The sequence below is a fragment of the Curtobacterium sp. A7_M15 genome (assembly GCF_030705415.1).
Lineage (GTDB): Bacteria > Actinomycetota > Actinomycetes > Actinomycetales > Microbacteriaceae > Curtobacterium.
Genome location: NZ_JAUZED010000010.1, coordinates 1 through 57,147 on the forward strand (window position 1 = coordinate 1; position 57,147 = coordinate 57,147).

Annotated in this window: 56 protein-coding genes and 2 pseudogenes; 34 read left to right on the forward strand and 24 right to left on the reverse strand. The window is 66.1% G+C overall.

Going from position 1 to position 57,147, the window contains the following annotated elements:
- The coding region (locus tag Q7F20_RS18670; RefSeq protein ID WP_370871608.1) for a site-specific integrase at positions 1-373 on the reverse strand (373 nt) is incomplete at its 3' end.
- Between the two features lie 148 nt (positions 374-521).
- Here Q7F20_RS18670 and Q7F20_RS03425 point away from each other — a divergent pair.
- Positions 522-1,013, forward strand: coding sequence for a hypothetical protein (locus Q7F20_RS03425; RefSeq protein ID WP_305738710.1), 492 nt, complete (start codon positions 522-524; stop codon positions 1,011-1,013).
- 545 nt (positions 1,014-1,558) lie between these two features.
- The gene (locus Q7F20_RS03430; RefSeq protein ID WP_305738711.1) at positions 1,559-2,221 is read left to right on the forward strand and encodes a DUF4232 domain-containing protein; all 663 of its coding nucleotides are present in this window, start codon (positions 1,559-1,561) and stop codon (positions 2,219-2,221) included.
- 117 nt (positions 2,222-2,338) lie between these two features.
- Here the strand turns inward: Q7F20_RS03430 and Q7F20_RS03435 are convergent, their stop codons facing one another.
- The 3 genes from Q7F20_RS03435 to Q7F20_RS03445 all read right to left on the reverse strand — a co-directional run bounded on the left by Q7F20_RS03435 (position 2,339) and on the right by Q7F20_RS03445 (position 4,837).
- Positions 2,339-3,517, reverse strand: coding sequence for a permease (locus Q7F20_RS03435; protein WP_305738712.1), 1,179 nt, complete (start codon positions 3,515-3,517; stop codon positions 2,339-2,341).
- A 117-nt stretch (positions 3,518-3,634) separates the two neighbouring features.
- Complete coding sequence (locus Q7F20_RS03440; RefSeq protein WP_305738713.1) at positions 3,635-4,237, reverse strand: DUF305 domain-containing protein; 603 nt, start codon at positions 4,235-4,237, stop codon at positions 3,635-3,637.
- Between the two features lie 111 nt (positions 4,238-4,348).
- Positions 4,349-4,837, reverse strand: coding sequence for a hypothetical protein (locus Q7F20_RS03445; RefSeq protein WP_305738714.1), 489 nt, complete (start codon positions 4,835-4,837; stop codon positions 4,349-4,351).
- 286 nt (positions 4,838-5,123) lie between these two features.
- Here Q7F20_RS03445 and Q7F20_RS03450 point away from each other — a divergent pair, with 286 nt between their 5' ends.
- The 6 genes from Q7F20_RS03450 (at position 5,124) to eno (ending at position 9,266) form a co-directional block, all read left to right on the forward strand.
- Entirely contained in the window at positions 5,124-5,630 is a 507-nt protein-coding gene (locus Q7F20_RS03450; protein ID WP_305738715.1) for a universal stress protein, read from the forward strand.
- Positions 5,631-5,641: 11 nt separating this feature from the next.
- Entirely contained in the window at positions 5,642-6,373 is a 732-nt protein-coding gene (locus Q7F20_RS03455) for a 2,3-diphosphoglycerate-dependent phosphoglycerate mutase (protein ID WP_305738762.1), read from the forward strand.
- A complete protein-coding gene (locus Q7F20_RS03460) occupies positions 6,370-6,873 on the forward strand; it encodes a CrcB family protein (RefSeq protein ID WP_305738716.1) in 504 nt (167 codons plus the stop codon). Before Q7F20_RS03455 ends, Q7F20_RS03460 begins: the two co-directional genes overlap by 4 nt.
- Complete coding sequence (locus tag Q7F20_RS03465; protein ID WP_305738717.1) at positions 6,870-7,241, forward strand: CrcB family protein; 372 nt, start codon at positions 6,870-6,872, stop codon at positions 7,239-7,241. The genes Q7F20_RS03460 and Q7F20_RS03465 overlap by 4 nt, the downstream gene beginning before the upstream one ends.
- 47 nt (positions 7,242-7,288) lie before the next feature.
- On the forward strand, positions 7,289-7,774 hold the full coding sequence (locus Q7F20_RS03470) for an inorganic diphosphatase (RefSeq protein WP_305738718.1): 486 nt from the start codon (positions 7,289-7,291) through the stop codon (positions 7,772-7,774).
- Positions 7,775-7,931: 157 nt separating this feature from the next.
- On the forward strand, positions 7,932-9,266 hold the full coding sequence (gene eno, locus Q7F20_RS03475) for a phosphopyruvate hydratase (RefSeq protein WP_305738719.1): 1,335 nt from the start codon (positions 7,932-7,934) through the stop codon (positions 9,264-9,266).
- Here the strand turns inward: eno and Q7F20_RS03480 are convergent.
- Entirely contained in the window at positions 9,217-10,095 is an 879-nt protein-coding gene (locus Q7F20_RS03480; RefSeq protein WP_305738720.1) for a LysR family transcriptional regulator, read from the reverse strand. The two genes, eno and Q7F20_RS03480, sit on opposite strands and share 50 nt — an antisense overlap.
- A gap of 151 nt (positions 10,096-10,246) precedes the next feature.
- On the opposite strand from Q7F20_RS03480, the gene Q7F20_RS03485 reads away from it, so the two are divergent.
- Positions 10,247-11,404 (forward strand): TDT family transporter, encoded by a 1,158-nt coding sequence (locus tag Q7F20_RS03485; protein WP_305738721.1) that lies wholly within the window; start codon positions 10,247-10,249, stop codon positions 11,402-11,404.
- Positions 11,401-12,006, forward strand: coding sequence for a uracil-DNA glycosylase family protein (locus Q7F20_RS03490; RefSeq protein ID WP_305738722.1), 606 nt, complete (start codon positions 11,401-11,403; stop codon positions 12,004-12,006). The genes Q7F20_RS03485 and Q7F20_RS03490 overlap by 4 nt, the downstream gene beginning before the upstream one ends.
- A gap of 305 nt (positions 12,007-12,311) precedes the next feature.
- Here the strand turns inward: Q7F20_RS03490 and Q7F20_RS03495 are convergent, their stop codons facing one another.
- Together Q7F20_RS03495 and Q7F20_RS03500 are read right to left on the reverse strand one after the other, a co-directional pair.
- Positions 12,312-12,536 carry a hypothetical protein gene (locus Q7F20_RS03495; protein ID WP_305738723.1) on the reverse strand — a complete coding sequence of 75 codons (225 nt, stop codon included), beginning with the start codon at positions 12,534-12,536 and terminating at the stop codon, positions 12,312-12,314.
- A 10-nt stretch (positions 12,537-12,546) separates the two neighbouring features.
- Entirely contained in the window at positions 12,547-15,036 is a 2,490-nt protein-coding gene (locus Q7F20_RS03500; RefSeq protein WP_305738724.1) for a DUF2599 domain-containing protein, read from the reverse strand.
- Positions 15,037-15,631: 595 nt separating this feature from the next.
- Between Q7F20_RS03500 and Q7F20_RS03505 the strand changes: the two genes are divergently transcribed.
- A complete protein-coding gene (locus Q7F20_RS03505) occupies positions 15,632-15,964 on the forward strand; it encodes a hypothetical protein (RefSeq protein ID WP_305738725.1) in 333 nt (110 codons plus the stop codon).
- A gap of 12 nt (positions 15,965-15,976) precedes the next feature.
- Here Q7F20_RS03505 and Q7F20_RS03510 read toward each other — a convergent pair whose 3' ends face one another.
- Both Q7F20_RS03510 and Q7F20_RS03515 read right to left on the reverse strand, forming a co-directional pair.
- Entirely contained in the window at positions 15,977-16,573 is a 597-nt protein-coding gene (locus tag Q7F20_RS03510; protein ID WP_305738726.1) for a recombinase family protein, read from the reverse strand.
- A 283-nt stretch (positions 16,574-16,856) separates the two neighbouring features.
- Positions 16,857-17,168, reverse strand: a complete 312-nt coding sequence (locus Q7F20_RS03515; protein WP_305738727.1) for a hypothetical protein — start codon at positions 17,166-17,168, stop codon at positions 16,857-16,859.
- A 20-nt stretch (positions 17,169-17,188) separates the two neighbouring features.
- On the opposite strand from Q7F20_RS03515, the gene Q7F20_RS03520 reads away from it, so the two are divergent.
- Complete coding sequence (locus Q7F20_RS03520; protein ID WP_305738728.1) at positions 17,189-17,908, forward strand: hypothetical protein; 720 nt, start codon at positions 17,189-17,191, stop codon at positions 17,906-17,908.
- A gap of 993 nt (positions 17,909-18,901) precedes the next feature.
- Here Q7F20_RS03520 and Q7F20_RS03525 read toward each other — a convergent pair.
- Positions 18,902-19,318, reverse strand: coding sequence for a hypothetical protein (locus tag Q7F20_RS03525; RefSeq protein ID WP_305738729.1), 417 nt, complete (start codon positions 19,316-19,318; stop codon positions 18,902-18,904).
- A 451-nt stretch (positions 19,319-19,769) separates the two neighbouring features.
- Here Q7F20_RS03525 and Q7F20_RS03530 point away from each other — a divergent pair, with 451 nt between their 5' ends.
- The 3 genes from Q7F20_RS03530 (at position 19,770) to Q7F20_RS03540 (ending at position 22,750) form a co-directional block, all read left to right on the forward strand.
- Positions 19,770-20,723, forward strand: coding sequence for a ParA family protein (locus Q7F20_RS03530; RefSeq protein WP_305738730.1), 954 nt, complete (start codon positions 19,770-19,772; stop codon positions 20,721-20,723).
- A gap of 157 nt (positions 20,724-20,880) precedes the next feature.
- On the forward strand, positions 20,881-21,372 hold the full coding sequence (locus tag Q7F20_RS03535) for a hypothetical protein (protein ID WP_305738731.1): 492 nt from the start codon (positions 20,881-20,883) through the stop codon (positions 21,370-21,372).
- Between the two features lie 223 nt (positions 21,373-21,595).
- Positions 21,596-22,750 (forward strand): replication protein RepA, encoded by a 1,155-nt coding sequence (locus Q7F20_RS03540; protein ID WP_305738732.1) that lies wholly within the window; start codon positions 21,596-21,598, stop codon positions 22,748-22,750.
- 1,834 nt (positions 22,751-24,584) lie between these two features.
- Here Q7F20_RS03540 and Q7F20_RS03545 read toward each other — a convergent pair.
- Positions 24,585-25,076, reverse strand: coding sequence for a hypothetical protein (locus Q7F20_RS03545; RefSeq protein WP_305738733.1), 492 nt, complete (start codon positions 25,074-25,076; stop codon positions 24,585-24,587).
- A gap of 451 nt (positions 25,077-25,527) precedes the next feature.
- Between Q7F20_RS03545 and Q7F20_RS03550 the strand changes: the two genes are divergently transcribed.
- Entirely contained in the window at positions 25,528-26,103 is a 576-nt protein-coding gene (locus Q7F20_RS03550; RefSeq protein WP_305738734.1) for a hypothetical protein, read from the forward strand.
- A gap of 50 nt (positions 26,104-26,153) precedes the next feature.
- On the opposite strand, the pseudogene Q7F20_RS03555 reads toward Q7F20_RS03550, so the two are convergent.
- Positions 26,154-27,029: pseudogene (locus Q7F20_RS03555) on the reverse strand (IS3 family transposase); the annotation flags it as partial.
- A 136-nt stretch (positions 27,030-27,165) separates the two neighbouring features.
- A pseudogene (locus Q7F20_RS03560) lies at positions 27,166-27,270 on the reverse strand (sigma factor); the annotation flags it as partial.
- On the opposite strand from Q7F20_RS03560, the gene Q7F20_RS03565 reads away from it, so the two are divergent.
- Positions 27,223-27,390, forward strand: a complete 168-nt coding sequence (locus Q7F20_RS03565; protein WP_305738735.1) for a hypothetical protein — start codon at positions 27,223-27,225, stop codon at positions 27,388-27,390. The pseudogene Q7F20_RS03560 and the gene Q7F20_RS03565 sit on opposite strands and share 48 nt — an antisense overlap.
- Before the next feature lie 304 nt (positions 27,391-27,694).
- Here Q7F20_RS03565 and Q7F20_RS03570 read toward each other — a convergent pair whose 3' ends face one another.
- The 3 genes from Q7F20_RS03570 to Q7F20_RS03580 form a co-directional block, all read right to left on the reverse strand.
- Positions 27,695-28,291: a TetR/AcrR family transcriptional regulator gene (locus Q7F20_RS03570; RefSeq protein ID WP_305738736.1), complete on the reverse strand. Its 597-nt coding sequence runs from the start codon at positions 28,289-28,291 to the stop codon at positions 27,695-27,697.
- Positions 28,292-28,361: 70 nt separating this feature from the next.
- A complete protein-coding gene (locus Q7F20_RS03575) occupies positions 28,362-28,541 on the reverse strand; it encodes a hypothetical protein (RefSeq protein ID WP_305738737.1) in 180 nt (59 codons plus the stop codon).
- An 81-nt stretch (positions 28,542-28,622) separates the two neighbouring features.
- Complete coding sequence (locus Q7F20_RS03580) at positions 28,623-28,838, reverse strand: hypothetical protein (protein ID WP_305738738.1); 216 nt, start codon at positions 28,836-28,838, stop codon at positions 28,623-28,625.
- Between the two features lie 277 nt (positions 28,839-29,115).
- Here Q7F20_RS03580 and Q7F20_RS03585 point away from each other — a divergent pair, with 277 nt between their 5' ends.
- Together Q7F20_RS03585 and Q7F20_RS03590 are read left to right on the forward strand one after the other, a co-directional pair.
- Positions 29,116-30,069, forward strand: coding sequence for an AraC family transcriptional regulator (locus Q7F20_RS03585; RefSeq protein WP_305738739.1), 954 nt, complete (start codon positions 29,116-29,118; stop codon positions 30,067-30,069).
- 14 nt (positions 30,070-30,083) lie between these two features.
- Positions 30,084-31,064, forward strand: a complete 981-nt coding sequence (locus tag Q7F20_RS03590; RefSeq protein ID WP_305738740.1) for a helix-turn-helix transcriptional regulator — start codon at positions 30,084-30,086, stop codon at positions 31,062-31,064.
- Positions 31,065-31,455: 391 nt separating this feature from the next.
- On the opposite strand, the gene Q7F20_RS03595 is transcribed toward Q7F20_RS03590, so the two are convergent.
- The 4 genes from Q7F20_RS03595 to Q7F20_RS03610 all read right to left on the reverse strand — a co-directional run bounded on the left by Q7F20_RS03595 (position 31,456) and on the right by Q7F20_RS03610 (position 34,248).
- The gene (locus Q7F20_RS03595; RefSeq protein ID WP_305738741.1) at positions 31,456-32,511 is read right to left on the reverse strand and encodes a BLUF domain-containing protein; all 1,056 of its coding nucleotides are present in this window, start codon (positions 32,509-32,511) and stop codon (positions 31,456-31,458) included.
- Between the two features lie 595 nt (positions 32,512-33,106).
- Positions 33,107-33,538, reverse strand: coding sequence for a hypothetical protein (locus tag Q7F20_RS03600; protein WP_305738742.1), 432 nt, complete (start codon positions 33,536-33,538; stop codon positions 33,107-33,109).
- 29 nt (positions 33,539-33,567) lie between these two features.
- On the reverse strand, positions 33,568-33,903 hold the full coding sequence (locus Q7F20_RS03605; RefSeq protein ID WP_305738743.1) for a hypothetical protein: 336 nt from the start codon (positions 33,901-33,903) through the stop codon (positions 33,568-33,570).
- 12 nt (positions 33,904-33,915) lie between these two features.
- A complete protein-coding gene (locus Q7F20_RS03610) occupies positions 33,916-34,248 on the reverse strand; it encodes a hypothetical protein (protein WP_305738744.1) in 333 nt (110 codons plus the stop codon).
- A 560-nt stretch (positions 34,249-34,808) separates the two neighbouring features.
- On the opposite strand from Q7F20_RS03610, the gene Q7F20_RS03615 reads away from it, so the two are divergent.
- The gene (locus Q7F20_RS03615; RefSeq protein ID WP_305738745.1) at positions 34,809-37,295 is read left to right on the forward strand and encodes a glycoside hydrolase family 32 protein; all 2,487 of its coding nucleotides are present in this window, start codon (positions 34,809-34,811) and stop codon (positions 37,293-37,295) included.
- A gap of 60 nt (positions 37,296-37,355) precedes the next feature.
- On the opposite strand, the gene Q7F20_RS03620 is transcribed toward Q7F20_RS03615, so the two are convergent.
- Positions 37,356-38,828, reverse strand: a complete 1,473-nt coding sequence (locus Q7F20_RS03620; RefSeq protein WP_305738746.1) for a glycoside hydrolase family 32 protein — start codon at positions 38,826-38,828, stop codon at positions 37,356-37,358.
- Positions 38,829-39,878: a LacI family DNA-binding transcriptional regulator gene (locus Q7F20_RS03625; protein WP_305738747.1), complete on the reverse strand. Its 1,050-nt coding sequence runs from the start codon at positions 39,876-39,878 to the stop codon at positions 38,829-38,831.
- A 137-nt stretch (positions 39,879-40,015) separates the two neighbouring features.
- On the opposite strand from Q7F20_RS03625, the gene Q7F20_RS03630 reads away from it, so the two are divergent.
- The 10 genes from Q7F20_RS03630 to Q7F20_RS03675 all read left to right on the forward strand — a co-directional run bounded on the left by Q7F20_RS03630 (position 40,016) and on the right by Q7F20_RS03675 (position 49,450).
- Positions 40,016-41,422 carry a sugar ABC transporter substrate-binding protein gene (locus Q7F20_RS03630; protein ID WP_305738748.1) on the forward strand — a complete coding sequence of 469 codons (1,407 nt, stop codon included), beginning with the start codon at positions 40,016-40,018 and terminating at the stop codon, positions 41,420-41,422.
- On the forward strand, positions 41,422-42,369 hold the full coding sequence (locus Q7F20_RS03635; RefSeq protein WP_305738749.1) for a carbohydrate ABC transporter permease: 948 nt from the start codon (positions 41,422-41,424) through the stop codon (positions 42,367-42,369). The genes Q7F20_RS03630 and Q7F20_RS03635 overlap by 1 nt, the downstream gene beginning before the upstream one ends.
- Positions 42,366-43,274 carry a carbohydrate ABC transporter permease gene (locus Q7F20_RS03640; protein ID WP_370871610.1) on the forward strand — a complete coding sequence of 303 codons (909 nt, stop codon included), beginning with the start codon at positions 42,366-42,368 and terminating at the stop codon, positions 43,272-43,274. The genes Q7F20_RS03635 and Q7F20_RS03640 overlap by 4 nt, the downstream gene beginning before the upstream one ends.
- Positions 43,271-44,698, forward strand: coding sequence for a glycoside hydrolase family 32 protein (locus Q7F20_RS03645; protein ID WP_305738751.1), 1,428 nt, complete (start codon positions 43,271-43,273; stop codon positions 44,696-44,698). Before Q7F20_RS03640 ends, Q7F20_RS03645 begins: the two co-directional genes overlap by 4 nt.
- A 103-nt stretch (positions 44,699-44,801) precedes the next feature.
- Positions 44,802-45,662, forward strand: coding sequence for a carbohydrate kinase (locus tag Q7F20_RS03650; protein ID WP_305738752.1), 861 nt, complete (start codon positions 44,802-44,804; stop codon positions 45,660-45,662).
- Positions 45,663-45,718: 56 nt separating this feature from the next.
- Positions 45,719-46,477, forward strand: coding sequence for a twin-arginine translocase subunit TatC (gene tatC, locus Q7F20_RS03655; RefSeq protein ID WP_305738763.1), 759 nt, complete (start codon positions 45,719-45,721; stop codon positions 46,475-46,477).
- Between the two features lie 35 nt (positions 46,478-46,512).
- Positions 46,513-46,725: a twin-arginine translocase TatA/TatE family subunit gene (locus Q7F20_RS03660; RefSeq protein WP_305738753.1), complete on the forward strand. Its 213-nt coding sequence runs from the start codon at positions 46,513-46,515 to the stop codon at positions 46,723-46,725.
- Positions 46,726-46,757: 32 nt separating this feature from the next.
- A complete protein-coding gene (locus Q7F20_RS03665) occupies positions 46,758-47,102 on the forward strand; it encodes a hypothetical protein (protein ID WP_305738754.1) in 345 nt (114 codons plus the stop codon).
- Positions 47,092-48,681 carry a glycoside hydrolase family 32 protein gene (locus Q7F20_RS03670; protein ID WP_305738755.1) on the forward strand — a complete coding sequence of 530 codons (1,590 nt, stop codon included), beginning with the start codon at positions 47,092-47,094 and terminating at the stop codon, positions 48,679-48,681. The genes Q7F20_RS03665 and Q7F20_RS03670 overlap by 11 nt, the downstream gene beginning before the upstream one ends.
- Before the next feature lie 199 nt (positions 48,682-48,880).
- Positions 48,881-49,450: a recombinase family protein gene (locus Q7F20_RS03675; RefSeq protein WP_305738756.1), complete on the forward strand. Its 570-nt coding sequence runs from the start codon at positions 48,881-48,883 to the stop codon at positions 49,448-49,450.
- A gap of 231 nt (positions 49,451-49,681) precedes the next feature.
- Here the strand turns inward: Q7F20_RS03675 and Q7F20_RS03680 are convergent, their stop codons facing one another.
- A complete protein-coding gene (locus tag Q7F20_RS03680; protein WP_305738757.1) occupies positions 49,682-50,242 on the reverse strand; it encodes an alpha/beta hydrolase in 561 nt (186 codons plus the stop codon).
- 123 nt (positions 50,243-50,365) lie between these two features.
- Here Q7F20_RS03680 and Q7F20_RS03685 point away from each other — a divergent pair, with 123 nt between their 5' ends.
- A complete protein-coding gene (locus tag Q7F20_RS03685) occupies positions 50,366-50,818 on the forward strand; it encodes an Lrp/AsnC family transcriptional regulator (protein ID WP_305738764.1) in 453 nt (150 codons plus the stop codon).
- Positions 50,819-51,044: 226 nt separating this feature from the next.
- Here the strand turns inward: Q7F20_RS03685 and Q7F20_RS03690 are convergent, their stop codons facing one another.
- Positions 51,045-51,290 (reverse strand): hypothetical protein, encoded by a 246-nt coding sequence (locus tag Q7F20_RS03690; RefSeq protein ID WP_305738758.1) that lies wholly within the window; start codon positions 51,288-51,290, stop codon positions 51,045-51,047.
- Between Q7F20_RS03690 and Q7F20_RS03695 the strand changes: the two genes are divergently transcribed.
- From Q7F20_RS03695 to Q7F20_RS03705, 3 genes are all read left to right on the forward strand, one after another.
- The gene (locus Q7F20_RS03695; protein WP_305738759.1) at positions 51,268-55,353 is read left to right on the forward strand and encodes an RHS repeat protein; all 4,086 of its coding nucleotides are present in this window, start codon (positions 51,268-51,270) and stop codon (positions 55,351-55,353) included. The genes Q7F20_RS03690 and Q7F20_RS03695 overlap by 23 nt on opposite strands.
- Positions 55,354-56,158: 805 nt before the next feature.
- Positions 56,159-56,791, forward strand: a complete 633-nt coding sequence (locus tag Q7F20_RS03700) for a hypothetical protein (protein ID WP_305738760.1) — start codon at positions 56,159-56,161, stop codon at positions 56,789-56,791.
- A gap of 157 nt (positions 56,792-56,948) precedes the next feature.
- The coding region (locus tag Q7F20_RS03705) for a site-specific integrase (protein WP_305738761.1) at positions 56,949-57,147 on the forward strand (199 nt) is incomplete at its 3' end.

Below are 57,147 nucleotides of genomic sequence, written 5' to 3' on the forward strand. Positions count from 1 at the left end.
GGAACGCGGCGACCTCGGTCGGGTCGACTGGTGCTGTGGTGATCTGCTCGAGCTCGTGCGGTTCGGAGATTTCGTGGTCAACAAATCCGGCACGCCACCGCGCGAACTGTCGCAGGTCCGACCGGTACGCGCGGATGGTGTTCGGCGACAGGGACGCTTCGGCGAAAAGCCGCGGCGACGCACCCACCGGCCCCACCACCGCCGCACCTGCACCAGCCGGCGATCCGTTGCCCGCTGCAGCACGTTGCCGGGCGAACGCCGTCCGGGACCGTTCCGCCGCAGCACGCTGCGCCGCGGTCGCGCTCCGGCTCAGTGATCGAGTAAGGACAGAGGTCCCAGCCGCGTCGAGATCGTGCGAAGACGCGTCGGTCATGACTGCTCCTAATTCACATCCTGGCTACCAGCACTGTACGGACCCCGACCGACGTCACCAGACGACGAGCCGAAGTGCCGGACGGTGACATCCGGGGGCGGTCGATGGGTGTCGTCGTGGGGCGTCTGTAGTGGAATGCTCTGACGTCGTGATCAGACGAGCGCGACCCAGCGACCACCCTGAGGTACAGCAGCACCTCCATGACAATAAAGACGTCACCCGAGAGCGCCTCAACGCGTTCGTCCGCGCCGACGACGCGACGCAGCTGCGCGTCCTGGCCGAACTGCGAGCACGCTCCGCCGACCAGGAAACCACGCTCCTCCTCACTCTCGAGGCAGCCGGCGTTGCCGTCATCGCTGTCATGCTCAGCGTCACCCCACACGACGTGTTCCCCGCACCGCCGAAACCCGAGGAGGGATGGATCAGCTACGTCGTGTTCCTCATTGTCTGCATCACCCTCGGAGCGTTCGCGATGGTGATCCTGCTGCCCTCGATCTGGCATGCAGTCGTCGGCAACCGCAACCACACTCGAGCAGTCGTCTGGCTCGCCGCATACGAGCACGCCCTCCAAGAACGACCGCGGACCTGGCTTGAGCGACGGTCGCGGCGGAACCCGCGGACGAATCGATCCATCGTCTGATGAGCACGAAGGATGGTGGCGATCGCAGTAGCGCTCTCCCCCGCCCGTACAGTGGTTGCTCGTAGGCTGAGCGACCGCGCCGGAGCTTCAGCCCACAGGGACAACGAAAGACCCGCCCCTGCGGCAACAGGAGCGGGTCCGAGTTGGCCCTCCGAGTGGAAAGCCAGGGGCCGTGAGGCGACCCCGAGCGTAGAAACTCGGGTCCAGTGTAAACCGGGTCCGCCCGGATTGCATCCCTGGTGCACCCGCTTCTTGTGTCCGCCGGCGCCGGACCCGCAAGGAGGTGGTGCCCAATGTCGCAAGACGAGGACACCCACCGCAGGCGGCAGATCCCCTGGCTCGGCATCGCGACCCTCGCGATGACCATCGCCAGGTTCCTGCTCGACCTGTGGCGCACACGGTAACCAGGCAAGGAAAGGACGGCCCCCGCACCAACGGTACGGGGGCCGTTCCTTGCCTCGCACGACGCCAAGCGCGATCGACCAACAGTTCTACTCCGGTACAACCCTGAGTCCGGGTCCACGCCTGTCCTCTTGGCTAGGGGCATGAACACGAATGCACGTTGGGCTCTTGCACCCGCCGTCGTTACGCTCGGGGTGGTGCTCGCCGGGTGCAGCTCCACCAGCACGCCGACACCAACCGCCACGCGAACCGTCACCGCAACGGCCTCCAGCGCCGCGACACCGCCAGCGTCAGCTTCGTCGTCGTCGGCCCCGTCCGCGTCGGCGACTGACAACGCCGGTGGGGACACCGGTACGGGCGCCGGTGGACGAGCCCCGGATGAGAACGCGTCCCGCTGTACGACCGACCACCTCAAGGGTGTGTTCGCCGGTCAGGATGCTGGCGCGTCGAACGTCGACGAGGAACTCCAGCTCACCAACACTGGCACAACCGACTGCACCCTGCAGGGCTGGCCTGGTGTCTCCCTCGTCGGCAACAACAACGGTACCCAGATCGGCCAGCCCGCCGAGTTCGACCGCAGCACCGCGCACGAGGTCGTGTCGCTGAAGCCGGGAACCACAGCGGTCGCGCACTTCCATTACGTCCAAGCCGACGCGTTCGATCAGGCGACGTGCAAGCCTGCGACCGGTGACGGGTTCCGCGTGTACCCGCCGGGGTCAACGACGAGCCTGTTCATCGCCGCCACAGGCGTGAAAGGGTGCTCCGCGGGGAGCGAAAAGATCTTCACCGTCGGCGCGTTCCACTGACCATCCGCCTCGGGTTCGCTGCACCTCGTTACGGCGCTAGCGCTCCTTCCAACTTGCCCTACCCGGAGCGCAGAAATGCCGGACGGCGCCCGTAGGTGCCCTCGGCGGCGTCCATCCTCACTTCTTGGTGCTGTCAGAGTGGTTGTGGCTGTTGTCTTCGGGTGCGGCACTCATCATGCGGAGCATCGACCAGGAACCGCTGCGGATGAACACGATCAGCAGGAACGCGGCGATCAGGAGGAACACGATGTTGAGCCAAGTGGTGTAGTTCCAGCTGATCGAGGTCGCCACGATGCTCAGGTGCCGGTTCGTGGGAATCAGGCCCAGTGGGGTGAACAGCAGCTCCACGGCGTAGCCGGCGAGGACCATGGCGCCGTAGAAGATCCCGGTGATCCGGAGCGCTGCTTTCCAGCCGTAGTACTTCCGGTAGATCACGATGATCGGAATGATGATCAGGTCCGCGAAGATGAAGCTGATCACGCCACCGAAGCTGATCCCACCGTTCCACAGCACTGCGGCGAGGGGGACGTTCCCGACGGAGCAGACAAAGCTCACCATCGCCAGGATCGGTCCGATGATCGGGTCGATGATGAACGCCAGCGTGGGATGCCCCTCGAAGAACACCGCCTGCAGCCAGACTTTCGGCACCCACGCGTCGAACGCGCCGGCGATGAGCAGGCCGATGATGATGTCGCGGAGCACGGACGCCCAGTCCATGACGAAGTACTGCGACACGCTCGTCAGCCCCGGCCTTGAGAACAGCCGCCGCCAGAACCCCTGATCGCCCTGCACGGACATGTCCATCGCCGCATGCCCCTCCATCGATCCGGCAAGCCCCTTGTCGGCCTGCTCGCGGGCGGCGTCGAGGATCTTGCCGCGCATCCAAAGCCGGAAGCCAAGGGCGATGAGGATGATCATGATCGGACCGCCGATGAACTCTGCGACGGTGAACTGCCACCCCATCACGAACGCCAGGATCAGGCCCAGTTCGACGACGAGGTTCGTCGACGCGACCTCGAACGCCATCGCAGACGACAGGCTCGCGCCTTTCCGAAACAGGGCCCGTGCAAGTGCGACGGCCGCGTAGGAGCAGGACGACGACAGTGCGCCGAGTCCGGTCGCGACGCTGATCGCGCGAGGCGAGTCGTCGTGCATGAGCTTCGTGATCCGGTCCGTGCGGACGACGGCTTGGATGATGCCGGACAGGGTGAAGCCGAGGATGAGGGGCCAGAGAATCTCCCACCCCATGGAGCCGGCGGCGGCGAGGGCGTCACCGAGCGCGTTGATGACGAACATGTACACCTACTTCGTTGCGGTGCGGGCAGAGTGTCCCGCGGCGTCGTGCGGATGAGGGAGACCGGACCGGTTGCGCGCCGAGGGGGCAGTCGAGCCTGCCTCGGCGCGCGCCGGGTGTCACTTGGATGCGAGCATGTCCTGCATCTGGGCGATCTGCTCGGTCTGGCTCTTCACGATCGATTTCGCCAGTGCGACCGTGTCAGCGTTCTTGCCCTTGGTGACCTCGGTTTTCGCCATGTCGATGGCGCTGGTGTGATGCTGGATCATCTGCTCGAGGTAGAGCTTCCCGGCATCCCGCGGGGACGCGTTCTGAAGGTCCTGCATGGCGGAGTCGGACATCATCCCCGACGTCGAGGAGTGATCCATCCCGGACGTGCTCGGCATCTGGGTCGGCTCGTTCCACGCCGTCAGCCACCCGGTCATAGTCTTGATCTCGGGGTCCTGTTCGATTTCGATCTGCTTCGCCAGCGTCACGACGTCAGCCTTCACGCCGGAGCCCTTCGCGAGGAGCACGTCGCTCATCTCAATGGCTTGCTGGTGGTGCGGCAGCATCTGCTGCGTGAACAGGACGTCCTGATCGTTGTGCGACGCCGCGGACGACGAGGACTGTGACGACGACGTGTCGGAGCGGCTGCCGTTGGTGGTGGAGCAGCCGGCGAGGGTGAGCCCGATGGTGAGGGCTGCGGCGGCCGCGAGGGCGCGCGTGGTGGTGGTCTGCATGGTGGATTCCGTTTCCGTTGATGCGTCAGATGGGTGCGGGCAGGCGGATGCCTGCCCGGGGTCTGGGCATGCGGGTGCTCCCGGAGGGTGGGTGGACCCGCCGGGGTGGAATCAGACTCGGATGATCTGCAACGCCGATAGTGACGGCGGTCGCGGCACCGGGATACGGCGGGCCACGTGGGCTGCGAGGGCGAGCAGCCGGGCGAGGAGGTGCAGCACCCCGCCGCTGCGGGCGCGGAGCAGCACCCACGCGAACAGGACGATCATCAGCATGCACGTCATGTCCATCAAGGAGCACATCAGCGCACACAAGCCGCCGTCGCAGCCGGCATCGGTGAGGACAGCCATCGCCGCAATCGCGGGAACCGCATGTTCGGTGTCATCGGCGGCCGCGGTGTGACCGGTGGCAGCGATGGGACCGGTGGCGGCGGTGGGATGGTGCTCCATCGCGGCGGTAGGAGCGGTCATCGGATGCTCGTGGTCGGCGGCGTGCCCAGCCATGGTGTGCATCAGGACCGTGAACCCGACCAGTAGCAGCAACGCCACCGTCGCCGTGACCTGCAACAGCAGCCGGCGACGCGGAGACGTGGTGATGATCATCTGATTTCAGTGGGTCAGGAAGCGGAGAGCGTCAGCCGTGCGAGGCGACAGGTGACCGTGATGGTACCCCCAAGGGGTACCCGCCGTCCGAGGATCGCGGAAGGCAGCAGCCGGCACAGGTATCGAGATGCGGAAGATCGTCGGTGCGGGCATGGGGCGGTGGGTGCATACTGGTGGGGTCTTCGGACCCGGCAGTGGGGCTTGCCAGACCCAACCTCGACACTCGTCGACAACAGTCCCTATCTCAGCTGGTTGCGCTTTTGCGCGCCTGAGGTAGGGAGAGGTCATGGTCGAGTCGGACACTGCCGGCGTTGTCGTGGTCGGTGTGCAGCCAGGGCAGGGGCCCGACGTCGTCGGTATCGCGGCTGCCGTCGCTGAACAGTTCAGCGCCCGCCTGGTGTGTGTGGTCGCCGATCCGGCGCTGCTAGCCGCGGGGGTGCGTGCGGACGGTTCGGAGATCATCGAACCGATCGACCCGGACACGGCGGACAGCGAGCCGCAGCAGCTCCCCGACGAAGACATGCGGGTCATCAGGGATCTCGCTGCGGCGCGATCAGTCGACGTGGACTTCGTCTCCCGCGTCGGGGATCCGAGTCACGCACTCGCTGCGGTGGCCGAGGAACGTGACGCACTGATGATCGTTGTTGGATCTCAGGCTGGCCGACGCCGGATGGCGGAACTGCTCACCGGTTCCGTCGCGGCGCACCTGACCCAGCAGCAGCACCGGCCGGTGCTGGTCGTCCCGCATCACCCGGTCGGCGTCCCCATGTTCCGGCCGTCGGATGCCCCGTGACGGGCACGCTGATGCTCCTGCGGCATGGGGAAAGCACCGCAAACGAAGCCGGCACCTTCGCCGGTCTCCTCGACGTCCCGCTCACGCCCCACGGTGAACAGCAAGCATCCGCAGCCGGACGGCGCCTCCGGTCTGAGCACATCACGCTGGACGTCGTGGTCACCTCCACATTGCGCCGCGCCGTCCGCACCGCCGAACTGGTCTGCGACGCCCTCGAGACACAGCTGCCTACAGAAGCGGTGTGGCAGCTCAACGAACGCAACTACGGCGCCCTGACCGGGATGACGAAGACCGACGCCCGCCAGACGCTCGGTGACGACGAGTACATGCGGCTCCGCAGGTCCCGTACCGGCACACCGCCACCGATGTCGCTGCTGCTATGGGAGGAACTGCGGTCAAGCTCTGCGCTGCGCGGTCTGCCCAACGGCGGCCTCCGACGCACCGAGGCTCTCTCGGACGTCATTGAGGGGGTCCGCCCCGTCCTGTACGACCGGCTCCTGCCGATGGTGCGGGCAGGACGGAGCGTCCTCGTCGTCGCGCACGGGAACTCGCTCCGCGCACTCTGCGCATGCATCGACGACCTCACCGACTCGGAGCTCGAGCGGCTCAACCTGCCGACCGGGCAACCCGTGCAGTACCACCTCGCTGCCACAGGTGTCCTCGTCCCGCGTGGTGGGGCGTTCCTGGATCCGGTAGCAGCACAGCTTGTCGCGGCGCTGGTCGCGGCAGAAGGCGGAACATGACCACCCGAACGAACACCCCGATGCCCGACGATCAGCTCCCTTCCGACCCGGACGTCGACGTCTCCGACCCCGCAACGATCATGCGGCCGGTGCATCTGCGGAGGCGGTACGTCGGTCTCGTCGCCGTCGGTGGGGCCGCTGGTACTGCCCTCCGTGACGTCATCAGCAGCGTGCTCCCCGCCGATGGCGGGCTGAGTTGGTCGATCTTCTGGATCAACATCATCGGCGCGCTGGCCCTCGGTGTGCTGTTGGAAGCGCTCGCGCACCGCGGGCCCGACGCCGGCCGCCGACGCGTGCTGCGGCTGCTGCTCGGCACCGGGTTCCTCGGCGGGTTAACCACCTACAGCACCCTCGCCGAGTCCACTGCCGCCCTGTTCCTGAACGGGCACGGCCTCGCCGGCACCGGCTACGCGCTCCTAACCGTCTTGTCCGGCGCGATCGCGACCGCGGTCGGTCTCGTGGTCGCCGGCTGGTTCCGCCCCCGAACGGAGGAAGCATGAACGCCGCGCTCATCCTTGCCGTCGCCCTCGGTGGCGGTGTCGGCGCTGCCGGCCGGTTCCACCTCGACGGAGTGATCAACACCGGCCGGGAGTTCCGGCTTCCCGTTGGCACGTTGACGATCAACGTAACCGGGTCGCTGCTGCTGGGGATCATCGTCGGTGCCGCCACCCACCTCGGCGCGGTGCCGGTCGCGGTCCTCGGCACCGGGGTGATGGGCGGCTACACCACGTTCAGCACCGCCAGCTTCGAAACCGTCCGCCTCGCCCGCAGCGGCCGCATCACCGCCGCCGCGATCAACGGGCTCGGGATGCTCGTCGTCTCCGTCGCCGCCGCGACCGCCGGCATCCTCCTCGGCGGCACCCTGTGACCACCCCGCCCACGGACCACACACCCGCTCCTGCACTGGAGGTACCCATGCTGTTCGATGTCACGATCGAGATTCCGTGCGGCAGCGGCAACAAGTACGAGGTCGACCACACCACCGGTCGGATCTGGCTCGACCGGGCGGTGTTCACCAGCATGGTGTTCCCCCAGGACTACGGCTCCATCGACAACACCCTCGGCGACGATGGCGACCCACTCGATGCCCTCGTGCTCCTCCCCCGTCCCACGTTCCCCGGCGTCGTCATCACGGTCCGGCCGGTCGGGATGCTGCGCATGGTCGACGAGAACGGCGGCGACGACAAGATCCTCACCGTCCCGGCTGGCGACGACCGCTTCGCGCAGCTGCAGAACATCACCGATGTGCCGGAGCACACGCTGGCGGAGATCGAGCACTTCTTCGCCCACTACAAGGAGATCGAGCACGGCAAGCACGTCACCACCAACGGGTGGGCCGGTCGTGCTGCTGCCGAAGCCGTCATCCGCATCGCGCAGGAAGCCCACACCCGACACCCGTGACCCACGGTCCCCAAGGCCGCCGCGGGGAGGCACTGGCGCCGAGTGATCGCCAGCAGGTCGTCCCTCCGCTTCCCCGCGGCTCCCCCTGACAACCACACGCCAGCTCGACGCACGACCCGAACCGAACCGAACCGAACCGAACCGAAGGAGCGTCACCATGAACGACTACATCAGCGGCATCCACCACCACGCCGCCCATGAGGGCGAGTACGTCACCCACCACGACCACCCCGTCACCATCGACGCCGTCCACGGCGCCCGCATCCTCGACTCCCGCGGCTACCCGACCGTCCGCGTCTCCCTCGAGCTCGACGACGGCCGCACCGTCACCGGCGACGCCCCCGCGGGCGCATCCACCGGCGCCCACGAAGCCGTCGAGCTCCGCGACGGCGGTTCCGCGTTCGGTGGCCGCGACGTCACCCAGGCGCTCCACCTGATCAACACCGACATCTCAGGCCTCCTCACCGGCCGGTCCTGGTCTGCGATCGGGCAGGTCGACGCCGCCCTCGCCGACCTCGACGGCACCACCGGGTACCGCCGGCTCGGCGCGAACAGTGTCGTCGCCACCTCGATCGCCGTGTCCCGGGCTCTCGCCCACGCCGCGGACCGGTCGCTCTGGCAGTGGATCGCTGAGATCACCGGCTCGACGCCGCGGATGCCGGTTCCGCACTTCAACGTCCTCAACGGCGGCGCGCACGCAGCGAACAAGCTGGACTTCCAAGAGTTCATGATCGCCCCCGTCGCGGCGGCGTCGATGGCCGACGCCGTCCGCATCGGCGCAGACGTCTACCACGCTCTCGCGGCCCTGGTGCGGGACCGGTTCGGCAGCCTCGGCCTCGGCGACGAGGGCGGCTTCGCCCCTTCGATCGCCGCCCCCGAGGAAGCACTCGACCTGCTCGTCACCGCGATCCGCGCCGCCGGCTACGAGCCGGGCGTCGACCAGGTGGCGATCGCCCTCGACCCGGCCGCGAACGAGTTCTACCAGGGCGCCGGCTCCTACCGGATGCTCGACGACAGCCTCGACCGGGACGGGCTGGACGATTACTACCGGAACCTGGTCGACACGTATCCGATCCGCAGCATCGAAGACGGGTTCGCTGAGGACGACCATGACGGGTTCCGCCGCATGCAGGCAGGGCTCGGCGACCGGATCCAGATCGTCGGCGACGACCTCTACGTCACCGACCCACAGCGGATCCGTGCGGGCGGCGAGCAGCAGCTGACGAACGCGGCTCTGATTAAGCCGAATCAGATCGGCACCGTGTCCCAGACCCTCGGCGCGATCGCCACCGCCACCAGCATCGGGATGGCCACCATGGTGTCGCACCGTTCCGGGGAGACCACGGACACGTTCATCGCGGACCTCGTCGTCGGAACCGGCACCGGGCAGATCAAGTCCGGCGCACTCGCCCGCGGGGAACGCGTCGCGAAGTACAACCGGCTCACGGAGATCGCCGGGCAGCACCCGGAGCTGGCCTACGGACTGATCTGACCACCGGCACTGAGCTGCGAGCGGTGTCCAGGAACGCTGTGACGGCAGGCCCCGGGCGGCCTGACCAGATCGCACGAAGCGACCGGATCAGTGGCGGGCCGAGCAGCGGCACCCGCACGAGGGCGCCGTCGGCGAGGTCACTGCTGACGGTGCGGAGACTCATCACCGCGGGCGCGATGCCCGCTCCAGCGTTGGCGCGGATGATGCCCGTCGTTTCCAGCACCGCCGCCGGCGGGGCCAGGGTCAGACCCGCGTCGTCGAGCCACGCCTCGACCGTGGCGCGGGTGCCGGACCCCTCCTCCCGGAGCAGCAGCGGCGTCTCCGCGAGCTCATCCGCGGTGATGCCCGAAGCGCTTACCCACGGATGGAGCGGGGCGACGACGACCACGAGCTCGTCCTCATCGACCACCAACGATGAGAGGCCCGTCGGCGCAGCCGGGGTCTCCGTGAACCCGACGTCGGCGCCGCCGGAACGCACGAGATCGATCACCGCAGCGGAGTTCCCCGCGATCAACCGCACCGAGGCCTCGGGTGTAAGGGCCCGGTGGGCGAGCAACCATCCGGGGAGCAGGAGTTCGGCGATCGTCTGCGACGCTGCAACGACGAGGGATCCCGCGGGTTCTCGAAGCGCGGCGACGCCGGCTTCGAGCCGCCGGGAGGCCTCCAACACCGGGACGGCCAGACCGAGCACCACGCGGCCGGCGTCAGTCAGCACTGTCCCGGACGCGGTCCGGTGCGCCAGCAGTTGACCGATCGCCTGCTCCGCGGCACGCAAGCGGGCAGACACCGCCTGCTGTGTCACTCCCAACGCGTTGGCCGCGCGGGTCAACGAACCGGTCTCCGCGACGCGGACGAGGACCTCGAGGGTGTCGAGGTCCAGAGTCCGGTCCGTCAGCCGCCGTGGTGCCACAAATGATCATTGTGCCCTGCCAACGAATCCGCCGTTCCCGAACCACGGGGCACACGCGCACGCTGGGTGCATGTCCGCTCACCTCGCCCACGCACCCGCGACGTCCGAGCACGGTGTGCGCGACCGGCGGCTGTTCCGGGAGCTGGAGCGGCCCGGTCTGATCGTGTCGAACCTGACCCCGAACTGGTTCGCGTCGATCATGGGCACCGGGATCGTCGCCGTCGCAGCCGCCTCACTGCCGCTGCAGTTCCCCGGCCTGCGCACCGCGGCGACGATCGTGTGGGCGATCGCCGCGGTCCTGCTCGTCGCCCTCACCATCGCGGCAGTGCTGCACTGGGTCCGCTACCGGAGCACCGCAGCGAAGCACCACCTGCACCCGGTGATCTCGCACTTCTACGGCGCACCGCCGATGGCGTTCCTCACCGTCGGCGCCGGCACGATCCTGCTCGGGAAGGACTGGATCGGCCTGTCCACCGCGGTCACCGTCGACTGGGTCCTCTGGAGCATCGGCACCCTCGGCGGCCTCGTCACCGCGGTCCTGGTACCGTACCTGGCGTTCACCCGCCACGAGAACACGCCCGACTCCGCGTTCGGGGGTTGGTTGATGCCGATCGTTCCGCCGATGGTGTCCGCCTCCACCGGCGCGCTCCTCCTGCCGTATGCCCCCGCGGGGCAGGCGCGCGAGACCCTCCTGTGGTCCTGCTACGGCTTCTTCGGCCTCAGCCTCATCACGTCCCTGGTCGTGATTACGCTGATCTGGAACCGACTCGCGCAGCACAAGGTCGGTGCCGCGGGCATGGTCCCGACCCTGTGGATCGTCCTCGGACCGGTCGGACAGTCCATCACCGCAGTGAACCTCCTCGCCTCGAACGCGCCGACCGTGGTTGATGCGTCGACCGCCCACGAGCTCCTCGACGGCGCGCTCGTGTACGGGTTCGCGATGCTCGGCTTCGCGCTGCTGTGGACCGTCATCGCCCTCGCCATCACCATCCGCACCGCCCGAGAACACCTGCCGTTCAGCCTGACGTGGTGGTCATTCACGTTCCCCGTCGGCACCTGCGTCACCGGCCTGAACGGCCTCGCCCTGCACTCCGGACTCACCGTCATCGCCGTCCTCGCCGTCGTCTACTACACCGGTCTCGTCGCCGCATGGCTCATCGTCGCCGTCCGCACCTTCCACGGCTCCGTCATCCGCGGCACACTCCTCGCACCACCACAGCCGGCATGAGCACCCCCGGCGAGCTCGCGGACGAGGTCGCGGACGTTCGATCGCTGAACGCCCTCGCGGAGACATGGCGCACCGCACCTGACGGTTCACGACGGTTCGTCCCGAATTTTGACCCACGATCCGGCGGCACGTCCAGCCGAGTGCTGGTCCTCATGCAGTCACCCGGCCCGCAGACCATCGCCGCAGCGCATACAGCGATCTGCAGCGAGGACAACCGTGGGCCGACTTCGGCCGCGTTCCGCGCGGCCCGCGTCGAGTCCGGACTTGCACGCAACGAGTACCTCCGCTGGAACCTCATCCCCTGGGCTCCCAGCTCCACACCAACACGTCGGCAAGACATCGAAGACGGACGAGCCGCTCTGGCCGTGCTGCTTGAGCACCTCCCTGGGCTGAACGTCATTGTCACCTACGGCACCACCGCACTGGACGGGGTCATGCGACACCTCACGCTCGCCGAGCGCGCTCATCTCGTCCCCGTCATCGCGGCACCACACCCATCACCAGCAAACGGGCACCACCGCGCCGAACAACACGCCCGCTCAGTCCAGGCCCTCCGCCTCGCGGCCGAGCACGTGCAGCAGCATCCGCACCCCGGGAACTAACACCCACCCCTCCCCCCCCCCCCCCGCGGGTCGAGTCGTACGGAGCACTAGGACGGGATCCCGAAAGCCGGTAGGCGTCTCCGACATCCGTTCCGATAATAGTTCTTCTCGGAACGTTTCAGCGGTCATGGAAGCGGCAGCGGCGTCCGGTTGCAGTGATCCGCACATGCCGTTCTCCCTGAGCCATCGTCCCCGGGCATCGGTGCGCGCGTAGTCGATGCCGCCGCGCGGACGGCTCCGGAGGACCGGTACCGCCCACGCGGCGGCGTCACCAGCGTTTGCGTCCGACGCTCAGGTGCGGAACGCTACCGCCGAGCGTCCCCTGGCTTGGGCTTTGTCAGTGCCGCAGCCAATCCCCCGCCGATCAGGATCAGGCCAACGACTCCGAGAAGGATTTCCGGAGTGCTGGTGATGTCGTCCGGGAGTCCGTGGTCGTCGAACCAGACTCCCACGACGGCGCCCTCAACATAGGTGATGACGAGGACCGCGATACCGAGAAGGACGGTGATCCAGGACCAAATTCGTTGCATGATGTCTCCGTCAGTTGCAGCGGTGGCTGGTGTAGGCGTCGAGCCGTCCCCGGTGCAGACTGGTGTCAAGGTTGTACGAGTCTTTCCAGAACTGTGCGCCCAGATCGAGGTGGCACCACAACTGCAGCTTCATGTCGTTCGTGTTCGCACGGGACTTGTGGTCAGGGGTTTTGGACAGCACCTCGCTCCAGTGTGCGTCCCAGGTCAGTTCCCCGGCCCACACTCGACCCCAGCTGGTAGGGAACACCATCAGCCGCGGGTCGTTCTTGTAGGCATAGGACCACTGCACCTTCTTGACGAGCGCCTTTCCGAACCAGGGATCGGCGACCACGGGGAATGCTTGAGTTTCGCTGAAGTCGACGATCTGAGTGACGGTCGTGCCCGACAGTTCGTAGTGCGTCGGCACGGGAACGCCGTTGGCGTCGACCGCCCATGCTGGCGACATGGCCCCGACAAGTCCGCCCGACGAATCAGTGATGACGATGGAGCCGTCGTCCTGCGTTGCGGCTGTCGCGCCAGCAGGAAGGCTCATCGAGTACGAGTACGCAGACGGAGCCGAAGCGTCACTGATCACGGTGTTCAGCTGAAGCGACGTGTCCGCTTTCAGGACCGCGAGGGTGCTCGAGCCGTTGTTGTTGCGATACGAGACCACGCCAGGCGCCTCAACGGTGGCGTTGGATGCGGTTTGCGCGAATGGGAGCGCCAGCGAAACCGTCGACGCGGGAATCGTCGTTGTGTCGCCGGTATCTGGATCCGTGGTGCTCTGCGCGTCAGAGGCGACCGTGACGCCGCCGCTGGGGGTGTTTGCGATGGTCGCAGCTCCGGCTACTGCATCGCCGACAGTTGTGGATGCCGCGAAGGTGGAGGTTGTTGCAGCATCCGTGGCGAGGTTCTCGAACCCCTCGGGGTTGGCTCGCTCGACGGCTTGCAGCGCCGCCGACGGTGTGCCGTGGTTCAGTCCGAACTCGTAGTGAGTGTCTACGCCGACGTTGCCGGCGTAGTTCGACGTTGCCGTGATGTCGTACCAGCCATCGACAGCGGGCACGGTCGCGGTGTAGGTGGTGTCGGTAGTGCTCGAGAGCATCGTTTCAACGGTGTTCTCTCCGTTGATCGTGACGTCAAGGGTGCCGCTGTCGTCGCCGGTTGCTGCCATGTGGACAGTACAAGCGATATTGCTGTTCGGAAGAGCATTCGTCCAACTCCCAGCAGCGTACGGCTGAGGGCAGCTGATCGTCGGCGCAGCCGGATTGATGTACCAGCCCTGCACATCGACGACGTAGTTCGTGGCCTCGGCCGCATTGCGGAGTGCGATCTTCCCGTTCGCACCAAGCGGCACGGTGATGGTGTTGGTCTGAATCTCGTTCGGTTGGAAGTTCACCGCAGTGATACCCGGGTCGGTCTTCCCGTCCGCGTACACGTCCGCGTAGCCGGCGCTGCCGCCATGCGCGACGATCAACGTCAACGTGACAGCGGTGATGCCGGACCCCATGACCGGGACGCCGGCGGTGCCGGCGATCTGGATGGACCGGGTCTCGTTCTTCGCCAGCGCGGTGTTCCCAGTCGCTCGCGAGTCGTACGCACGCCCATACGACGGCGTGAACACAGCACCACCCTTGCCTGCGGCGGTGAAGTAGCCCTGCAGGTCGACCAGCAGGTTCGTGGTCGTCGACGAGTTCGCGATCGTGATCTTCCCGGCAGCGGACAGCGGCACCTGCGCCTGCACCGATGTCGTCTCGGACGGGGCGTAGTGCAGCGAGTTCTGCGGCTTCGTTCCACCGGTCGCGTACGGGGTGAGGTACCCGTCCGCGTCGGTCGAGTTCACTGCGATCAGGTTCACCACCGCAGCAGAGGCCCCAGCGGGCACGCCGTTCGCGCCGGTGATCTGCACGTCGATGCTCTTGCCCGGTGCGATCGCCGCCTTCGCAGCACCCATTCCGGAGCGGGTGTCAACAAGTCGCTTCGCGACCGGGACGAAGCCGCCGGCAGCGGTGCCGTCCGTGTTGGCCGTGTAGTAGCCCTGTACGTCCAGGATCAGGCGGCTAGCGGTCTCGGTCATGACCTGGATCGTGCCATCCGCACCGACCGCAATCGTGGCGCTGTTGGAGGTGTACTCGCCCGAGACGCCGTTGTAGATCAGCATCGTCGTTCGGCCAGTGTCCGCGTCGGGACGACCGAAGAGGGTGCCGTACCCGGTGGACGCGCCGACCGTTGCGTTCAGCGACACCGCCCCGACGGAACCGTCATCAGGCAGGCCAGCGAGACCGGCGACCTTGATGGTGCGGTACTTCCCCGCCTCCATCGGCGTGCTGAACCCGCCCGTCCCCGCCTTCGTGTCAAGGATCCGGCCCGTGGCCGACACGAACACACCGCCGGTGCCAGTGTTGTTCAGCGCGTGCGCTGGCGTGGCCACCAGCAGAGAACCAATCAATGCCAGCGCAGCGAGGATGGCGGCAGCAAGGCTACGCTTCCTCGTGCGCGGAGCGTGCAGCAACGAGCGCACGAAACCCCCTACGTCAAACCGACAGCACGAGCTGCTGTCAGCGTCCGCAGCATAAGAGAAAGCTGAGACAGGCTGCGTGACACCCGTCCGAGGGTCAGGGTCAAAATCCCAGTTCAGACCAGGTGGTACGGAAATGGGCTTAACGACCCTTCAGAAATCATGATGCTGAAAGTGGGGCTGGGTCTCCAAACAGGACGCTCCGAACAGCTAAGCGGACATCACTGCCGACGTCGTGACGATGCCACCCGATGAGCCCGGTAGCCGATCCCTCACCGGGCCTGCGGTCGTCTCCGAATCCGGATTTCGCGCGCCGGAAAACGAGAGATCGCCGTCCGACCTCAGGTCGTCGTCTCTATAGCTCCGCCTCAGCTCGCAGGATCCTCGGACAGCAGGACTCAACGTCGGCGCTCGGCGAGAATCTGCGCCTGTATTGGGGGCAGCTCAAGGACCAGGTGTGTGGGAACCTTCCGAAGTGATGATGCGTGTCTTGCTCCCGGGTGTAGCCATGGCCTGTGCAATTCTCTTGACGTCTTGCTCCACTCCTAGCGGCGCTGATGACGCTGCAGTCGGACGATGGACCAGCAAGCAGGACGCGATGGTGAAGAACGATCCGAGCGCCATCTCCGTGCTGTACGCGCTCGTTGATCGCCACAGCCCAAAGGGAAGCGTGATCAAGACCACGTTCAAGTCGCCGATCACCATCGATCACCTCGAGCTGTCTTGCTACGGCAGCGGAACGCTTGATGGCTCGTTGACTGTCAACGCGACGAACAGCTCTTCGTCCGTTGACTACCCCGACCTGCAGTGCGGCGCACACTCGCAGTCGCTGCAGCTCGCGAAGGACGCCCTGAAGAACGTGAAAGAGCTGAGCTTCTCTGCAACAGACAGCTCGCAAACCAGCGCCTGGCAGCTCATCGCTCGCGACTAGGGACGGCAGCAGTCAGTCACCGATTCTCTTGCGACGAACTGCTACAGGCTCCGCCTCGCGTCGCAGCGCGCGATACACCGTGGTCCGGCTCACCCCAAGCACGTTCCCGATCTGCGCAACCGTCATGTCCTGCTGCTCATACAACCGCCGCGCGGTACGCACTTGATCGGCCGACAGCCGCGGTGGCCGACCACCAGTACGTCCGCGAGCACGCGTAGCCGCCAACCCAGCGTGCGTACGTTCTCGGATGAGGTCGCGTTCAAACTCCGCCAACGCGGCGAAGACATGGAACACGAGCCGGCCACCCGGTGAGGTGGTGTTAATGGTCTCCTGCAAGGACCGGAATCCAACACCCCGCTCCCCCAACGCCTGTAACTGATCGATGAGGTGCCGAATCGACCGGCCGAGCCTATCCAACCGCCAGACGACAAGCGTGTCACCGGGGCGGAGCTGGTCGAGCAGTTTTGCGAGCTCCGGCCGGTGCTCGAGTGACCCGGACATAGTGTCCGTCCACACGCGGTAGCAACCGACCGCGTGAAGTGCGTCGAGTTGCAGCGACGCGTCCTGGTCGGTTGTCGAGACGCGCGCGTAGCCAAGCAGCTCACTCATGAGAGAAAACGTAGCGGAACTCATCGCGGCATCCGGGTAACGGTGCATAGTTTCCGGCACTGAGTTGCGTTACACAACGCGCCAACAATCCAGGCCTGTGAATGAGCATGCCCACCGATGTGTCACAAACGGTCGTTTACGGTACCTATCGTTCGTGAGGATTGAACATGCGGACACTCGTGATCGATAGGCCTGCATAGGCCCGACAGCCAGTAACGTCGGCCGCAACTGACATTCAAGGAGCGACATGTCGCGTTTGAGTGAGATTTCGATAAGCGACCTGCTACTCGATCCAGGGAACGCGCGCCTTGGAGACCAGCAGCCGGGGCAGCAAGCCACCGTTCACGCCCTCGCCAGCCAGCAAGGCCGACGCCTGGTCAAGCTCGCCGAGAACATCATCGCGAACGGTCTCGACCCAGCGCAGCTGTTCACGGTGATCGCGACGAGCGACAAGAAGCGCGGGTACGTCGTCCTCGAGGGCAACAGGCGCACCCTGGCACTCAAAGCGCTTGAGACACCGACCATCGTTCAGTCCGCGCTCCCGGCCGGTGAGTTCAAGAAGCTGCTGACGCTCGCAGAGCGCTTCGCTGACCACCCATCGAATCCGTGCAATGCATGCTGTACGACCCTTCCGAGGAAGCTGCGGCCGTCAACTTCGTGATGAGCCGCCACGGCGGCGCGCAGGAGGGTGTCGGTCTCCCTGAGTGGGACTCCGACGAGAAGGACCGCTTCCGGGTTCGCCAGGGGGGTGAACGCGGTACGAAGCTACTCCGGCCAGGTCCTGGACTTCATCGACGAGCTCGACGGCAGCAGCGCCTCGAAAGCACGGATCACCACGACCTTGCAGCGCTCGGACTCGAGGTCGTCAACGGTGAGCTTGTTACGAAGTATCCAGCCGATCAGGTGGCCAAAGGCCTGCGCAAGATCGTCGATGATCTCCGCTCGCAGCGGGTGAAGTCGAGTCCCGGCATCCACGCACGGACAGGGCGAAGGCCGCTCCCCTCGACCGGCGCTCCGATCGCCTCGGGCGAGAGCGAGTACCGCGCCTCCTCGGGCGCGGTGTACCGATCCCGTCGACGACCACCCACGTTTCGGATCGTAGAAGCGAGCGCCGACACCGGCCGAGCGCGGGAGGATGGGCGCGTGAGCGCCATGCACCGTCGCCAAGCATTCATCGCGCCGGCCAATTTCCCCGGCGACAGCGTCGACGGCGCCCGGACTGTCGCGAGAACGCACGGCTGGATAACTGCCGACCACGGCGAGGGCGCACGGCGACTTGGTGACTTCTGCCCCGAGCACGCTGTCGCCAACGCTATCTGGCGCGCCGGGCGCTGATCGGAAACCGTCCGCATCGGGGGACTCTTGTCGCACCTCAGCGCCAAAGCCTCCCGGGCACACCTCCACGCCAGGGGGACTCTTGTCGCACCTCAGCGCCAAAGCCTCCCGGGCACACCTCCACGCCAGGGGGACTCTTGTCGCACCTCAGCGCCAAAGCCTCCCGGGCACACCCCCACGCCAGGGGGACTCTTGTCGCACCTCAGCGCCAAAGCCTCCCGGGCACACCCCCACGCCAGGGGGACTCTTGTCGCACCTCAGCGCCAAAGCCTCCCGGGCACACCTCCACGCCAGGGGGACTCTTGTCGCACCCATGTCCCACCGGCCTTCATGTCGCACCGGCCGCCTTCTCGAGCGCTGCAACCGCATGGAGAGCCTCGATGGTCGCGCTTTCACCCTCTGCCCAGACGAGTGTCTGTTTGCGGGAAGCGCCTATGACACAGAGATCAAGTGCTTCTTACCGCATTTCTTTCTGGACCTGCACGGCGTGCAGCCACCAGACTTCAACGATCGGTCGACGCAGACGTCCTGCCGGGAGCGCCTGTTCTGGGAAACTCAATGCCCCAGTCCTCGATCGTCTCCACGTCCGCTTGACCGGCATCGGACTGCTGTAAGGACTATGTTGTGTCCAGTTCGAGGCACGCCCCGCGTTGCTGTCGTCTCGGGGATGGCGCGCGTGACGGCGTCGAAGGTGGAGCCGGTTAGGCGTGGCCGCCGCATGGGTGTTGCTTCAGGCGGTAGGACCCGTATGGAAGCTAAGTGGTCTCGCATCTCGGTACCAACTCAGCCCAGGCCCACTCCCCCGTCGCGGGAGATGCACGAAGGACAGCGCGCCGGCCTAGCTCGCGCGTACCTCGCCCATGACTCCGCGGACGCCGTCGATCCGCCGCGACTGGATACCGGCCGAACCTTGGAAGCTGTGTTGGAGTTGCCGCTTGGCCTGTCTGCGAGCCAAGCGCACTGTCGCCCAACTGGGGCCGAAACGGGCCTACATCAGATGGCGACGCTCCGGTCGGAGCGGTCTCGCTGATGAATGTCCGCAAGGTCGAAGAGCCCGTCAGTGGAGACTGTCGAGCTGCGGTGCAGTGCGTGTCGTTCCGCAGCGGGGAGTGCGGCGAGCGTGCCCGCTGTCCCGTAGAGGTCGTGGATGAGGTGAACCTGCTGTCGGTCCCCTTCGAGGACCGCCTCGGCGAGTGCGATGCCGACGCCGGCTCCTTGTGTCTGGTCGTTCGTGATGTTCCCCCGAGTGATGCGACCGCGGTCCTCGAGGTCACGACGTCGGTCATGCGGCCATTGACTGGTGACGCTGGTGACGCTGGTGACGCTGGTTTGACCAGCGCTACCTACATGCGCGGCCAAGGGTTGCCTGGCGTACGACCCTTGAGTACGCAGGATGGTGACACCGGCCACGCTGGTGAGGTTGGTGAGCCTGGGGGCACTGGTGAATAAATCGCAGCGTGAGCGGCCCGGCCGGGAGGTGCCAGCGCTCCAAAAGTCTCCGAGCGCCCGTCTGCGGCTCGCTACCCCTGATCTGACCCCTCCACGCGCTTCAGCCACTGTTCGCTCGATACGAGCGAAGTAGCACTAACCGGTGACACTGGTGAGACCAGATTGCGCAAAACTGCAACGCTGGTGACCCTGGCGACACCGGCTTCACCTGTACATGACTGGTCACACCGGTATTAACAGTTTGCATTCACTGGTGATCCCGGCTTCACCGGCAACTCCGGGGTGCGCAAAACAGTTACACCGATGTGACTGGTGAGACCGGCGTCACCTGTACACTTGATGAAGCACAGCCAGAACAGTCACACCAGCGTCACCAGTCACGGGGGAGACCCCGCCAGCAGCGGAGCAGCAGATGTCACTCACCATCGACCGGTCTTCACTCCAGCGAGTAGTCGCTGTCATCAACAACAAGGGCGGCGTCGGCAAGACGACACTCTGCGCGAACATCGGCGGCATCCTCGCTGAAGCCGGATGGCGTGTGCTTGTCATCGAACTGGACCCGCAAGGGAACCTCGGTCTCGACCTCAGCTACCGGTACACCGAGGGGGACGACAAGGGGTCGGGGCTGTCGAAGTCGGTCCTCTTCGGCGACGCGTTGCAGCCACTGAAGAACGTTCGCCCAAACCTCGACGTTCTGCCCGGGGGAGAGCACATCGAGATCCTCGACAAGGGCATCAGCCCACGCATGAGCCAGTCGGGAACTGAGGGGACCGCCGCGCGGCTCAGCCTCGCGACGTCGCTCGCTGCCATCGCCGATGAGTACGACCTCATCCTTCTCGACTGCCCGCCGAACATCGACAGCATCCAGATGCTCGCCGTCGCTGCTGCCCGCTACATCCTCATCCCTGCGAAGGCTGATGACGCCAGCATCGACGGCTTGCGCCTCACTGCTCGACGACTCGATAAGGTCGTCGACATCAACCCGGAAGTTGACCTCCTTGGGGTGGTGAACTTCGACTCGAGCACCTCTGAGACAAAGGTGCGGCAGGAGTTCGCGGACGACGTCGTCGAGGCGTTGGAGAGCGAAGAGGCGAGGAAGTTCATCTTCACCAGCTACGTCCGGCACTCCGGAGCGACTGCGAAGGCCGCGCGGAAGAAGCGGTTACTCGTGCACGAGCTCGAGAAGAGCGTGAAGAAGCAGGAGAAGTGGTACGAGGCGCTCCGTCGTGGCGCGAAGCACGTCTCTGCGGGCCCGCAGGCCGCTGGCAACGTCGCCGACAGCCTGTACGCGGTAACCCAGGAGCTCACCGCACGCCTCACCGCCGCTGAGGCAGAGCAGTCGGAGTCGGAGGCTGCGAATGTCTGACGAGGGCCGCATCATCGCTGCGCCACCGAGCCGACCGAACAGTGGGGGAGGGGCCGGGTCCCTGCTCCGCGCGAACCGAACCGCTCAACAGCAGGCTGAGCCCGCCGCCGAGCCGTCTCGGGCTGTCGCCCCGCCGCCTCCCGCGCCGCGTCGCGCGGTGCAGCAGACCATCGCGTCTGTTCCCGACGCCGAGGTGGAGGCGGACCCGGTCATGACGGTGGAGCCGACCGCGACAGCGCCGGTCACGTTCCAGGAGCCGGAGCAGCCCCCTCAAGCTCCGACGGGCACATCGCCCGTCACTGCAGACCCGGAGCCGGTCGCCGTTCCGCAGCAGCAGGCGCCTACCCCGGAGCCGACGCCCGGCCCAACGACCCCGTACACGCGCCGTCGGTACGGCGACTCGGGGGAAGAGAACCCCGACGACATCGTGAAGGTCACGTTCGAGATTCGTCGTGGCGACCGCGATGCGTTCAACGACGCGTTCGCGGCGGCATCCCTTCATGAGGGGTACACCACCCCGAAGGACATCCTCGTGGACCTCTACGTGAGAGAGACGAAGCGGCTGCAGGGCACGTACAACGGTGGTCAGCCGTTCCCGAAGCGAAAGAAGCAGGCTCCTCGCGGGCGCCCGATTCGGCGCGACAGCTGACACTGCTGCAAACGTGTCGAAGCGCGACTTCACGTCGGGCTCGCGCGACTTGAAGGCCGCGGATGTCGGTGGATGCCTGTACATATTCGGGTACGCGGCGCGAGTAGACGGCCCAGGTGCGCGACAAGAGTCCCGACACGCCGACGTGTCGCCGCCGATCCGGCGCACCTCCAGGGGATAGTAACTCGCACGATGTTCGGCCAACGAGGCAGGGGAGTACCGGATGACGAGCGATGCAGCGGCCGGCGCAGACGACCGTTGGTACGAGGAAGGCGACGCACCCAACGAGGTGAGTTCGCTCGGTGCGGTCGAGCCGCGCGTCGAGCCTGTCATCCCCGCGAACTTCCCGCACAGCCTGGAGATCCCGAAGGACCGCGTGCGGCTGCTGGACTACCGCTCAGCGCTCGACGCGAAGGGTGGCCAGCCGGAGGAAGTCGCGTTCTCAGCCCGCGTGTGGGCTCAGGTGTCCCTTCCGTACAAGGACCCCGGTGAGGTTCCGTTCTGGGTGCGCCGAAACGGTGACGTCACCCTTCGTGTCCAGCCCGCGGCGATCACGGACCGGAACGGGAACGACGCTGTCGCGTACCCGTTCGGCATCCTGCCGCGGCACATCATGACGTGGATGGCGACCGAAGCGGTCCGCACGAAGAATCAGGAACTCATCCTCGGCGACACGATGCAGGACTTCATGGAGAAGCTGCAGATCGAGAAGGGCGGCAACAGCCGCCGGCGCCTCGCCAACCAGATGGAACGCGTGTTCGGCTCCCGCCTCAGCGTCGAGGGGCTCGTCATCGGCGCTCGCGGCACCGGGTACGGGCAGGCGAAGGAGTACTTCCAGATCACTGAGAGCACGCAGCTCTGGTTCAACGAGAAGGACGAGATCGGGGGAGAGGGCCAGCCGGGTCTTTGGGACTCGAAGATCGTCCTTTCGAAGCGGTTCTTCGACTCCATAATCGAACGCCCGGTCCCCGTGGATCCTGCGGCGCTGCGTGCCCTGGGGTCAAAGCCGCTGACCTTCGACATCTACGTGTGGGTCGGCTATCGCTTGTACGGCATCGAGTATCCGACCCGCATGTCGTGGGAGGACCTGCACAAGCAGTTCGGCTCGCAGACGAAGCGCCTCCGTGACTTCCGGTCCTCCTTCGCCGAGGCCATCCGCGACATCTCCATAATCATGCCGGGCCTGCGGTACGACCTCGAGCCCGAGTACTTCGTCCTCTACCCCGGTCCGACTCCCATCGAGCAGACGACCAAGCGCCGCCAGGTGCCGCAGAACAAGGCCGCCGGCCGCGGACGTGGACGACTGCATGCTGTTGAGAAGCCAGCCGGCGACGACGGCGACGTCGAGCAGCCGGGCGACGTGCCTGCGGGGGAGTGACCGCGACAAGAGTCCCACGTGCGAAGAGGGTCGGTGCTGTAAGGCGCTGACCCTCTTCACGACGCTCCGGGGCTTCGCACGAGGACTGGGGGACTCTTGTCGCGCGGAGGGACTCAGCGGGGGGGGTATCTGACGATTCTTGCGGGGGATTCTTGTCGCGCTCAGTTGGGGGACTTTGGTCGCGCCACACTTGCGACGCAGGTTACATGCAGACACGTGAGGCGAAGTTAGCCAGCACGGCCGGTATCGCTGGCGGATTCTTGTCGCGCGCCCCGGTTGGGGACTCTGGTCGCGCATCGGAAGCGGCGGCGGGGGATCCTGGTCGCGCGTGCCACCTCGAGCGCCTGCTCAAGCTCGTTGCGAGTGGGGACTCTGGTTGCGCTCGTGAGGCTCACAGTCGTGCGCTCCGGGGGATTCTGGTCGCGCGCGATCGAGCCTTTTCTTCTGGTCGCGCGCGATCGAGCCTTTTCTTCTGGTGGGGCAGGGTGACGAGCCGGTCGACCGGCGGGCTTCTTGTCGCGCCGGCGCCGCGTAAAAGGGCTTGGGGGAGGGGCGCGACCAGAGTCCCCTCGCGCGACAAGAAGCCCCCAGTTTGTCGGCGCGACTAGAGTCCCTTGTGGGCTGCTGAGTCGGATGGCGCTAGAAGCGCTCTGGGGACTGTTCCGCACCCTGGGACGCCCCAGAGGGGGCGTTCGCCTGTCTGTGAGGCGCACAGCGCCGATTTTGACCATGTTGTGAAGGTGAGACTGTGTTCCAACGGGGGTGCTTACCTTCTGTCAAGGCGGGGGTAGAGGGGACCCCTATGAACCTGTTCCCGCTTCTGTGGTTGCGTTGGTACGAAACCGGTCTTACAGGTGAGATTTAGAGGTGGAACTACAGGGGCAGCTTTCCACAGCCCGCTCGATCGTTGCAATGGTGCGGATGATGGGTGGTCGCAGGGAACCTGCTCCGCGACAAGAGTCCCCTCGAAGCGCGACAAGAGTCCCCTCCAGCCGCGACAAGAGTCCCTTATCCACAGCTTCGAAAGGGGTCCAACGCGGGGGATTCTGGTCGCGCCGCCTCGCCCTGTGGATAAGTGCTCCCTCGAGCTCCGATCTCGTACTTCTGGGGGACTCTGGTCGCGCCCTACTTCGAACCCGTACGACGCGCCTCGGCGGCGCGGTGGGACGCCTAGACGGGGGCGGCGCAAGCGTCGTGACAACCGGCACCTCGAAGGAGACGGTGTGGATTCCAGCCGGCCCAGACCGGCAACGTCGACGACTACGAATCGTTGACGACTCAGCGCGGCGAAAGACCGACGGTCCTCGTCGCTCGCGGTACGAAGGTTAGCGTCGGTCACGCTGATGGAACCGCCGCCGACGACGCCCTTGATGCGGAGGTGCTTGCTTTTGCCGGGGTCGTCGAGGACAACAACGGACGGGGGAGTGAGGGCCATGGTCGCTCTATCCGCGGACGGTCATCGTGACGCTCGGTCCGCACGCCGCAGGTGGTAGTCCCGGAGGTTCGCCCGGTAGTCGGCGACCTTCATGACGTATCGGGCGAAACTGGCGAGGGCGACCACCGCAGCGACAATGATGATCAGCCGCGTCATTCCACCGTGCCATCCGATGATATACCGGAAGAACAGACCGCCGGCCAGCCAGCAGAGCGCCGGCACGAGCGACCGACGAGACAAGCGAGGAGCTCGCGGTAACGTCGGCGTCGGTCGCTGCAACAGCTTCGTCCGTCGTCGGGAGGTGCAGCTTCGGGTCGTGGATGTCCATGTCGGCTCTACGCGGCGCCGCTGCGGTGAGGCGCGATCAGTCAGACGCGCCATCACGGTACGGGCAAGCTTCTACGCGCCGACCTCGCGCAATAGGGCGGCCATGCCAGGAGCCATCGAGTAGATGCGCTTCTTCGGATCCCAGTCCCAGACGAAGTGCCAGGACTTGCCCGGCGCGTACTCGTACGTGGGGAGTCTGTGGTCTGCGATGACACGTCCGATGCCGCCGAAGATGCCGGCGACAGCCTGGGTCGTTTTCGCTCCGGTCGCCTCGACGAGTTCCCTCGGGGTGTAAATGGTCGAGCTCTCGCGTTCAGCACCGTCGATGAGCACACGGAAAAGCTCTCGGCCCGGGTCCGTAACGTCGCGCCAGAACTTCCGCGCCAGGTCCACCGCGCCGGGCTCAGTGGTCCACGCCGGCGGCGCACCAACCTGGTGGAGGCCGTCGGACGACTCGGATGCAGGCTCAGCCGGCAACCGGTCGAGCATGAAGTTACCGAAGCGACCGTAGAACTCGGACAGGCGGTCCTGGGGGACTAGCACGGTGACCTTTTCGTGCAGCATGTTCGTCTCCTCAGGTAGCGGGCTTGAAGCGGGCTCGGTGGCTAGGCTTGCGCGCTCGACCGATCGGTGTCAAGCGGGCTTCGAGGGGGGTTGGCCACTTGCGTGGCAGCGACTAGCCCTGATTGTCAGCGCGAGTGGCGAAGTGCAGCACGTGAGGGAGAGGTGCTGGCCGACCCGGTCTGTTTCGGGGGGCCCAGGAGACAACTTGTTCTGGAGAAATTAGGCGCGGTTTTGTGAGCGGGGTGTTGTTGCAGGGTCGCTTCGGCGCTTCAACAAACCGTTCAGCACAATGACCGTTTTCCCGGACAGCCCCCGGCGCTGCATCGAGCCAGCGAGCCTGCATCGGTGAGCTGATGCGGATCCGCAGACAGCGTGACGTCCTCATGCACACGACGTCTTACCCACGGGTGTCCATCGGACGTGCAACGACGACCGCATGAGCAGCGATCTGGTGACGTCCGAGCCGGACGAGCCGTCCTGGGATTTCGAGGCGTTCGCAGCGAACCAGGCTGCGGCGCCCCGGCGGCGTCGACGGCGCCCGGCTCGCCCGCATCCGGATGTGCAGGCGCAGTCACTCTCGGACGGCACCAGGAAGATGTACCAGCGCGAGTGGGCGCGGTTCGTGGCGGTTTGCAACGACGCTGGCGCCGACTATCTGCCGGCGCACCCGCTGACGGTCGCCATGTACTTCGAAGCGGCCGCGTCCGACGGACAGGATGAGGACGGCACCCCGTACGCATCGAACACATTCAACGGCTGGCTCGCTGCGATCGACAAGTGGCACGAACTCGCCGGGTTCGACAAGCCGTCAAAGAACCCCAAGGTCACCGCGACGATGGCCGGCATCCGACGAACCAACAGCGGTGAAGTCCGACGCATGCCGGCACTGCTCCTCGAGGGACTCCGCGCGCTCGTCGTGACCATCGACATCCGCAACTACCCACTGGCCATCCACGGCGTCCGCGACTACGCCATCATCGTCATGGGCTTCGCCGTGCGCTCCGCCGCAGCGAACTCGCCGGCCTGAGCATCGGCGATGTCACCTGGGACTGCTGCAGGTTGAGTTGACTCATTCGTCTAGGCCGCGAGTGCGACCTGTGGGCTGATGATCGTCTCGTACTCGATCGGGGTCAACTTCCCGAGACCACGTTGACGGCGTCTCCGGTGGTACGTGCCCTCGATCCAGGTGATGATCGCCAGCCGGAGCTCCTCGCGTGTGGCCCAACGTCGCCGATTGAGGACGTTCTTCTGCAGCAGAGCGAAGAACGATTCCATCGCCGCGTTGTCCGCGCATGCACCGAGTCGGTCCATCGATCCGAGCAGGCCGGCGTCATCGAGCGCCCGGACGAACTTCTTCGACCGGAACTGGCTGCCGCGGTCCGAGTGAACGACGGTTCCTGCTGGGTCGCGGCGCTGCACCGCCATCTGCGGAGCGGCGACGGCGAACGAGGACCGCATCCGATCGCTGATCGAGTACCCCACGATCCGGCGAGAACAGGCGTCCTTCACCGCGCAGAGGTAGGGCTTGCCCTCACCGGTCGGATGCTCCGTGATGTCCGTCAACCACAACCGGTCCAGATCCGGCGCCGTGAACGCCCGTCGGACCCGGTCGTCGTGCACTGGTGGTCCCGCCTTGCGGTGCAGGCCGCGCTTCTTCGCATGCAGCGACCAGAGCCGCTGCTGCGAGCACAACCGCCATACCCGCCGCTCGGACGTCGTATGGCCGGCTGCATGAAGGTCGTCGGCGATGAACCGATAGCCGAACGTCGGGTCGTCGCGGTGCGCGTCGACCGCGGCATTGGTCAGGTGCGCATCCTCCCAGTCCCGCTGAGAGACCGGGTCGGCACGCCACCGATAGAACGCCTGCTTCGAGAAACCCAACACCCGGCAGGCCACCGCGACCGGAATCCGGTCTGCGGCGAGTTCGAGGACCAGCGGGTAGATCATTTTGGGAGTCTCGGTCGTCCGCGTGATCGACGTTGTGGTGGTCGCGGATCCCGATGCGGAGGTCGCGGTGCCGGGCCGCTTCGAGGCTGCGGATTCGGTCGATCGCCCGGCGGTGCGCGATGGTCCGCAACCAGGACGGCAGGTCGGCACGGGTGGGGTCCCACTGGCCCGGGTGGAGCCAAAGGTGGAGGAAGGTTTCGTGGACGACGTCTTCGGCGAGGTGCGGGTCGATGATGATCGTCGACACGAACCCTTGCAGTCCAACGGCATGGTCCTGATAGGCCGCGGTGCAGAAGCCTCGGTGCCCCTGCATGGGGTCAGTCGTCATCGCTTGAACGAGCCACGGCGAGGTCGCTTCGCGTCGTGAGATGGCCCGCGGAAGAGAGTCCGGAGGGTAGTGCCGGCGGCGTTGTCGTTCCACTTCGTGGTGGCTGCTGGTTCGGTACAGCAGTGCGGTCCGCGATGACCGGTGGGAAGGGTGCAGCGCCACCGGTCGAAGGAGCTGGTGCAGGGGGTGGAAGGAACGGCTTCGGCCTGTTCTGTTGGTGGGATGGTCGCGGCGAGGATTCGGCGCCAGCCGGTGTGCGGTTTGCCGGGGGTCTCCGCCTTCGGAGATGCTGCCGGGCTGTGGCCCTATCGGCAACCGGTCGGGCGTCCGCGCGGCCGCGGAATCAGAAAGTGGGTCGGCTTTCGTACACGGACATGAGCATCGCGGCGGTGAGGCGAGCTGAGCGGGCCGGCTGCGCGGAGCGCTGCACAGCGGACTCGACCCGGGCCCCCTCGATGAGCAGCGACAAGCCTTGCGCGACGTGGGCCGGCATGGCGCCGCGCTGGCAGACGAGCGTGAGGTGACGTTCGATGTCGAGGAAGTGTTCACGGGCGAGGGCCGCGATGTCGGGGTCTTGTCGGCCGAGTTCGGCGTGGCCGTTGATGAACGCGCAGCCGCGCCAGCCTTCATCCTCGAAGCACTCCTCGAGGTATCCGAAGATGCCGAGGACTTCGTCGCGTGGGTCGTCCGACACGGTGGTGATGTGCTCGAGTGCGCGCCGCCATGACCCGTGCCACCGCTGCAGCACCGCAACGACCAGCGCCTGCTTCGTCGGGTACGCATCCAGCAGCTCGGCAAGGGTCAGCCCTGCGCGGTCCGCGACCTGCTCGAGGGTGACCGGGATGACGCCGTGCTCGGTGAAGAGCGCGTCGGCAGCGCCGGACGCGGCGCGCTGCGCGACCGTCTCGCGGCTGTTGGGGGTGAGGGTGAGAAGCGTCATAGACCTGGTGGTGTCGATGGTGAGGCTACCGGTCGGGGTCTGACCGGGTTGCCGGTGGTCGCTGCCAGGGTTAGGCGGCGACGAAGAAGTCCGCGTAGGACGGCTCCGCGGTGTGCTGGGTGTCGCTGATGTAGCGGTGGCCGAGGCGTTCGGTGACGAGCTTGTCGATGTCGGTCGGGGCGCTCATGCCGCGGCGGTGCCACTCGGTCGGGATTCGACGCAACTGCTCGAGGAGGGTGTCGTTATTCATGGGTGCGGTCCTGTTCTGCGAGGAGCGTGGTCATGTCGATCGGCTGGGTCATCACGTCGTCGTACGTGAGCGTTGCGGCGCTCATGCGGTGAGGGTGAGGACGATCGCTGCGGACGCGGCGACGGTGACGGTGAGGATCCCGGTGCTGACCGCGGCGACCTGGAGCATGTGCTGCCGGCGGGCGTCGCGGACCTCGCTGAACGGGCTGCGGTGCGTGGACCGGGTGCGGCGCAGGGACACGGCGTCGTGTGAGGTGCGGGGTGCGACCTGGAAGTCGGTGGCAGTGATCGTGGTCATGGTGTCGTCCTCGTCTGCTGGCGTCGGAGCGGCGCCGGGCGATGATCCGACCGTAGAAGGCGCATGCTTCGTGCTGCGAGCCGCGCTGGTGTTTGTGTCGATTCCTGGATGCGGGAGCGTCGGCTGCGTGTCCTCGGGTGGATATGCGGGCTACGAGCGTTACTGGAAACGGTGCGGAGCGGCGGCGGTGGAGAAGCGACGCCGCGCATTGGTCGTGACGTTCCGTGGATACTGGGCTGGTTACGGGGAGGTGATCAGGCATGCTGCTGCCGATCCCATGACTGACTCGCAGCCGACCCGTGTGCAGGAAGAGACGCAGAGCACCGACCTTGAGGTCGCTCGCGACTTCCTCGCTGAGGCGTACGCGGGTCAGCAGTGGAGCGCCGACCAGACCCGGCAGCCGTTCTCGTTCCGGTACACCGCGGTCGGCGACCAGGCGATGACGCTCCGGACGATCCGGTTCGACGGGCACCTCGACGGTGTCATGACGCCGTCCGAGGACTTCGTGGTCCAGTGGACACACAAGGGCCGCGGCACCATCACCACCGATACCGCCACGATCGAGATGGATCATGGCCGGCCGCAGCTCTGGCCCCAGCAGGGTGCTGCGTTTTCGTACGACGACTACGACCAGCGGATCGTGCAGATCAACCGGACCGCGCTCGAGACCGTCGCCGGTGAACGCGGCATCGAGGCCGGGAACCTGCAGCTGGATCACACGGTCCGGCCCGACGACCGGGCCCTGCAGGTGTGGCGCAGCAGCGTGCAGCTGATCTCCCACACTGTCATGGACCGGCACGCCTCTCCGCTGCTGCAGGCTGAGATGGGTCGGCTCGGGGCCCTCGCGTTGTTGGAGCTGTACCCGGTGGCGTCCGCATCGCTGCCGAACGAGCTGCTGCTGCCCAAGAACAGCCACATCCGCCTCGCGGTCGAGTACATCCACGAACACGCGCACCTGCCGATCACGACCGATGACGTCGCCCAGGTCGCAAACCTCAGCCTCCGGGCGCTGCAGCACGCGTTCCGACGGCTCTTCGCGGTCAGCCCGAACGCCTACATCCGGCGGGTGCGGCTCGACCGGGTCCGGGACGCCCTCCTTGCCGGCGACCCGGCCTCGACCAGCATCGGTGACGTCGCGAAGCACTGGGGGTTCGCGCACGCCGGCCGCTTCTCCGCCGCTTACGCCGAACAGCACGGTGAGTATCCGCGCGACACCCTCCGCCGCGCCTGACAGAACGACGCACGATGAACGACCACACCCAAAACGCTGACACCAGCGCAGAAGCGGACACGATCATCCGTTCCCGACTCGTCACCCGCACTCGCGACACCGCGGTCGCGCGGAACGCGATCCTGCACACCTTCCACGTCCGCGGCCTCGACGTCACCGGCAGCGCCGGCTTCTCCTTCGAGGAAACCCTCACCGGCACCTCGTTCCTGGCGCTGGAGTCCACCAGCTCCACCGGTACGATCCGCGGCGAAGTCGATGCGACCGCCGCGGTGATCGTCGTGTGGCTGAAAGCTGGCCACGCGGTCGTCGGCGGCCAGCAACTCCCCATCGGCCGGCCCGTGCTGTACACCGGTCAGCAGCAGGTGCAGTGGGACCGGTTCGAGAAAGACGTCATGCGCATCGACCAGGCGATCGTCGAAGCGGTCGCTGCCGAACGCGGCGGATGGGAGCCCGGACCGCTCGAGTTCAAACCGAATCACGTTCCCGAGGGCGCGCCCCTCGCCGCGTGGTGGTTGATGGTCCGCATGATTGCGTCCGAAATCCTCGCCACTACTGGGAAGGTCTCCCTCGACCGGGAACGGGAACTCGCTGCGATGGCCGCCGAGGGGCTCCTCACGGCGATCCCGCACTGGCCTGTCGGACGTCGATCCGAGCAACCGCCCGAGTCGAACGTCGGCAGGGCGGAAGCGTTCATGCTCGACAACATCGGCGCCCCGATCACGGTGGATGACGTCGCCGCCGCTGCTGGCATGAGCACCCGCGGCTTGCAGAGCGCGTTCCAGCGTGTGCACCAGACCAGTCCGCTGGGCTACCTTCGCGCGATCCGACTCCTGATGGCGCGGCAACAACTCGAATCCGGGGGCGCGACGTCGGTGTCCGATGTCGCCCGTTCCGTCGGGATCGTGCACCTCGGCCGGTTCGCCGGCGCGTACCGCGAAGCATTCGGGGAACTCCCCGGCGAGACTCTGCGCGCCGCGAACGACACACCCCGCTGACTGAACCCCGATTCGAGATGGTGGCGCGCGGGTGAAGTGGCTCAGGCAGGAGTCCGTGATGCCTCACGCGACCACGCCGACAGCGCGGACACCTTCCCACCGGCAGGCGCCGCAACGTGCGGAAGGCCGGCCCTGCACCAGAGCCGGCCTTCCGGGTCACGTGATCAGACCCGAACTGATCACGTCACGGCAACCATGCCCGAACGGCAAGTTCACACGCAAGACGGCAGAAGTGCGGACAGACCAGCGCGGCGGGGGAACCGCATACTGAGGGCGCTTCGGCTGGTTACCGAAGAAGAGTCCCGTCGTGCCTCTGATTCCCACGACGGTGCTCGAGCGGTGCTGGTGGCCCACCGATCCGGACCACCAGCACCACGCTCGCGCGCTGCGCTCAGTGACCGCCGGCGACGGGAATGTCCCAGTACGAGGGCTGCTCGTACTGTTCCGACCAGCCGCGCCGCATCCGCGTCGCCGCCCGGTCGAACGCGTCGACGAGGTCCGTGTCCGTGGTCAGCAGCGCCTGCAGGCGGAGCCCGTCGTACAGCGCGAGGAGCTGCTGCGCACCCCGGACCGGGTCCATCGTCTCCGGCTCACGGCCGTCACGGACGTCCGCTGCGAGTCCGTCCCGGATCGACTGCCGGAACCGTCGGTACGTTGACCGGTAGTAGTCGGCACCGTCCACCGATGGATCCGCCGCGGACGCGAGACTCGACGCGAGCAGCTCCATCAAAGCCGGCTCTTCCGCGTGCGCAGCGAGCAGGGCGTGCAGGAAGGCGACGGTGCCCTTCTCCGCCATCAGTGGTGTCAGCGGCGCGGAGATCGCCTGCGTCCACCGTTCGACCGTTGCTGCGAGCAATGCCCGCTCCGTCGGGAACGCCTCCCGCACTTCGGCCACGCTCATCCCCGCGCGCTCGGCCGCGACTTCGAGGGTGAACCGGGTGACGCCGCTGGCGTGGAGCGCCGTGATCGCGCCGTTGATCGCGCGGGTCCGTGGTGCTTCGTCCGCTTCGGCGGTCTGGCTCGTGAGCGGGGCGAGCGGGTGCTTCCGGAACCACTCCAGCAATCCGCGCGCCCGGGTCAGCCCCGCTGCCGGGTCGAGGGCCTGACCGGACGCGAAGAGATCCCGGAAACCCGGGACCTGCTGCATCAGCGGATCGAGGGGCTGGAACGCCATCGACCAGTCTGGGAACGACCGCTGCACGATCGACTCGTCCGCGAGGACGCGGACGTTGGTGTGCCGCGGATCACGGCGGACCTGCTCGAAGCGGGCACCGACGGTCGTTTCGTCGCCCTCGATGATCCCGAGGCAGTTGTCGCCCTTGTGCGCGAGGATCCCGGTCACCCCGAGCGCGGTGTTCTTCTCCCGGCCCACCGCGAGGATCTGCGCGAGCTCGGTGTCCGTGATCGGACGGGTCTGGGTGCTGGTGTACACGATTGAACGCATCATGCTGACCTCCCTGATGAGCCGGGATACGTTGCCGCTTCGAGTGAACTGCTCTGTCTACTGCTCCGCAACCCCCCGATTGTCCGTGGACAGTGGACAAACCGGAGCCATCGGGCGGCGAACCCGAATCGACCGGGATGCGGTGCGCGGGCGGCCGTCGTAGTTCGGGTCAGGGGCGGCCGCCCGCGCGCTACGACGCCGTCGGGTTCGACGCAACAGGTCATGACGAGGCCAGCCCAGGAACAGGGATCCGGGCACCCGCAGCTAGGGACTACGGGGTAGCCCGAGCGACGCTACGCCCCCACCAACGCCGACTCCCAGTCGCGGCGCACGGATGACGGCCACTGGACAGCGACGTTCTTCCCGCCCAGCAGTCGACTTGAAGGGTATGCGAACGTTTGGCGGCCCGTCTCGATAGCCGATCGTTTATCGAGACGGTTGGCGAAGACGCTCGGCTTCGCGGTTTGTTCTCGTGCTCTTGTGTAACAGGTAGGCGTTAGCGAGCTCCGGCGCTGTTGCTGCGGGCTCCTGCACCGTGCACGGCGAAGGAAGACCAGTGCCCTCGCATCGATCGATACGAGGGCACTGTGGTTGAGAGTCAGTCGCCCGTTCGGGTGCGCCTGTGTAGGAGGGCGGAGGTCAGCATCGCCGCGCCGATGAGTGTCGGGTAGCCACTGGCGGCGCCATATGCGATCGCATTCGCTGGGTTCGACCATGCGCCGGGGGCGGACGACCATGCGAGCTGGTCGATGAACGCGAAGGCAACGAGTGCAAGCATCACGATGCCCGCGACGATCCCGACGATGCGCCACCGCCACCCGATCACGACTGCGGCGGCGGCGACGACGGCGAGCAGCAGCAGCGTCATCGGTTTCACCCCAGGACTGCCGGGGCTCTGCACCGAACCGGCGACTGCTGTGACGTAGGAACCGACAACGCCGACCAGCGCGCCGAGGACCGCCAAACCGACAGCGGCCGGCATGGTGCGCCGCCCGCTTTGCGATGCGGGGTGGACTTCCGAAGCAGTCATGATTTCTCCTTTGCTCCTCGCCTCGGCGATCAGATCGCGCAGGCCAGGTTCTTGTCAGGTGACAGCGACGTCGTGGACGAGCCGATCGCGTTCTCCGAGTGCCACTTTTGGGTCGAGGTGTTCTTGCACTTCGCGTTTGTGGCCCAGTAGGTCGTCTGGTTCGGCGCCGTCGTCTGTTCATCGCGGTCGCGGTAGTGCCACGAGGGAGGCGCGTACGACGACAACAGCGCGACCACTGTCACACTGCCGGCGCATCCGGCGCTGCGGCCATACTCCTGGTACGACCACGCGTAGCCGCTTTCCTTGTAGGGGGTTTGGACCGTGTCTTTCACTGTGCAGCTCGCCGTGACGGCACGTTGCACCACGACGCCGTCTTTTTAATTGACTTGCACGCTCTGCCCAGGCTCGAGCCTGCCGACGTCGGTCAGTGGCGTCATCGAATCGACGGTTACCGATCGCACGGTGGTGTCGCTCTCCCTCGACGTCTGAACCGTCAGACCCTGCTCGCTACGCAGCGCCCGCACCGCTCCGCTATCCATCGGGACAGTCTCGGACGTCCGGTCGATGACACGGTTCACCCCGGGCGCCTTCGTCGCGTCTGCTGGCATTCCCTCGGCGGCAGTTGCCGGGCCGGACGCGAGCAGCGACATGCTCAGGACCCCCACTGCCCCGATAGATCCTGCCCACTTCTTCGCCGTGTTCTTCCTCACAAGTTCCCCTCAATCGTCGTTGATTGCTTGCTGATTCTCACACCGTAGGCCGGTCCGTCTGCCGATGGTGATCTCAATCATGTAACGGGCCCAAAGCCGCGTATCTCCTTGCGCCCTCTGAGACGATGGGGCGCCGTCCGGCCAGGCGCGCCGCAGCGTGTGTCCCGACAGTCGATCGTCTACCGAGACGCGATCACGACACAGAGCAAGGCGAGAACCACGACACCGAGCGAAGCTGCTCACACATGCCGACCACTCCGATGATGACGACGACAGCCGCGGCGATGAGCCACACAGGCACGGACATGCCGTGCTGAGAGCCAGCGTCGCCGGGAGGGTCGGCAAGCAGAAGCAAGAGCGAGTTCACGACGTAGGCCTTCAAGCAGTTCAGGTCAGCTTGCCACTGTCAGGTGTACCAGAGGCCGATTGCGCAACTCGCGAGAAGGGGTCTCTTCCCGCACTGTGCTTGACCAGGCAAGCGTCCGTGTGCAGGATTGACGATGAGGCGGTGCTAATACGTATTAGCCCGATGGTCTTCAGAGAGGAAGGCTCCGAACGACATGTTTCGTCCACGTCAGCGCATCAGCGTGATTGCGGCGGCAGCGGTCTCGGGGGCGCTGGTCCTAGCGTCCCTGACTGCCACTTCAAGCTCGGCCGATACCAGCCAGTACCACGAGACGTACCGGCCCCAGTTCCACTACTCGCTGCCGTCCGGCTGGATCGGTGATCCCAACGGTCTCGTCTACGACGACGGCCTCTACTACCTGTTCAGTTACGGCACGTGGGAGGGAGCAGCCAGCAAGGACCTGGTCCACTGGGAGAACATCCCAGTGAAGGGGCCCGAGCGGGATCCGGGTAGCAACTCGTTCTTCAGCGGGGGAGCGGTTGTCGATAACGGCAACACCAGCGGCTTCGGAACCAAGAAGAACCCCGCCATGGTGGCGTTCTACACCAGTGTTGGGGCCGAAACCGGCATCCAGTCGCAGTCGCTGGCGTACAGCACTGATCACGGACGCACGTGGACGCGATACGCCGGCAACCCGGTTCTCGACCTGCACTCGACGAACTTCCGGGATCCGAAGGTGTTCTGGTACGCGCCGAAGAAGGAGTGGGTGATGGCCGTTGCGCTCTCCGATCAGTACAAGGTCGCCTTCTACACGTCGAAGGACCTGAAGTCGTGGACGCACTCCAGCGACTTCGGCCCGCGCGGTGCGACGAGCGGCGTCTGGGAGATGCCCGACCTCTACGCACTGCCGGTGGATGGCAACAAGCGAAAGATGAAGTGGGTGCTCAGCGTCAGCGTCGGCAGCACCGGTGTCCAGTACTTCACGGGGCAATTTGACGGCACGTCGTTCACTCCGGACGGTCCCGCGACTTACACACCTCCGGCTGGCGCGACCGTTGCTGACTTCGAGTCGGGGACCTACGCGGGCTGGACCGCTTCCGGCTCCGCGTTCGGTACGGCTCCCGCAGACGGAGCGCTCCCTGACCAGCAGGACGTCGCCGGCTTCCAGGGCAAGTACCTCGTCGATAGCTACAACGGCGGTGACGGAGCAACGGGCACACTCACCTCGGCACCGTTCACGCTCTCCAAGGCGCGATTGAACTTCCTTGTCGGCGGCGGCAACAATCCCGCCATCCCGGGTTCCGTTCCCGCGGGAACGGTTCCCGCTGGCACGGTCCTCGCCGACTTCGCTGGCCCCACCTACGGTGAGGGGTGGACTGCGACGGGGTCCTTCGTCGGCGCTGGGCCGACAAAGGAGTCCCTGCCGAACCAGATCGGTAGTTCGGTGCTGGACACCTTCACACCGGCCGGGGATGCAGGGACCGGTACGATCACGTCGCCAACCTTCACGGTCAGCAAGCCCTACATCGACCTGCAGATCGCTGGTGGCGACCATGCGTGGGGACAAGCGAATCCCACTGCCGTCAACTTGGTCGTCGGCGGCAAGGTGGTGCAGTCGGTCACCGGTGACGGCACCGGTACGCTTCGATGGGCGAGCCTTGAGGTTTCGGCATACCAGGGTAAGGACGCGCAGATTCAGGTCGTCGACGACAACGACGGCACGGGCGGCTGGGGGCATCTCATGGTCGGGCAGATCATCGCCGCAGACCAGAAAGCCGCCCCGTGGGACACGCAGACCACGGTCAATCTCCTCATCGATGGGAAGGCTGTTCGCACGGCGACCGGCGCGAACAGTGAGACGCTCGACTGGACGTCTTGGAACATCGCCGACCTCCGCGGCAAGCAGGCGCAGCTGGAGATCGTCGACCATGCGACTGGTGGATGGGGGCACATCCTGGCCGACGCGTTCATGCAGAGTAACGCGCCCGCGTTGACCCAGTACCAGCGTGCCAACTGGCTGGACTACGGCGCCGACTTCTACGCGGAGAACACGTGGGAGAACGCACCCAACGGGGAGCGCATCGCCATCGCCTGGATGAACAACTGGGCCTACGCCTCCAACGTGCCGACGTCTCCTTGGCAGGGCGCCGAGACGTTCCCACGTTCGCTGTCCCTGCGGACCATCGATGGCAAGGTCAAGATCGTCGAGCAGCCCATCGATGGCATCGACAAGCTGCACGCGGGCCGTCCGGCACGAGTGAAAAACGTCCCGGTCTCGAATACGACGACCGCGCTGCCAGTGGCCGGACAGACACTGGACGTCCAGGCACACTTGACGGCGGGTTCGGCGAAGACGTTCGGGCTTAATGTCCGGACGGGCGCGGGGCAGTACACGCAGGTCGGGTACGACACGAGCACCGGAGCGCTGTTCATCGACCGCACCCATTCCGGGAACGTGGGCTTCAGCAGCGTGTTCGCATCACGCAGTGAGGCGCCCCTGCAGCTGACCCGAGGTGGCCTGGACCTGCGCATCCTGGTCGACGCTTCCTCGATCGAAGTGTTCGGAGCCAATGGTCAGGTCGTTCTCACCGATCAGATCTTCCCGAATCCCACGAGCACCGGTGTGAGTGCGTTCGCCACCGGCGGCACCGCCCGAGTCGATGATCTCCGAGCGTGGACTCTGAAATCAATCTGGAAGTAACGCGGAAACAGAGTGCGCCTGCCCATCGTCCGGGGCAGGCGCACTTCGTTTGTGCCGCCGTTAGCGAGTGCGGACCGTCAGGCGGTCAAGCGTGAACGTGCCGTCCTGCACGAATACGCCGACGCGGCCGGCAGGGCGGTCGTAGAGGCGTGTGCTCAGCGCAACGGCCCCGTCGATGACAGCGACACAGATGTCCCCGTCAAGGTGTACCTCGATGTGGTGCTTGCCAGGGGCGAGTTCTATCGGGCGCTCGAGCTCGACGGCGTGCGGCACATCGCCAAGGATCTGCCACTGCTCAGCTCCGGTCGTGCCACGTGGCCAACGGTCGAGCACGAGCCGGTTCCGGTCAGGTTCGAGGCGAAGCGCGTAGCCCTCTTCCCCGTCGTCACTGGTGCGCAGGAGCAAACCCAGCGAGCGGGTGTCTGCTTCCAGGGTGAGGTCCACACCCACGAGCGCTTCCTCTGGTAGCTCCGGGCCAACCCAGGATGCGTATCGGGTGATTGCGCCAGCGCCGACGGTTGCCTCAGCACCGCTGGCCTGTTCAAGCTCAGCGGTGACGTCGACCTCGTTCGGGTACGCAGCCTTCACCCCGTCAGGTAGGTCGAACCGCAACAATCCGTCGGCACGCTGGTGGGCCTGCAACGTCGCCATGGTGCCTGCCCACTGCCACGGCCCGCCATCGCGTTCGTCTTCCTTCGACGCGATCCACCCGACGAAGTACCGCTGATCGCCAAGGGCAACTGTCTTCGCTGCATAGAAGGCTCGGCCGTCGACAGTGTCATCAGCGGGCGCGAGCCATGGGCCGTCCGGCGACTTCGCGATGCGGTACCGGGTGCAGAAGGCGTCGGAGAACTCCGAGTACACCAGGTACCACCACTCACCCCACTGGAACACGTCCGGGCATTCCTGCGTGATGAAGCGGTGCGGCTCCCAAATCGGCTCGGCGTCCCGCCACGTGACGAGGTCATCGGACTCGAGCCGAGCAACGAGGCCGGAACGCCGGTACGGCTCGTTCAAGCGTCGTGTGGCGAGGAGCATCTGCCAGGGCCGGTCGGCAGCGGGGCGGAACACGAAGGGGTCTCGCCAGTCTTCGGGGGAGTAGCCCGCGAGTGCGGGGAAGTCCCACTCGGGGTGCTTGATCCAGTCGGTCAGATCGCTAGACGACGTCGCGTGCGCGACGATCTGAGCGTCCTTCCCGCCACCAGCGGATCCGGTCTTGATGCGGGGGTTGTGCCCCGTATAGAACAGATGCAACGTTCCCTCGTCATCACGGACGACGCTGCCGGTGTAACAGTCGAAGTCGCTCGCGTCGGGGCCACCGGAGGGCAGTACGACGCCCTTGTCGGTGAAGGTGACGAAGTCGGTGGTGGTGACGGCCGCCCAGGGCATCCCCGTTGCCCGTTCGAGCGGCGGCGCGTCCGGTCGTTCGTCGAGAAGGTAGAACAGCCACGCGGTTCCGTCGTGTTCGAACGGGATGACGTCGCCGACGTAGCCGTTCGGGGGTTGGAAGTGAGTGCTGGACGGGAGGGTCACTTAGGTTCCTTCGGGTCGTGGGGCCGCGAGCGAGCTGCGGGCGACGTATTCGCAGGGCACGAGGTGTCGGCCGGGCTGTTCCGCCTCCGCCAGGAGCAGCGTTCCGGCTTCGAAGCCCATCTGCTGGTGTGGCAGGGCGACGGTGGTGAGCGGCGGATGCATCTGGTCGGCAAGGTCGGGCTGGTCGTCGAAGCCGACAATGCTGATGTCCTCCGGGCAGCGCATCCCCAGGGACTGCGCCGCCATCAACGCGCCGACCGCCATCCGGTCGTTCCCGCAGATGATCGCCGTCGGACGGTTGGCCGCATCCGCGAGTACCGCCACCGCGAGGTCATAACCGGATCCCACCTGGAAGGTGCCGAACGTGATGCTGATTTGCGTCGACGGAATGCGCGCGTCGGCGGCGGCGCGGTCGAGTCCGCGCTTTCGTTCTTGGCAGGCGTAGTCGTCCTCGGGGCCGCCGAGGAAGGCGACATCGGCGTGGCCGGCTGCGAACACAGCGGCGGCGACGTCGTAGCCGCCCTGGTACTCGTCGGCGAGCACCGTCACCGCAGGCGTTCCACCGGGCGGGAAGCAGTTGACGAAGACCGTCGGGACCGTGTCCAGTCCGTCGACAGGGGTGACGTACTCGGGGCCGGGGGCTGCGTAGACCAAGCCGGCGACGCCCTGCTGCACGAGGTTCTCAACGGCAGCCTTACCGCCGTCGGTGGTCTGCGCCGTCTCCACCACGAAGCAGACGTATCCAGCCTCCTGCACGGCTTGCTGGACACCCAGCACGATGTGACCGGCGTAGGGCTGCGAGACGAGCCGGTCGGCGATCACGCCGACCGTGTAGGACCGGTTCGACCGCAGCGACTGCGCCGCCCGGTTCGGCTGAAATTTCAGCTCCTTCGCGGCCTCGAGCACGCGAGTGCGCGTCTCTGCCGCGATTGAAACGTCACGGCGATCATTGAGCACGAACGACACCGTCGGCTGGGACACGCCAGCGTGGCGCGCGACGTCCTTCATGGTGACGCGCTGTTTCTGTGTTGTCCGCTTGCGGCTCGCCATCGACCCTCCTCCGTTGCCCTCATCATGCCAGAAGCAAATACGTATTGCGCCCCGTCCAGTTGGTGTGTACGCTCGCCCTGCAAATACGTATTGGCCCCAACCTAGCGGGGTCACGATCGCTCAGAGAGGAGCGACCCATGGCGAACGGATTCAGCACCCCGATCGACCGGCGCACGCTGTTCAAGTTCGGTGGCGCAGGCCTCGCGCTGGCCGGCATCGGATCGCTGGCTGCTTGCTCAACCACCGGCGGCGGAGGCAGCACCTCCGGCACCGTGAAGATGCTCTACTTCGGTGAGCAGAGCGCCGCGACGGCCCTGCAGAAGGCCATCGAGCCGAAGATCAAGCAGCTCGACAAGAAGGCGAGCCTGCAGGTCACTGCGATCAACGGGACCGACTGGAACGACTTCCTCGCCAAGGTCCTCACGCAGATCGCCTCGGGTGACGTCCCGGACATCGTCAGCGTCGCAACCGAGGGGCAGCAGCTGCTGGCGTCGAAGAACCTCCTCACCCCGCTCGACGACTACGTCACGAAGAACCTCTCGGACCTGCACACCTACTTCACCGGGGCCCACCCGGCGCTGCTCGAGTCGACGATGTACCAGGGGCACCTCTACACGCTGCCCGACAGCTTCAACGCGGGCAGCATGTTCTACTCCACCGACCTGTTCGACAAGGCTGGCCTGACCCGCCCGACGAGCAAGTGGTCGATGGACGACTTCCACTCCTCGGCTGAGAGCATCGCAAAGGTCGGCGGCGGCACCTACGCCTTCGACTGGGTCGTTCGCCTCTGGGGCAGCTGGACCTCGTTCCTCTACGCCAACGACGGGAACCTGCTCGAGGAGGGCAAGTACTCCGGCGGCGACTGGCTGTGGAACAGCAAGGCCTTCTCCGACAACCCGATCGGGGTCTCCGGCCGCAAGGGCGGCTGGAAGTGGGGCGACCCCACGGCGAACTCGGATGCCGCCATCGAGGCGCTGCAGTACGTCATCGACCTGCAGAAGTCCGGCGCGTCCCCGTCGCCCGACGTCGGCGGTGGCGCCACGCTGCAGGGTCTGATGGCATCCGGCCGGATCGGTATGACCATCGGTGGCGGATTCTGGGCCGGTGGCCTCCACAACGCCGGGATGAAAAACGGCAGCTTCGATGTGGTCGAGTTCCCCACGTGGAAGAGCAACAAGTCGCTCTTCGGCGCCGGCGGATACGGCATCTTCAACTCCTCCAAGAACAAGGACCTCGCGTTCGAGGTCATCAAGGTCATGGTGCAGCCGGAGAGCTTCGACGCCCTCTGGCCCGGCAACGTCACCACCCCGGCGCAGAAGTCGCTGATGACCGCCGAGCGGTACAAGACCACCGGTCCGGAGCACTGGTCGGTGTTCTACGACCAGCTCGACAATTCGGTGCCTATCTCTGCACCGCCGTACTACAACGCCCTCGCAACCGCCCTCAACCAGCGCACCACCCAGGCGATCTCCTCCGGGAACGCTAAGAAGGCCCTCGACGGCCTCCAGGCAGACATCGAGAAGGCAGCCTCGCAGGCTTCGTGATGACAGCAGCAACAGAAACACCCATCCGGCGGGCTGCCAAGGTCGCAGCCCGCCGGCCGGCGGCCAAGCGTGCCCGCCGACGTGAGTCCACGTTCGGTTTCCTGATGATCGGGCTCGCGGTGATCTTCGTCGCCGTGTTCACCCTCATCCCCATCCTCGCCTCCCTCGGGCTCTCGTTCACCTCCTGGGACGTCATCAGCAGCCCCAAGTGGGTCGGGTTCGACAACTACACGCGGCTCTTCACCGACGGGCCGGTCCTCGCGTCGTTCGGTGTGACCGTCGCCCTCGCGATCGCCATCGTCGTGCTGCAAATCTCGCTCGGCCTGCTCCTGGCGGTGCTGGCGAACAACCGGAAGCGCAACGCCACCCGCGTGTTCTTCCGAACCTCGTTCTACCTGCCGCTGCTGGCCTCAACCGCCGCCGTGTCGATCTTCATGGGCTACATCTTCGACACCAAGTTCGGCCTCATCAACTACTACCTCAACGAGATCGGACTGCCCGGCGCGCACTGGCTGAACGACCCGTTCTGGGCGAAGGTCACGGTCGTGATGGTGGTGGTCTGGCAGCAGGTCGGCTTCACGTTCGTGCTCTTCGTCGCCGCGCTCCTCGCGGTGCCGGTCGACGTGCAGGAAGCCGCAGCGATCGACGGCGCCGGCCCCTGGCGGACCCTGTTCCGCATCAAGATTCCGCTCATCAGCCCGACGATCCTGTTCGCCACCGTGATCGCGATGATCAACGCGATGCAGCTGTTCGATCAGCCGTTCATCATGACCAAGGGTGGACCGGGCACCGCAACGACGACCGCGACCATCTCCATGTACCAGGCCGGCTTCCAGAACCTGCAGTTCGGGTTCGCCTCGGCCATCGCGATCCTGCTGCTGGTCATCATCGGCATCATCACCGGGATCCAGTTCATCGCCGCCCGAAAGCTGGTGTTCTACCAATGACGACCACAGACACCCTCAACCCGTTGCACGCCCCGGAAACCGTCGCTCAGCCAGCCGTCGCCCACATCGTTCGGCGCCGCAAGCCCGTCGCCAAGGTGGGAAGCATCCTTGGGATGATCATCCTGATCATCGCCGCCGTGTTCGCCCTTGGGCCACTGCTCTGGACGCTGACCACCTCGCTGCGCACCCCGGCGGAATCGTTCCAGAACCCGCCGCAATGGATCCCGCTCTCGTGGGACTTCGGCAACTACGCCGCGGTGTTCAACCAGATCCCGATCGGGCAGTTCTTCGTCAACAGCGTCCTCGTGACACTGCTCATCGTTGTCGGACAGACCATCACCTGCACCCTGTCCGGGTACGCGTTCGCGATGATCAGCTTCCCCGGCAAGAACACCATCTTCGGGATCTTCCTCGCCACGATGATGGTCCCGATCCAGACGATCATCATCCCGGTGTTCGTCATCCTGAAGGACATGGGGCTGACCGGCTCCATCGCGTCCCTGATCGTCCCCGCGCTCGGGAGCGCATTCGGTACCTTCCTGATGCGGCAGTACTTCATGCAGATGCCGAAGGAGCTCGGTGAAGCCGCCCGCATCGACGGCGCGAGCCAGTTCGGGGTGTTCTGGCACGTGTACTCGCGGATGGCCAGCCCCGCGATCGCGACCCTCGCGATCCTGAACTTCTCCGGATTCTGGGCCGAGTACTACCGGCCCCTGATCTTCCTCAACCAGCAGGACACCTTCACGCTGCCGCTCGGACTCGTCGGCTTGCAGGGCAACCTCGGCACCGGATCGATCTCCGTCGTCCTCGCCGGCGTCGTGCTGACCATGATCCCGAGCGTGCTGCTGTTCATCTTCGCGCAGCGGTACTTCATCGAAGGCGTCACCGCAGGATCGTCCCGATGACCGACCTCCACGCCCTGCCACCAGCACCCCAGGAAGCCGCACCCGCCGTGACCGCAGCAGACCACCACCTTCCGCAGTTCCACGTCCGACTCCCTCGTGGGTACGTCAACGACCCGAATGGCCCCATCGACATCGGCGGGCAGGCGCACCTGTACTTTCAGTCCCGGCCGCGAGTGGACCTCGAGATCCCCGTCGAGTGGGGACACGCCACCAGCGACGACCTCGTGCACTGGACGCTCCACCGCCCAGCGATCGTCCCCGTCCCCGGTGGCGCCGACTCCGGCGGCGCATGGTCTGGCAACACGGTCCTGCACAACGGCACCGTCCGCGCCTACTACTCCGGAAAAGTCGATCACAGTCCGTTCCAGTCGGTCCTCCTCGCGGAATCTACCGACGGTGGGATCACGTTCGGCGCTCCCGTGCAGGTCGTCGCCGACCCGTCCGCTGACGAGGCGATCACCATGTTCCGCGACCCGTTCGTCTGGCAGACGGACGACGGCTGGTCGATGGCGGTCGGCGCGGCCGCCAAGAACCAGACCGCTTCCATCCGCCACTACCGATCCGTCGACGGCATCAGCTGGACCCACGCGGGCGATCTGGTGTCGATGACACGCGACACGGTCAACGGCATCGATACCGGTGAGGGGTGGGAGTGCCCGCAAATCCTCACTGTCGACGGTACCGACATCGCGATCGTGGCGTCCTGGTCGCATGCCGCCGGCCCGGGCGACGTCGTCGCCATCCCGCTGGCTGGGTCTCCTTCGCCGTTCAAAGTCGACGACGGGCAGCACTTCTACGCGGCTTCCGTGATGCGAGCCAGCTCCTGGGGGCCGGTGCTTTTCGGATGGGTTACCGAGGGCCGCACCGAGCAGTGGACCGAACAGGCAGGCTGGTCCGGCGCGATCTCCTTGCCCCGCCGCGCGTGGATCACCAACGGTCGGCTCGGCACCGAACCCCATCCCGCAATCGACGCCCTCCGCGCCGGCAGCTCGCACGCAGCAAACGGTGCTCGCATCGGCGCGCAAGCCGAGATCGTGCTCCCCGTCGCCGTCAGCGGCTGCATCCGGCTGCGCTTCTCCGATGCCGAATACCTCGACATCACGGTCGACGTCGATGCAGACACCCTCACCGTCGACCGGGCGCACGCCAGCACGGATCACCGCGCTGACCCGAGCCCCGCGGTGATTCATGCTCCTTTCGACCGGACCGCGGACCGACCCGCAGTCCGAGTGCTGCTGGACGGTTCGGTTCTCGAACTGTTCACCAGCGCAGGACGTTCCATCACCACCCGCGTCTACCCGACGCAGGCGCCGCCGTGGAGCGTGGAAGGCCCAAAGCAGGCGTTGGCGTGGGATCTCAAGCCCGGCGTAACAACTGTTTCAGCTCCCGCCGCCGACGTCGCCGCTAAATCCGCCTCGATCTAGCGGAGCGGCGCCGACAGGTGCGCCGGCACCACCTCGTTCCCAATCATCGAAGGAGATGACTGTGCATCGGATCACCGTTGCGGGTGAAGCGCTCGTCGACATCGTGCACGACGAAACGACGAGGGAGATTCCCGGCGGGAGCCCCGCGAACGTCGCTCTCGGGCTCGGTCGGCTCGGCGTGCCGGTCGAGTTCGCCACGTGGCTCGGTGACGATGCTCGCGGCCACCAGATCGCAGATCACCTCGAGGCGTCAGGGGTTGAGCTGGTGCCAGGCGTCTTCGGTGCCACGAGAACCTCCGCGGCGACAGTCCGGCTCGCACCGGACGGGCAGCCCAGTTATGAGTTCGGCATCGAATGGGATCTGCCGCACCTGCCGGACACGCCTCGATGGCTGCACATCGGATCGATCGGCGCATTCCTGCAGCCCGGAGCGGGCAAAGTGCGAGAGCTCGTTCAACGCACTGCAGCCGCCGGTGGCATCGTCTCATTCGACCCGAACATCCGACCCGCGCTCCTCGGAGATGCGGTAGCAGAACGGGTCCGGTTCGAGCAGCTCGCTGCAGATACCACTGTGCTGAAACTCTCCGACGAGGACGCCGCCTGGCTCTACCCAGGCGACAGCGCCGACGTCGTCCTCGACCGGCTCCTCGAGCTCGGCGTGACGCTGGTCGCCATCACCACCGGTGCCGCCGGCGCAACGCTCGCGACCACTCGAGAGCGGGTGGCCGTGCCCGGCGAACGCGTTGACGTCGTCGACACGGTCGGGGCCGGCGACACGTACATGGCCACCCTCATCTGGCAACTCCAGGACACCATCGGCACGCTCGATGCCCTGGACTCCATCGCGCTGAAACGACTCGGGCAGGTCAGCGCCAGCGCCGCGGCGATCACCGTGAGCCGTCGTGGTGCGGACCTACCAACCGCCGATGACGTGCTTACAGCACTAGGCGAGCCCACCAGATGAGCGCCCCGTCCGTTCCTCGCGGGACGACGCGGCAGGAGCGTCCCGCCGCCGGAACGATGTCACTCGGGCAGCACCTCAACGAGCTCCGGAAGCGGCTCTTCCGGGCGGTGCTCGCCATTGCAGTCTGCGCGGTCATCGGCTGGTTCCTCACACCGTTCGTGCTTGATCAACTCCGCGCACCCGTTGCCGAGCTTGCAAACGCCGGTGGCGGTCACACCGCGGAACTGAACTTCCCCGCCATCAGCGGCGCCTTCGATCTGCGCCTCCAGATCACGATCACCATCGCGGTCGTCATCGCCAGCCCCGTCTGGCTGTACCAAGTCTGGGCGTTCATCGTTCCTGCGCTGGTGCGGAAGGAAAAGCTCTACGCCGTCGGGTTTGTCGGATCCGCGATCCCCCTCTTCCTCGGCGGATGCTGGTTCGGCTGGTACGTCCTACCGCACATCGTGCAGATCCTCGGCAGCTTCGTCGCCCACCAAGACACCTCGATCGTCGACGCGAAGGCGTACTACGACTTCGCCGTCAAGCTCGTCCTCGCCGTGGGCATCGCGTTCGTCCTGCCGGTGTTCCTCGTCCTGCTGAACTTCGTCGGAGTTCTCACCGCAAAAGCGATCCTCGGTGCATGGCGCATTGCCGTGCTCTGCATCCTCATCTTCACCGCACTCGTCACACCCTCCGCCGACATCGCGTCGATGTTCCTGCTCGCCATCCCGATGAGCGTGCTCTACCTCGCAGCATGCGCGGTCGCCTGGCTGCATGACCGCCGCCTTGCTCGCCGCCTCGCGGCAACCTCCTCAACCCACCCCGTGACGTAGCGTCCGCTGCGCCGCCTTCACACGAAGGACTCATCATGCTCGGCAACCTCACCGGAATCCACCTGCTCATCATCCTCGGCATCGTCATACTGCTCTTCGGCGCCACCAAGCTGCCCGCCCTGGCAAAGGGGCTCGGACAGTCGCTCAACATCTTCCGCAGCGAGATCCACGCCGACGACAACAAGAAGAGCTCCGACCAGGCCAGCGCCCCGGTCGCACACGACGGCACCGTGCCGTCGCACGAGTGAGCTGGTCACCAGCGAGCTGACGAGGAAGCACCGTGGACGTCGAGAAACTGCTCGTCATCGCCGTCATCGCCGTCATCGCCGTCATCGCCGGGTTGTGTCTCGGACCGGCTCGGCTAGCCGCCCACACCAGACAGCTCACCGCCTTCTTGCGCCAGCTGCGGGGATGGGCTGACACGACCAAAGCGCAGATCGAGGAGCAGACCGGGGTCGACATCGACTGGTCCGAACTCGATCCGCGCCGTTACGACCCGCGCCGCATCATCCGCGACGCCCTCACGCAACCTCTGACACCGAGCGAATCCGCCGTTGAACCAACGGCGCTTACCCACACTGCAGAACCAACCAGCTCTCGAATTGGAGTCAACGATGACATCTGAATTTCACCGCCGAGCCCTCTTCCAGGGCGCCGGCATCGGCGCCCTGGCGCTGTTCGCCACCGCGGCACCCGCTGAAGCAGCACAGGCCGCCACCGCTGGATCCGCCTCCACGTCAGCCACCGCAGCGACATCATTCCGCGCGAAGTACCACATGACCCCGCCAGCTGGATGGCTGTCCGACCCGCAGCGACCGGTCTTCACCCGGGGCGCCTACCAGCTCTACTACCTGCACTCCGATGTCGACAACGGAGACGGAGGGTGGGACCACGTCTCCACCACCGACGGCATCAACTTCACCTTCCAGGGCACTGTCATCCCCCTGCAGACCAACCTGCCCACCTGGACCGGCTGCACCCTGATCGACACGAACAACACGGCCGGCTACGGCGCCGGCGCCGTCATCGCGCTCGCCACCCGCCCCACCGGAGGCGTTCGGAAGTACCAGGAGCAGTACCTCTTCTACTCCACCGACGGCGGCTTCACCTTCACCGCCCGACCGAACCCCGTCATCGTCAACACCGACGGACGCGCCGCGACCACCGACGCGGAGATCGCCAACGCCGAGTGGTTCCGCGACCCCAAGGTGGCCTGGGACGACGCCCGTAACGAATGGGTCTGCGTCATCGGCCGGCAGCGCTACGCCGCGTTCTACACATCGAAGAACCTCATCGACTGGACGCTGCAGCACAACTTCGACTACCCCGACCACAACCTCGGCGGCATCGAATGCCCCGACCTCTTCCAGATCACAGCAGACGACGGCACCAAACACTGGGTCCTCGCCGGCAGCATGGACGCCTACAACGAGGGACTGCCCTGCACGTACGCATACTGGACCGGCTCCTGGAACGGCACCACCTACACCGCAGACAACGTCACACCGCAATGGCTCGACTGGGGGTGGGACTGGTACGCAGCAGTCACATGGCCGGCCAACGAAGCGCCGACAACGAAGCGGTACGGCATCGGCTGGATGAACAACTGGAAGTACGCGAACCGGCAGGTCCCCACCGACGCCTCCGACGGGTACAACGGCCAGAACTCCATCGTCCGCGAGATCACGCTGCAGAAGCAGACCGATGGTCGCTACACCCTCCTCAGTGCACCGATCGAGGCGCTCAAGGGCACCGCCAAGCGGACCGTGCCGATCGCAAACCAGTCCGTCAACGGTTCAATGGTCTTGCCTTACAACGGCCGCGCATACGAAATCGAGCTCGACGTCACGTGGACCAACGCCACCAACGTCGGAATCTCGGTCGGACGCTCGGCGGACGGGGCGCGACACACCAACATCGGCAAGTACGGGAGCGACCTGTACGTCGACCGCGCGCCGTCCGACCGTGCAGGATTTACGTTGGCGCCCTACACGCGGGCTGCAGCGCCCATCGATCCCGCCGCCCGCGCCGTGCACCTCCGCATCCTCGTCGACACGCAAAGCGTCGAGGTGTTCGTCAACGCCGGCTACACGGTCCTGTCCAACCAGGTGAACTTCGACGCCGGCGACACAGGCATCTCGCTGTACTCCGACGGCGGCACCGCCACCTTCTCCAACATCACCATCCGCGAATACGGAAGCTAGCGCGCGCAGGGCGGAAGGTAGTAGTCGCCTTCCGCCCTGGGCTGATTTTTGGCTGCCCACCAGCCGGTCGTTCCCCGGACGCCTGTGAGCGCTTGAGGGAGTGGATCTCGTACCCAGGAAACGTCTAGGTTTAAATTTCTCAACAGCCTGTCCCGCAAAACTGCCCGGTGAGGGTACGGCTGACAGTACAGTTGCCCTCATGCTGATCGGATACGCCCGCGTCTCGACCTCCGGACAGGATCTTGCGGCGCTGCGCGACGGCCTGCATGCTCTTGGAGTTGCAGATCAGGACATCCACGTCGACCACGGCATGTCCGGCACCACGAGGGAACGCCCCGGCCTTCGATCGGCCCTCGCTTCCGTCCGAGCGGGCGACACCCTCGTCGTGACGAAGCTCGATCGCCTTGCCCGATCGCTCCGCGACGCGACTGATATCGCGGACGAGCTCACGAAGAAGGGCGTCGCCCTCAACCTCGGGGGATCGGTCTACGACCCCACCGACCCCGTCGGCCGTCTCCTCTTCAACGTCCTCGGCATGGTCGCCGAGTTCGAGGCCGACCTCATCCGAGCCCGCACCCGCGAGGGCATGGCGATCGCGAAGGCAGCCGGCAAGCTCCGCGGCGGCAAGCCCAAGCTCAACAAGGCCCAAGAGAAGCACCTGGTCGAGCTGCACCGTGCTGGCACCCACACGACCAGCGATCTCGCTGAGCTGTTCGGAGTGGCCCGGGCGACTGTCTACCGAGCGGTCCACCGCGCCGATCCGAAGTGAGAGTCAGCCCGATTCCCGGGTAGCCACCGGCTATCGGACGGCGTTCCGAGGGGCGCGGGGGCGTACAACGGAGCCATGTTCGCGGCAGGCTACGACAATCAGTGGTGGGTTCTCATCGTGGTGGCGGCGGCATTTGTCGCCGGGATACTCATCAGAAGGTGGCGACGCAACCGCCGAAGGTGAGTGCTTCCCGCCCGAGGATCGGCTACCGGGACGGTGCTCGCTGGGTCCTCAGACCCTAAGGACGAGGCATTCGAGTCGCTCGAGAGCTTCCCGGCCGGTCGGCCACGTCCCGAGCCCACTGGCCGAGTTGAGGTGCCCTGCCCGATCGACCTGCAGGAGGTCGCTCCCCCAGGCAGCAGCCAGCTGTTCGGCGCCCCGGAGACCGCAGTACGGGTCGTCCGTGCTCCCCACCACCGTGCTCTGAACGGGCAACCTGCGTGCCTGCAGCGCGACGAACGTCGGAGCGTCCTCGGACGGGAACACGTCGCCCGTCGGGTCGGGCGGCGCCACGAGGAACGCGGCGCCCGGAACGTCGACGGGGCTGAGCAGCAGCCACTCGGCCACCGCCCAACAGTCGAGACTGTGCCCGACCAGCGCGATCCCCTCGACCCGTGGTGAGATGAGACGCGCGGCGCGGTCCACTGCGGCGACCCAGTCGTCGAGATCCGGCTGCGACCAGGACCCCGGGTCGATGCGGACCGCGTCCGCTCCCCACTGCTGCTGCCACAGCGTCTGCCAGTGCGTCCCGTCGGATCCACCGATCCCGGGGACGATCACGCGTCCGATCACCAGTCACCTCTGCTTCCGTTCTCCTGCCGCCGGTCGGCGGAGCGCACGCGAGCCAGCATGATGGAAGGCATCGCAGGGATGGTTCGCCAGCGAGTAATCACGAAGCGGAAGGCGCTGCACACGATGGAACCGCTCGACCAGACCGACCGGAAGATCCTCGCCCTGCTGCAGACCGATGGGCGCCTCAGCGGTGCGGAGGTAGGACGACGGGTCGGCCTGTCGCAGCCCGCGGCCAGCGCTCGCATCCTCCGCCTCGAACGGCAGGGCATCATCACCGGCTACCATGCCACCGTCGATCCGGCCGCCGTCGGCCTCACCATCCATGCAGTCGTCCGCCTCCGTACGACCCACGTACACCTCGGCGCAGCACCGCGCTCGTGCTGCGCGACTACCCCGATAAACCACTCACACCACACCACGACTCCGACGACTGACGCGTCCGGAAGGGGATCCGCTTCCGGACTGACTTCGCCGGGTGTTTTAGGCCTATCCACTTACGGGTCGGCTGGCGTTGGAGGTCTTTTAGTGGTGGGACTGTGTTCACTTCGACCCCCATATGTGGGGGTGCGGTGGTGAGGGTTGCTCCGTATCGTCCTGGATGGTTGCTCAGCGACGCCATGGGGGCGTCACAGCTTGGTGCGGCCTGTTGAGGGGTTCTGCGCGTGTTCGCATCGTCGCTGTTGTCTGCTCGTTCCCGATGGGCGCTCTTCGCGTTGCTCACCGTGGTGGCGCTGCTGGGGTCGCTGCTGGCGGTGGTGTCGCCGCCGGCGCCGGCACGGGCAGCAGTGACGGGATCGGGCGGTCAGTACGTGCCGATGCCCGCCAACGCACGGGTGCTCGATGGGGGCACCACAGCGAACACGTTCAAGACGGTTAAGGTCGCTGGCGTGAACGGGATGCCGTCGTCGGGGATCGGCGCGGTGACAATGATGATTACGGTCGCGAACCCGAGCGGCACGGGCCAGATGACGGGCCGGCCGTCATCGTCGACGGGATCGACAATCCTGCTGACGTATGACGCTGGTGTGGGCGGGAACACGTCGAACACGAGCCTGCTCGCGGTCGCTGATGACGGCACGATCCAGGTGCGAACGCAGACGACGGAGTCGCGAGTCATCATCGACATCACCGGCTACTACACCTCCACGCAGGACGGCGCGTCCGCGGGCGGGTTCACGGCGATGGCGCCGGTGCGGGCGTTGGACACACGCGACGGCACCGGGGTGAGCGCTGCGGGCACGATCCCGGCGGGGTCGCGGCGGACGTTGCAGGTGACGGGGGCAAATGGGATCCCGGCTGGTGCGGCGGCGGTCGCGGTGAACATCATCGTGATCAACCGGGAGGCCAAGGCCGGTTGGGTGCGTCCCACCCCGAATGGTGAGGACGGCAGCACGGGGTCGTTGAACTACAACTCCACGAAGGACCTCACGACCGCGATGAACGCGCAGGTCGGGCTCGGGTCTGACGGGAAGTTCTTCATCGACACCGCCAGCGGTGGTGGCCGCATCGACCTGGTGGTGGACATTCAGGGGTACTTCCTGCCCGCGAATCCGGGCGGCGGTTTCACTCCCACGGTCGGCCGGCTGCTCGACACCCGTGACACGGCGTCGATCACGTCCGGGTCGTCGCTGACGGTGCAGGTTGCTGGGCAGGCGGGCGCGCCGACGGTTGAGGGTGGTTTGTCGGCGGTGGCGTTGACGTTCACCGCGAAGAACACCACCAGCAGCGACTCGTACGCGAAGATCTGGGCCGATGGAGCGACGGAACCGGCATCGTCGGCGTTGAACAGCGACGCGACGTCGATCGTGTCGAACACGGTGGTCGTGCCGGTGGGTGCGAACGGGAAGGTGCGGATCAAGAACATGGGTCCGGCCGCGACGGACTACATCGTCGACCTGCAGGGCGTCTACAACTCGCTTCCGGGCGGCCCCGGGAAAACGAACCGGACCGGTCAGCGGACCTCCGCGACGACCCTGCCGTTCCCGATCACCGACCAGACCAACGCCAGTGTTGATGTCGGCACCGGCAACCTGCTCGTCACCACGACTGCGTTGAACGTGCCGGGGGTGACGCAGAACACCACGATCGGGGCTGCTTACAACTCGCGGGCGACGAACGTGGCGAACACGAACACGATGGACGCGAACCGGTGGCAGTACGCGCTCGCTGGTGCAGGTGACCTGACCGCGAACAGCACCGGTGTGGTCTACACGGACGCAGCGGGCACCGCGTGGCAGTTCACCCCGACCGGCACGCAGGGTGCGTTCACGTCGCCCGCGGGTCTGCAGCAGACCCTCACGCGGGTCGACAGCGGGTCGAAGCATCAGTACGAGCTGAAGGGGTGGACGACGAACTCGACGACAACCTTCAACCTCGCGGGACAGCCGACCAAGATCGTTGACCGCAACAGCAATGAGACGACGTTCACCCCGAGTGATGACAAGTACACCTTGAAGTCCCTGACCTCGACCGCTGGTGTGGCGGGCGCGAAGACGGTGCAGTCGTCGTACGCGAACGGTAGGCAGACGTTCTCGCAAACCTCCGGCTCGAGCTCGCGTTCGGTGTCGTGGGCGAAGAGCTCCGCGGGGGACATCACCACCTACACGGACGCGACAGGCAAGAAGACGACGTTTGCGTACACGAGCGGAGATCTCACTTCGATCACCGCACCGACTGGTGGCGTGACGGCGTTCACGTACGACTCGTCGGACCGGGTCACGAAGGTGGAGCAGCGCAACACCACGGCCGGGTCCGCAGGCACTGCGGTGACGCGGTTCTCCTACGCGTCGGACACGTCGACGCAGGTGGCGGACCCGCGGTCGGACCAGTCCGCGACGATCGCGGCCGCGGCGCACACGACGTACACGCTCGACGCCAACGACCTGGTGACCAAGACCGTCGACCCGGCCGGACGTGAACGGTCCAAGACCTACAACTCGGCGAACAACGGTGTCTTGAAGTCCACGACCGGTGCGTCCGGTGACAGCGGGACGGGCACTACGTCGAACGAGTACGGCAAGAACAGCAGCCAGTCGCTGACGAAGTCCACCACCGGGTCGGGCTCCTCGAGCACGGCGGAGTACGGGTCGGGGTCGGCGACGGCGTACCTGCCGTCGAAGGTCACCGACAGCTCCGGCAACAGCACGACCATGGGTTACGACGGTGTCGGCAATCAGACGTCGTCCCAGTCCGGTTCGGACACCACCATCCAGGCGAAGGTGGCGTACAACTCCGACGGCACGGTGAAGAGTGCCACGGCGCCGGGGAACGGGTCGAACTCGACCACGTACACCTACGACGGCAACAAGCAGCTGTCGAAGATCACCCCGCCCACCGGCACCACCCTCGGGGTGAAGACCTACACCTACGATGCGTTCGGCCGCGTCGCGACCGAGACCGACGGCCGTGGAAACACCACCACGTACGGGTACGACGCCGACGACCGGCAGACGTCCGCCGCGTTCAGCGACGGGACGGCGACGGTCACCAACGTCTATGACGGCAACGGCAACCAGACCAGCCAGGCGTCCGCGACCGGCACCATCACGAACAGCTACGACCAGCGCAATCGTCTGGTCTCGACGGTGAACACCGCCGGCGGTGGGACCGTGTCCTACGGGTACGACCTCGCCGGGAACACGGCGCAGGTCACCGACTCCACCGGCACCGTCTCCCACACGTACGACGCGTCCGAGGTGTTGACCGCGACGACGTACCCGACGAGCTCGGGTACGGCGAAGCAGATCTACCTCACTGACCCGCAGGGTCGCCGCACCGACACCTGGCTCGGCGCCGACGCATCGGCAACGCCCGGCGTTGCACCGTCGACGTGGAGCGCGCACCAGAAGCTGTCCTACGACAAGTCCGGCAAGGTCACCAAGGTGCAGGCGTGGGCTGCGAACGAGGATCCGCAGCTCGTGGTCGACACCGACTACTGCTATATGGCCACCACGACCGCACCGACCTGCACGACGTCGACGGCGAACGACCGCAGCAAGCTGCAGTGGTCGTACGACAACATCAGCAAGCAGGCCACGAACTACGGGTACACGGACACGGACGGGAAGACCCAGACCAAGCACCTCACCGGGATTACGCAGTCCGGCGGCACCAACCCGACGAACTGGGCGTTCACGTACGACGACGCAGGCAACCGCACCGAAGCCAAGGCCACCAACGCGACCACCAGCGCCGTGATCAGTGACCAGAAGCTGACCTACAACGCGGCATCGCAGATCACCACGGACGGGTACACGTACGACGGGACCGGCAACCTCACCGCGGCGCCGGGTGAGACGTACACGTACAACGGGGCGCAGCAGCTGACCTCGTCGACGAAGGACGGTGTGACGACCAGCTACGAGTACGCCGGCGCGGACATGAACAAGCTTCTGTGGCAGGCCACCGACGGGGGAGCGGAATACGGTTACACGTATGGCATCAGCGACTCCAACGGCGTCCCCGTGATCGCCACCCGCGAGCAGATCGGCACCGGCACCGCATCAGTGCTCACCGACCCGGTCACCGGGCAGCCGCTGGACCTCCGCACCAGCGACAACGTCACCAGCCTCTACGTCCTCGATGGCATCGGGAATCCGGCCATGTCGATCGCGGACACCGGCAAGATCGCCTACCAGGTCTCCTACGACGCCTACGGCGCCGAGACCGTCACCAAGGGTGAAAGCAGCACGCAGTGGCAGCAGAACCCCTACGGCTACAAGGCTGGCCTCCGCTCCAGCAACAGCGACAGTGGGCTGACGAAGTTTGGGTACCGCTGGTTCTCCGCAACGACCGGATCGTGGGCGGAACGGGACACGCTCGATGTGGCCCTCGACCCGGGCAACGCCAACCGGTACGCCTTCGTTGGTTGCGATCCCGTCAACGGATCTGACCCCACCGGACGCGTGTCGCAGTGTGGTCATGCTGTCACAGGTCTCGTTTTCTCGAGCCTTGGGCTCATCGCTTCTGGTGTTGCTATCGTCGGATCAGTTGCGGCCGAGATCCCGTCATTTGGATGGTCGACTGCGCTGGGCGTGGCTGGAGTGATCGGATTCGGGGCTTCGGCGTACGGGGTAGTGGATGGGATTGGATCGGTGGCTAGTGCCTGCTAGAGCAAGGAAGCGCTATAACTCGATTGTCTGCGCGATCCTCATACCGGCCGTTGTAGTCCTCGTCGCTCTCACCATCGCTTCGGCAGCAACCAGCTGGGGTTCCTGGGTTGCGTTCTTGGTGGCGGCGATAGCTGTAGGAGTCGGACTATCGTTCCTTCTCATCATGGGTCCTGCGAGTCTGAGACGACGCCCTTAGTACAGTGATGGTGGATGACCCTGATGAGTAGTCGACCACCGGCGCGACGTCAACGGTTCCTGGGATCCACTGCTTTGCATCCGATGGGAACTGCTAGCCAATGACTAACGATCGGCACTCCGAACAGGTTCGCAAGTTCTGGACTGCCGTATGGACCATCGGCGTCATCGTCGCACCGATCCTGCTCGTAATCGGAATATTGCTCGTGAGCGTCGGGGTGGATTGGGGGTTGCCGGTCCTGATCGCGGGAGCGGTCTGCACAATTGGGTTCGCCATCGGTCTGGTTGTACACAAGAAGAGACTGTCTTGACGCGATCGCAAGCCCAAGGTTGACGAGACGGCGGCACTCCTCCTCGAGGAGTGCCGCCGTTTGGTACTCCCACACGACGAAGCCGTCCGGGAAACTCACCACCTGCCGTCGTCCGCTGGTCATGAGGCCTCGCGGCGCAGCGGCGGCCTCTGGTCCCGAAGCGCGTGGTGCTCGTGTTGGTCGCCACGCGTGCTGTCGGCGAAAAGTGCCGGCGAGAGCCCAACGATGCTACTGCAGCCGCTTCCACCCCCGTCAAAACGATCCGAGAAGAACTATTATCGGAACTGAGGCGGTGACTGGTGAAGGTCGCCGAGGAGCAGGGGAGTGCCTGGATGGACGACCTACTGACGGTGCTCGGGGGCGTGGTGACGATCCTGGGGACGCTCGGCGGCATCGTGACCACAGTCGCCGCGCTTCGCGCCTCAGGAGCGCGACACCACATCGAGCGAGCACAGGGCGCGTCCGCGATGCTGGCCGCACTGGCTCAACTCCCGCAGCCGAACGGCACCCGACTCGTCACCACTGTCCAGGACGATGAGCTCCGCGCCGAGCTCAGCCGTATCGTCCGCGAAAACGCCGCGTCGTACGTCAAGCGGAACCCGACGCCCGTTGGTTTCGACTTCCCACGCGTGCTCATGCCCGCCTACGTCGTGTTCTTCGGAATCGTCAGTGCCGCGGCCTTCATCCGCGCCGGGAACGGCGGCAACTGGGGCGACACGGCCGCCGGATTCATCTTCGCCGCCGCTGGCGTTGGGGCGTTGCTGGTCACAGCGGTCCTTCTTGAGCGCCTGGCCCGCCGCAACGATGCCCGCCGGCTCGCCGGCACCCCTGGACGCGAGGACTACTTCGGCCCCCTCGCGGACATCTGCCAGACCGTCAGGGGTGCTATTCGGAAGCGGCGAGCTCAGCGGAGAGCGAAGGCGCTGCTGTGACTGCCGTACGGGGCTGTCGTGCAGGCGAGAAGGTGGACTGGGCATGAGCCAAGCCGCTCTCGATCGCTCGGCATCGCAGGGGCGCCGCGATGCCGCTGAGCGCTCACGCACCGCTGTCGCCCGTCAGCGGTATGCAGCAGAGGGTGAAGAAGTTGCGGTGCACGCCGGTGTTGTCCCGTCGCCGCAGGTCTTCGCCGAAGCCTCCCTATCGCCGAACACGATCCGCGCCTACCGGTCGGACCTGCGACAGTTCGCGCGGTGGCGTGCCGGATTTGTTGACCACGAAATCTCCGAACCGCACGAGCTCGAGCAGATCACCACAGCACCAGTCGACCCGACCGAGGTCGCCGCGTTCC

Coding starts and splice junctions, on each gene's coding strand:
- Q7F20_RS03595 (WP_305738741.1), bottom strand. CDS start 32,511: ATGATGCGTTCAATCGTGTACACCAGCACCCAGACCCGTCCGATCACG.
- Q7F20_RS03640 (WP_370871610.1), top strand. CDS start 42,366: ATGACGACCACAGACACCCTCAACCCGTTGCACGCCCCGGAAACCGTC.
- Q7F20_RS03440 (WP_305738713.1), bottom strand. CDS start 4,237: ATGCAGACCACCACCACGCGCGCCCTCGCGGCCGCCGCAGCCCTCACC.
- Q7F20_RS03625 (WP_305738747.1), bottom strand. CDS start 39,878: ATGGCGAGCCGCAAGCGGACAACACAGAAACAGCGCGTCACCATGAAG.
- Q7F20_RS03675 (WP_305738756.1), top strand. CDS start 48,881: ATGCTGATCGGATACGCCCGCGTCTCGACCTCCGGACAGGATCTTGCG.
- Q7F20_RS03600 (WP_305738742.1), bottom strand. CDS start 33,538: ATGACTGCTTCGGAAGTCCACCCCGCATCGCAAAGCGGGCGGCGCACC.
- Q7F20_RS03435 (WP_305738712.1), bottom strand. CDS start 3,517: ATGTTCGTCATCAACGCGCTCGGTGACGCCCTCGCCGCCGCCGGCTCC.
- Q7F20_RS03530 (WP_305738730.1), top strand. CDS start 19,770: ATGTCACTCACCATCGACCGGTCTTCACTCCAGCGAGTAGTCGCTGTC.
- Q7F20_RS03445 (WP_305738714.1), bottom strand. CDS start 4,837: ATGATCATCACCACGTCTCCGCGTCGCCGGCTGCTGTTGCAGGTCACG.
- Q7F20_RS03510 (WP_305738726.1), bottom strand. CDS start 16,573: ATGAGTGAGCTGCTTGGCTACGCGCGCGTCTCGACAACCGACCAGGAC.
- Q7F20_RS03485 (WP_305738721.1), top strand. CDS start 10,247: ATGTCCGCTCACCTCGCCCACGCACCCGCGACGTCCGAGCACGGTGTG.
- Q7F20_RS03460 (WP_305738716.1), top strand. CDS start 6,370: ATGACCACCCGAACGAACACCCCGATGCCCGACGATCAGCTCCCTTCC.
- Q7F20_RS03540 (WP_305738732.1), top strand. CDS start 21,596: ATGACGAGCGATGCAGCGGCCGGCGCAGACGACCGTTGGTACGAGGAA.
- Q7F20_RS03465 (WP_305738717.1), top strand. CDS start 6,870: ATGAACGCCGCGCTCATCCTTGCCGTCGCCCTCGGTGGCGGTGTCGGC.
- Q7F20_RS03630 (WP_305738748.1), top strand. CDS start 40,016: ATGGCGAACGGATTCAGCACCCCGATCGACCGGCGCACGCTGTTCAAG.
- Q7F20_RS03685 (WP_305738764.1), top strand. CDS start 50,366: ATGGAACCGCTCGACCAGACCGACCGGAAGATCCTCGCCCTGCTGCAG.
- Q7F20_RS03670 (WP_305738755.1), top strand. CDS start 47,092: ATGACATCTGAATTTCACCGCCGAGCCCTCTTCCAGGGCGCCGGCATC.
- Q7F20_RS03590 (WP_305738740.1), top strand. CDS start 30,084: ATGAACGACCACACCCAAAACGCTGACACCAGCGCAGAAGCGGACACG.
- Q7F20_RS03495 (WP_305738723.1), bottom strand. CDS start 12,536: ATGCAACGAATTTGGTCCTGGATCACCGTCCTTCTCGGTATCGCGGTC.
- Q7F20_RS03470 (WP_305738718.1), top strand. CDS start 7,289: ATGCTGTTCGATGTCACGATCGAGATTCCGTGCGGCAGCGGCAACAAG.
- Q7F20_RS03450 (WP_305738715.1), top strand. CDS start 5,124: ATGGTCGAGTCGGACACTGCCGGCGTTGTCGTGGTCGGTGTGCAGCCA.
- Q7F20_RS03615 (WP_305738745.1), top strand. CDS start 34,809: ATGTTTCGTCCACGTCAGCGCATCAGCGTGATTGCGGCGGCAGCGGTC.
- eno (WP_305738719.1), top strand. CDS start 7,932: ATGAACGACTACATCAGCGGCATCCACCACCACGCCGCCCATGAGGGC.
- Q7F20_RS03575 (WP_305738737.1), bottom strand. CDS start 28,541: ATGAATAACGACACCCTCCTCGAGCAGTTGCGTCGAATCCCGACCGAG.
- Q7F20_RS03430 (WP_305738711.1), top strand. CDS start 1,559: ATGAACACGAATGCACGTTGGGCTCTTGCACCCGCCGTCGTTACGCTC.
- Q7F20_RS03660 (WP_305738753.1), top strand. CDS start 46,513: ATGCTCGGCAACCTCACCGGAATCCACCTGCTCATCATCCTCGGCATC.
- Q7F20_RS03635 (WP_305738749.1), top strand. CDS start 41,422: ATGACAGCAGCAACAGAAACACCCATCCGGCGGGCTGCCAAGGTCGCA.
- tatC (WP_305738763.1), top strand. CDS start 45,719: ATGTCACTCGGGCAGCACCTCAACGAGCTCCGGAAGCGGCTCTTCCGG.
- Q7F20_RS03545 (WP_305738733.1), bottom strand. CDS start 25,076: ATGCTGCACGAAAAGGTCACCGTGCTAGTCCCCCAGGACCGCCTGTCC.
- Q7F20_RS03585 (WP_305738739.1), top strand. CDS start 29,116: ATGACTGACTCGCAGCCGACCCGTGTGCAGGAAGAGACGCAGAGCACC.
- Q7F20_RS03520 (WP_305738728.1), top strand. CDS start 17,189: ATGCTGTACGACCCTTCCGAGGAAGCTGCGGCCGTCAACTTCGTGATG.
- Q7F20_RS03580 (WP_305738738.1), bottom strand. CDS start 28,838: ATGACCACGATCACTGCCACCGACTTCCAGGTCGCACCCCGCACCTCA.
- Q7F20_RS03570 (WP_305738736.1), bottom strand. CDS start 28,291: ATGACGCTTCTCACCCTCACCCCCAACAGCCGCGAGACGGTCGCGCAG.
- Q7F20_RS03455 (WP_305738762.1), top strand. CDS start 5,642: ATGCTCCTGCGGCATGGGGAAAGCACCGCAAACGAAGCCGGCACCTTC.
- Q7F20_RS03645 (WP_305738751.1), top strand. CDS start 43,271: ATGACCGACCTCCACGCCCTGCCACCAGCACCCCAGGAAGCCGCACCC.
- Q7F20_RS03505 (WP_305738725.1), top strand. CDS start 15,632: ATGGTGAAGAACGATCCGAGCGCCATCTCCGTGCTGTACGCGCTCGTT.
- Q7F20_RS03490 (WP_305738722.1), top strand. CDS start 11,401: ATGAGCACCCCCGGCGAGCTCGCGGACGAGGTCGCGGACGTTCGATCG.